This is a genomic window from Pseudoduganella rhizocola (assembly GCF_045984285.3).
GTDB lineage: Bacteria > Pseudomonadota > Gammaproteobacteria > Burkholderiales > Burkholderiaceae_D > Rugamonas.
The window spans coordinates 168,743-224,827 of the sequence record NZ_JBJQIK030000009.1 but is presented as its reverse complement, the minus strand read 5'-3'; the positions used below and the strand labels follow the sequence as shown (position 1 = coordinate 224,827).

Here is a 56,085-nt window from a genome sequence, read left to right as displayed (position 1 = left end):
CGATGGCGCGCGACTGCAGCACGCAGGGACCGCCGTCCCACACCCAGTCGATATTGAAGCGCGTGAGGCACTTGCCCAGCACCGGGCCTTCCAGGCGCGCAGTGCGCCAGTTGCGGCCCCCGTCCACCGACACGTCCACGCGCTTGACCTTGCCGCGGCCGGACCATGCGAGCCCGGTGATGTTGTAGAAGCCCTTGTCCAGCAGCTGCTGGCCGCCGGACGGCGTGGTGATCACGGACTTGCATTCCTGCGTCGAGGTGTACTGGCGGTAGCTACCGTCCGGCATCGCGTCGATATAATGAATCGCCTCGTCCTTGGTGGCCCACGGCTGGTCGCCCACTTCGATGCGGCGCAGCCACTTCACCCACGAAACGCCCTGCACGCCCGGCACCACGAGGCGCAGCGGGTAGCCGTTCTCGGGCCGCAGCATTTCGCCGTTCATGCCCCAGGCAACGATCACGTCATCCAGCGCGCGCGAAATGTCGATGGTGCGGGTCATCGATGAACCGTCCGCGCCTTCAGCCAGCACGAACTTGCCGTTCTTCTTGTCGTAGCCGCAGTCTTCCAGCAGCACGGACAGCGGCACGCCGGTGAACTCGCTGCAGCTCAGCATACCGTGCGAATACTGCACCGTGGGCACGGCCACATTGCCCCATTCCATCGCCGTGTTGGCGCCGCATTCGATGAAGTGCATGCGCGATACCGAGGGCATGCGCATCAGGTCATCCATGGTGTAGACCTTGGGGTTCTTCACCATGCCGTTGATCATGAGGCGGTGCTGGGCCGGGTCGATGTCGTGCCAGCCCTGGTGGTGGCGCTCGAAGTGCAGGCCGCTCGGCGTGATGATGCCGAACAGCCCTTGCAGCGGCGTGAAGGACACCGAAGCCTGGGACACGCGCGTAAGGCCCGGCGATTCGCGCCGCAGCAAGTTGGTTTCGTATTTGGACGGCTGGCCGTAGGGATTGGCGGCCACTGCCTGGCCAAGGGTGCGCGAATGCTGCGGCAGGTTCAGGATGGCCGGATCGCCATCGCCCACGGCCTGCGCCGCTGCGCGCCCTGCCGCTCCCGCCGCCAGCGCCGCGCCGGCCGCCATGAAGCTTCGGCGCAGGAAGCCGCGCCGTTCGGCGCTCAGGCCATCCCTGGTGATTTCCTGCGCCAGGTCCGGCGCTACGAAATTCTCGGGCGCCCGTACGATGCGTCCCGATTTATTGTTGTCTCTCATCCAGCGTCTCCACCAATGCTATCTATATTTGACTATATAACTATAAACGCATATCTGTCCAGAGAGAATCGTTTTTTTGTATGTCTCGCGTCTGCGACAAGGTCAGGCCGGGACGGTCACGCCCGGCACTTCATGCCCCATCTGGGTGGCAAAACGGCCGCACACGGACTTGCACAGCTCGATGGTGCCGTGGTCTGCGATGCGGTAATACACCTGCGCGCCCTCCTTGCGGCGCGCCAGGATTTTGGCCCGGTACAGCATATTGATCTGGCGCGACACATTGGCCTGGGTCGATTCAACCTGGGCCACGATGTCGTTTACCGAACGCTCGCCGTTGCACACTGCGTAGAGAATCTTCAGGCGGGTGGGCTGCGACAGCAATGCGAAGTAATGGGAGACCTCCTCGAAGAGCGGGTCCATGTCCATACTGTTTTCCGAATCCATACTTGTTCTTTGATGTGTTGAATAATGGCCGCTCAGGGCTTGAGATAGGCGTAGCCTTCGAACTGCAGCCGCGCGGCTTCCGCCACGCCGGACGGTACGATCTTCGCGTCCGGCAGCACCTTGCTTTTGTCGATGTGGCGCGCTTCCAGGGTGTTGGCGCAGACCCTGAACTCGACGTTGTTGCGCATCGTGAGTTCTTCGACGGTCGCATCGTAAGGGTTGCCGTTGCTGTTCTTCGCGCCATCGAGCAGGAAATCGATGCCGGCGCCGTTCGTCACCACAACGATCTTCACCTTCGGGCTCGCCTTCAGATGGTTGCGGATGTTGTTCAGGGCCGTCGTTGCCAGGCTGGAATCGGTAACGTGGTACACCACCTTCTCTTCGCGCTGCTGCGCGGCGGCGCCGAAAGTGGCGAAGGCCAGCAATGCCAGCAGCATGGTGCGGATGAATGTCATGTCGTTCTCCTTATTCCGTGGCCAGGCTTTCCTGCTCCATGCGCAGATAGGTTCCGTAAGCGTTGATGCGGTTGGCCTGCTCGAAGGCCGGATAATCCTTGAAGCGGCTCCAGTCGGTGGCGGCGTAAGCATCATCGAAGCTCGCCATATTCGCTACCGCCTCCCCCATCGTCTTGCGCAGGTACTGCAGGTATTCGCGCGTGAACATCATATCGCGTTCCGGCGCACGTGAGCTGGCGCCATGGCCGGGAATGACGATTGCCGGTTTCGTGGCCAGCATCTGTTCCAGCGTGAGCAGCCAGCGCGCACTGTCCGCGTTGCCGACGAAGGGAATGCGGCCGGTGGCGAACAGGTCGCCCGCGAACAGCAGGCGGTCTTCTTCCACATACAGCATGATGTCTTCCGGCGAATGGGCGCCGCTGGCATCGAGCACGCGGAAGTGCAGGCCGCCCATCGTGAAACGCTCTTCACCGCCGCGCGGCAGCGCCAGCCAGCGGTCGGCGGGAACCAGCCTGGTGTCGCGTCCCACCCATGGAGCAAGGTCGGTAACGCGCTGTTCGAAGCGGCGTTTGGTGTCGTCCGATTCCAGCGTGGCGCGTCCCTTCTCATGCGCCCATACCTCGGCGCCTTGCGCCTTCAGCGGCTGCAGGCCGTAAAAGTGGTCGGCATGGTAGTGGCTCAGTATCACGCGCCGGATCGGCTGTTTGCTGACCTTGCGGATAGCATTCACCATTGCTTCGCCTAACGCTGGCGTGGCCAGCGCATCGAACACCACCACACCGTCGCCCGTGACCACGAAGCCCGCGTTGGACATGAAGCCCTTGTTGGCCTGGCTCGCCATGCCGGCGCTGCCCTGGAAGAACCACACATGTTTGGACACCTGCACCGGCTCCAGCACGAGCGGCGCGGCCTGCGCCATGCCGCACAGTGCGAGCAAGAGAATCCAGAGCCTTCGCCAGAGCGCCATCTTCGCCTTCACGGAGTAATTGATCATATAACTATACGCGAATATTGCAGACCCGACGGGGCCCCTGTCAAGCAAAAAGCGGATCAGAATTCGCCGCGCGCGCCGCGTTCAAGCATCTTGGCGATGGTGGCGCGCATTTGCAGCGCTGCGGCGCGCAGCTCGGGCGGCAGCTTGCGGCCCATGTGGATCAGCATGTCCATATTGAGGGTATACAGCCACAGCCCATCTTCTTTTTCGAGCAGCACGATACGGCATGGCAGGAAGGCCGCCATATGGGGGCTGAAATCGACCATCAGCCGCGCCGTTTCGGGGTCGCAGTAGGAATACACTTTGAGGAAGCGCTGCGGCTTGCCGCTGCGCGCAGCCAGCTCGCTGGACAGCGGCAGCATGCCGACTTCCTTCACATTGTCCTCGGCCGCCACACTGGCCAACGCCTCTTCCACTTCCATGACCGTCACGCCGGGTTCCACCTTGCGCTCCCAGGTGACGGTGGCGGCGATATCGCCTTCCTTCTCGATCCAGCGGTCCCACAAGCGCCCTGCTTCGGCGCCCGCACCGTCTTCCAGGCTCGCAGCCGTGCGCAGCGTGCCGCAGCCCGTCAGGGCCGTGCAGGCGGCACAGAGCAGCAGCGTGGGAAAGGTCAGGTGCATGAAATGGAGCTTCGCTGGCGCGGGACCGGAATTGGAAACCGCCGCATTGTAGCACTGAGAAAATCGGCGTTGCAGCAGGCCGGGCGCAGGCGCTGCGCCCGGCCTTCGGGCAAGTGCTCAGCGCACCAGCGCCACGACTTTGCCGTGAGACGGCCGCGCGCGCGGCGCTGCGGCGGCCAGCGCCGGTGCGCGGTGCGCGCCTGCCAGCTTGAAGGTGCCGACGACAGCCAGCAGCTGCTGCGCCTGCGACTGCATGGAATCGGCTGCTGCCGCCGCCTGTTCCACCAGCGCCGCATTCTGCTGCGTCACGCTGTCCATCTGCGTAATCGCCTGGTTGACCTGGGCAATGCCCGCAGCCTGTTCCTGGCCTGCGCTGCTGATCTCCGCCATGATGTCGGTAACGCGCTTCACGCTCGCCACCACCTCGCTCATGGTCGCACCGGCGGTGTCCACCAGCTTGCTGCCCGCATCCACCTTGTCGACCGAATCGCCGATCAGGGCCTTGATCTCCTTCGCGGCGGCGGCACTGCGCTGCGCCAGGTTGCGCACTTCGGATGCCACCACGGCAAAGCCACGTCCCTGCTCGCCCGCGCGCGCCGCTTCCACCGCAGCATTCAGTGCCAGGATATTGGTCTGGAACGCAATGCCGTCGATCACGGAAATAATGTCCACAATGCGTTTTGCGGAATCGTTGATGGAGCCCATGGTGCCCACCACTTCCCGTACCACCTCGCCGCCCTTCACTGCCACCTCCGATGCCTTGGCCGCCAGCTCGTTGGCATGGCGCACGCTTTCGCCGTTCTGCTGCACGGTGGAGGTCAGCTCTTCCATCGAAGCGGCCGTCTCCTCCAGCGAGCCCGCCTGCTCCTCGGTGCGGGCGGACAGGTCCAGGTTGCCGGTGGCGATTTCCACCGAGGCCGTGGTGATGGCGTCCGTGCCGTCGCGCACCTGCTGCACCAGGTTCGCCAGGCTGTCCTGCATCTTGCGCATGGCGAACATCAAGCTGCCCGTATTGGACTCGTCGTCAACATCGATAGGCGCAGTCAGGTCGCCCGCCGCAATCGAGCCGGCGATGGAAGCGGCGTAGTCAGGCTCGCCGCCCAACTGGCGCATGACGTTACGGGTGAGCCAGAAGGCCACACCGGCGCCGATCACCAGCGCGCCCGCGCCGAACGCCAGGCTGAGCACCAGCATGCGCTGGGTGGCCGCGGCCAGTTCAACTTTGCTCGCGTCGACCGCCGTATTCTTTTCCTTGATCAGGCCAAGCAGCGCGCCGCGGATCTGGCGCCACAGCGGCGTCTCTTTCGCATTCAGCAGCTCGATGGCAGCAGCCTGGTCGTCCTTGGCCAGCGCAACGATCTTCTCCTGCAGCTCCGCCTGTTCCGCATGCTGCTCCTGGATTTTCGCCAGTACCGCCGCTTCCTTGGGATTACCCTGCGCCAGGGTTCGCGCCTTGGGCAGCGCCTTCCTGAAGGCATCGCGCGCATCGGACAGGTTCTTGTAGCCCTGCTTGTTGCCTGGCGCCAGAATCACATTGCGCAGCGCCTGCCCCATTTGCAGCCCTTGCGCGTACAAGGTATTGGTTTCGCCGAGGAAGGCCTGGTCCTGCTGGATGAAGGTATCGAATTTGACGGTGGCGTTCTGCATGCCCGTGATCGCCATGCCCAGAGCGACCATGAACAGGAAGAATACCAAGCCCATGCACAGGGCCATTTTATGTTTGAGTTTCACTCTATCCTCGCGTTGGTTTCCGGGCTACCTGTAGCGGCGGCTCTCATCGACAAAAGATACCATAGGGAAACATCTTTACACAGGCCGACAACATGTTTTGCAGCGGATTGGCAACAGGATCCGCGCAAACCCAGCATTCACGCGGCTTTCAACATTTTCACTTTTAATATATTAGCTCGCGATAGATTGACTATCTTGCTAAACAATGCCGCAACAAACTTGACCTTGAAGCAATGCAAGCCTCGGCAGCACGCGCCTGCGGCCTGCTGAAAGTGCTGGGCAATCCGGACCGCCTGCTGCTGCTGTGCCAGCTCACGCAGGGGGAATACTGTGTCAGCGAACTCGAAACCCTGCTCAGCATCCAACAGCCAACGCTGTCCCAGCAGCTCGGCGTGCTGCGTGAGGAAGAGCTGGTCAGCACGCGGCGCGAAGGCAAGCAGGTCTACTATTCGATGGCGAGCAAGGAAGCGCTGGCCGTGATGACGGTACTGCGCGAACTGTATTGCGTACCGCAGGGAGAAGCACAATACAATGACGATTGACTGGGCGGCCTTTGCGCCATGGAGGTCGCTCGCGGGCGGCCTGCTGATCGGCCTCGGCGCCGCGCTCTTCGTGCTGTTAAACGGCCGGGTCGCCGGCATCAGCGGCATTCTTGGCGGCCTGCTGCGTCCCGCACGCGGCGACCTCGCATGGCGCTTCGCCTTCCTCGCTGGGCTGGTCGGCGCGCCGCTTGCATACGGTCTCGCGGCAGCGCTGCCTGCCGTGCACATCGAGGCCGGTACGGGCACGCTGATCGCCTCCGGCCTGCTGGTGGGCATCGGCACACGGTATGGATCCGGCTGCACCAGCGGCCATGGCGTATGCGGCATCGCCCGCAGCTCGCCGCGTTCGATGGCGGCAACCGCAACGTTTGTGGGGGCAGGCTTCCTCACGGTGTACCTGCTGCGCCATGTGATTGGCTGATATCGGGACTGCTGTTCGGCATTGGCCTGATCGTATCCGGCATGGCCGATCCGGCCAAGGTGCTCGGCTTCCTCGACCTGGCCGGGCACTGGAACCCATCGCTGCTGTTCGTGATGGGCGGCGCAGTGGCCACAGGCTATGTCGGCTTCCGGCTTGCCCGCAAGCGCGAATGCTCCTTGCTGGGCGACCCGATGCGCCTGCCCACCGCGAGCCGGATCGACCGCAGGCTGATCCTCGGCGCCGCCGTATTCGGCGCCGGCTGGGGCCTTGCGGGCTTCTGCCCCGGCCCCGCCCTCGCCTCCCTGCTCTTCGCCGGCATCAAACCAGCCATCTTTGTGGCCGCCATGCTGGGCGGGATGGCGGTGTTCCTACTCTTTAACCGCCCAAGAAAGGATTAAGAACGGTCAGTTTTGGTATGCGGGAGAATGCATCTCCTTTGTCCCGCGTAACCACCGTCAAATTGCGTAGCAAGGCAATTGCGGCAATCTGCTTGTCGACGGTGTGCGGATCCTTCTTCTGATTCGATAACAACGCTCCCCAAAGACGCGCTGCATCGGTATCAAACTCAAGAATGCGATCCCCAAAACGGTTAATCAATCCGTCCAGCCACTGCTCATAAGCATGTGCTCTTTCGGCCTGAGCCACATCCCTTCGCCGTCGCAGATGCTCAATACCAGCCTGGATTTCTCCTACAACTTGCGGCGGCAAGAACAGGGTGTTCTCATCAGTCGTAGCGAAGAACGCGGCCACACCTGGGTTGGCGCGCGCGCCTTTGCGATACTCGGAGATGACGTTCGTATCGATCAGATACATAACTAGCGCACGTCGAAAAGGTCGTCATCATCAAAATATGGCATTTCGGCAAGCACCGCCTTGAACGAGTGCTTCTTCGGCCGCATTAGCAAATGCGCCCGCAAAATCTCCCGATGTTCCGCCTCGGCGCTGCGGCCTTTGGCTGCAGCAGCGCGCTTCAGAGCATCTATCAGCTCTTCATCAAGGCCTCGTACCAGCAATTGGGACATGATTTTCTCCTCAATGATATCAATGATAGCCCTATGTAGATTGCACTACAAGACGGTTTTCCCGTAACGCTTGGAGGCACGCTACGTAGCAGATATCATGAATCATTTCGTAAATCGTCTATCCCGATGCCCTCAACTAAACTCATCATTGCGGCCATTGCGCTGGCACTGAATACGTTCACAGCTAGCGCACATGCAGAAGCACCCGCCCTGCACGCACCTAACGTCGTCCCCATTTCGGCCAGCATCGTGACATCGGGCCAGCCGACTGCCGAGGCGCTGGCGCATTTGTCGGAACAGGGATTCAAAGCCGTGGTCTACCTCGCGCCGCCGACGGTTGGCGATGCTGTTCCTGGCGAAAGGGAAATCGTGCAGCGGCAGGGACTGGAGTTCGTCAATATCCCTATCCCCTTCGGCAAACCGACGCAGGCGGACTTCGAACAGTTTGTGGAGGCGATGAAGCGCTTCAGTGATGGGAAAGTGCTGGTGCACTGCCAGGTGAATATGCGTGCATCGACCATGACCTTCCTGTATCGCACCACCGTGCTGCATGAAGCACCGGAGCAGGCTTACGAGGCAGTGGCAAAGGTCTGGTCGCCGAAGGGACCGTGGAAGGATCTGATCGTCACCCAGCTGCGCAAGGCGCAGATCGCCTTCGAGCCGTATTAAGGCATTCCTTCAGCCTTCCAGCGCCCAGCTGCGCAGCACCTCGTGCCGGGATTGTCCAAGATGGCTTTTGACGAGGGCAAACTCGGTAGCGCGGAAAGTCACTGGTTCGATTGGCACCCGCCCCACCCGGCTGCGCGAATCGTAACAGAGCGTCATATGCGGTTCGAAGCTGCGCTGCGGCCTGAAGCCGCGATCCGCCATGGCACAGCCGAGCACCGTGCGCAGCTTGCGCAAGGCATCCAGCCCATCCGACTCTTTCGCCCCCACCAGCACGAAGGGCCCGCCGGAACCGAAGGTCATGGCCTTATCGAAACGGACATCGAAGGCTGGCGAACGGACTGTATCGGCAGCACGGCATGCCGCATCCACCAGTTCCGGAGCGACTTCCTCAAGGGTGATGTGCAAGCGCGCAGGCCCGATGCGATAACCTGCCACACCATGGGACGCCAGCAACGCGTCAGCCATCATTTCGATGCGTGCTGCGTCCGCCGCACCTGGGCGCACGGCAAAGAACCAGGAATACCGCTGCGCCGAAGCCGGAGGGCCAGGTTGCGGGGGCGGCGAAACATCGCCAAACAGATCCTGCTGGCTCACTGGCTGACTCCTGTTCATTGATCGATACGGCTAATGGCGCGCATTATGACAAGCCGGAGAACAAGGTGCAATGCCGCCGGACTACTCCGAGGGCTTCAGCCTACCCATACAGCACTGGCCCTTGCGCCCTCGGCCAGTCCAAGCCGTTCAAGCGCCGGACGCATGATGTGCAAGGTATCGTCGAGGAATTCGCCCTGCGTCAGCGTGGCGCGGAAGCCTTCGCGCTCCATATTGGCCACCAGGCAGGCGTCGCCGGCGGAACCTGCCTCACCACGCAGCTCCACGTTGAGGGCCGACACCACCGAGCGCAAGGTAGCAACACCCGCCTCCGCGATCGGCCCGCCATCGAAGATGTCGACGTAGGAATCCACATCGAAGCCTTCCGCGACCAGGATGCCGAATGGCAGTTCGGCATCCGGATGCAACTGCCCCAGGGCCCACTGGGCATCCTTGGTCAGCAGCGACACATACACTGGCATGCGCGGCATCAGTTCGGCGATAAAACTCTTGGAACGCCCGCCCGTGCGCTGTTCGGCCTCGGGAAAGGGCATTTTGAAAAAGCGATGGCCCAGCGCATCCCACACCGGGCTGTTGCCCTCGTCATCGCACAGGCCGGGGTTTTCCGCGCCTATGCGTTCCGCGAACAGCTGCGGGTAATTACGGATGAACAGCAGCCGGCCGCGCGACAGCAGCTGCGGCGCCAGCGTTTCACTGTATTCGGGCTCGATGTAGAAGGAACTGAGCAAGGTATGGTTGGACAGGTCTTCGCACAAGCGCAAAGTGTGCTCGCGATTGCTGATGCCCAGCTCCTCGCTGCTGTGTGCCAGAAACTCGTTCCGGTAGCAGTAGAAGCGGCCGTTCGATGCCGCGCTGGCGACGATGCCGCTGGTGCCCACCACCCGCCCGGCCCGCAGATCCTCCAGCACAAAGTGGTAGATCTCATCGCCGTTCTGCGCTTCCCCGCCTGCAAAGGCTGCGATTGAACGTTCGATGCGCTCCGCCAGCCGGGTACGGTCAGGCTTCAGGGTGCGAATGCCAAATGTCGCGGCCCTGGAGAATTTTTCCATGACGTCGAGGTCATCCAGGGTTGCCGGGCGCAACAGGTAGTCCAGGTGATTCATTCCATCTCCTCTCCGGCGTTATAGTTTTCGACCAGCGGCATGGTGTGCCGGGCACGTTCTTCCCTTGGAGTACAGCCAAAATAATTGCGGTAGGTCGTGGAAAAGTGCGAGCCGGACGTGAACCCGCAGGCCAGCCCCACCTGCTGAATCGACAGCGTGGTCTGTTTTAACTGGCGGCGCGCGTGCTTGAGCCGCAATTCCAGGTAGTAGCGCGAAGGGAAGGTATCGAGGTGCTGGCGGAACAGCCTTTCAAGCTGGCGGCGCGACACGCCGACCAGTTGGGCAATGTCTTCCGCCGGCAGCGGTTCGGCCAGGTTCGCCGCCATCAGTTCCAGCGCATCCTTGAGCCGTGTCGATCCCACTGCGGGCTGTGCCGACGCCGGCATGGGCTGGCGCTCGTCGCCGCCCCGCAGCCTTTCCAATCCCAGCGCGCCCGCCACTTCGGCGGCGAACATGCTGCCGTGGCGCTTGCCCAGCCAGTGCAGCAGCAAGTCGATCACGGCCGCACCGGCGCCGGCGCTGATACGGTTGCGGTCAAGCTCATACAGGCCCGGCGTAAACACCGTATCGGGATAACGCTGCGCTGCCTCGGTGCGGAATTGCCAGTCGATGGCGGCCCGGTAGCCATCGAGCAGGCCGTATTGCGCCAGCACCTGTGCTCCCGTGCCACAGGCACCCAGCACCCAGACTCCGTCCTGGCCGAGGCGGCGCAACTGCTGCCCCAGCTGGTGGCTGGACTCTTCGCTCAAGCGTTCATCGATGCGCTCGTCGGCGACCAGCAACAGCAGGCCTGGCTGCTCAAGATTCAATCCGGCCAGCGCGTCCGCCGCCAGCGCCAGGCCGCATTGGGACACAGCTACCTCGCCTTCCGGACTGAATTGACGCAGCCGGTACAGGGTCTCCCCTTCCACCTCATTGGCCGCGGTGAATGCGGCGCGCACCGCGCCCAGCGTGAACAGCGAGAAGCCCGGTAGCAAAATCAGTGAAACGCAATAGGGATTCCCCATACCTTTTCCTAAAGCTGCGCCGCCCCGCGCCTCAAGCCCATAACAGCGGGCCGCTGCGCAACGCATGCTTGCCCGCCACTTTCGCCAGGCGCGTGCCGGGCGAGACATAGCGCCGGTTCTCGCGTGCAAAGCAGTACCCGTCCACCGGCGCCAACAATTGTTGCACGCTGCCGCTGACAGGGTCAATCAGGTCGATCAGGGGCTCTCCCGCGCGCACGTTTTCACCCAGTTCGCGCAGATACACCACCAGGCCTGCCGACGGCGCTGCCACCGGCATGCAGCCGGCCAACGGGGTCGGCTCGCAGGCCACCGGCACCGGCTGCGACAGCGGGCCCGCCACCACGCCCTGCAGGCGCAAATAGTCCAGGATCGCTGCGGCATCGCGGGCCGCCGTTGCATGGCTGACGTCACCATACCCGCGCAGCTCGATGGTGGCTGCCAGGCAGGCCAGCGGAATGGGGAATTCTTTACCTGCCAGCGCCGCAATATCCCACCAGATGCGCGAGCAGGCTTCATCGAAGGGGTCGTCGCCCGATTCCGTTTCCAGCAAGGCGACATGGGCGCCCAGCAGGCCGGCCAGCGGCGCCACGCGTTCCCAGAGGGGGGTGCCGGTGTACAGGTGCAGCAGGGATTCGCAGTCGCAATGCAGGTCCAGCACCACGTCCGCATCGGCCGCCAGGCGCATGAGCGCCAGCCGCTGCGCCGACAGTTCATCGACGGCTGCCTGGTCGCGCGCGCCGTCCGCCAGGCTGGCGCGGATGGCGGCACGGATCAGCCGCTGGTTATGCTGTACGTCCTGCCCCAGCTCCTGCTGCACGCGCTGCCACACATCCCGGGACAGGTTGGCGAACATGCGGTTGAAGTTCTGGCCCGTGCGCAGATCGAAGCGGCCCTGGCTGGTTCCCAGCAGCGTTTGCGCCAGCCCGACCGGATTTGCGGCCGGCACCAGGATCACTTCGCCCAGCAGCTGGCCCTCCCGCTCCAGCCCTGTCAGCAGCACCCGCAAGTGGTGGGCGACCAGCATGCCGGGCAGTTCGTCCGCATGCAGGGACGCCTGGATATAGGCCTTCGGCCCCTGGCCCGGCCGGCCGAAGCGCAGGCAAGTCAGGCCGCGGGTGGTGCCTGCGGCAGGGGATGGCAACGCAATCGTGATCTGTTCCATGAACGCTTTCAGTGGCCGGTTAAATAGTCGGCGGCCAGGCTGGCGAGCGCGCGTACGCCCGTCAGCAAGGCTGCCTCGTCAGGATTGAAGCGCGGCGAATGGTTGGGCGCCCACTGGGCCGGGTCGGCGCCGGGCGGATTCACGCCGAGGAAGAACAGCATGGATGGCACGTGCTGGCCGTAATAGGCAAAGTCTTCCGAGGTCGTGCTCGGCGCCACATCGCCCAGCAAACGGGCGCCCGCCACGCGGCGCAGGCTGGGCAGCATTTTTTCGGTCAGCGCCGGATCGTTCCAGGTCACGGGATAGCCGGGGTCGAAACTCACCCGCGCCGTGGCGCCCGCCGACAGCGCCAGGTGTTCCGCCGTACGCCTGAGCTGCAGCAGCAGTTGCTCGCGTATCGCCGGATCGAAACTGCGCATCGTGCCGCTCATCCTGACTTCAGCCGGCACGATGTTGGCGCGCTGGCCGGCGTGCAGCGTGCCGACCGTGATCACCGCCGGTGCGGCCGTCAGGTCGGTCTGGCGGCTGACGATCGTCTGCAGCCCCAGCACGATCTGCGCCGCCACCACGACCGGGTCCACCCCGTTCCATGGCAGTGCACCGTGGGTCTGGCGCCCTCCCACTACGATCTCGAAGGTATCGCCGCCGGCCATCAGGCCGCGCGCACGGGTGGAAATGGTTCCCGTCGGCTGCGGCGTAATGCCGACGTGCAGGCCAAACATGGCCGATACTTTGGGGTTCTCCAGCACGCCCGCCTTGACCAGCCGTTCGGCGCCATTCGGAGCATTGGCCACGCCCTCCTCTGCGGGCTGGAACACCAGCTTGATGGTGCCCGAAAGCTGCCCGCGCAGCCCGGCCAGCACGCGCGCGGCGCCCAGCAGCATGGCCACATGCATGTCATGGCCGCAGGCGTGCATCACACCGGTCTCCTTGCCGCCCGACTGCACACGCTCGCGCGACGCAAAGGGCAGGCCGGTTTCTTCCGTCACCGGCAAGCCGTCCATATCGGCGCGCAGCGCAACCACGGGGCCGGGACGCCCCGTGTTCAGCAGGCCGATCACGGCCGTCTCCGCCATGCCGCGCCTTACTTCATAACCCATGCCGGCGAGTTCCCGCGCCACCAGGCCGGCTGTGCGGTGCTCGCCGAACGCCAGTTCCGGATGGGCGTGCAGGTCGCGCCGCCAGTTCACCACTTGCGGCAGCACTTTCGCTGCCGCTGCATCGAGCTGCGCGTGATAGCGGGCCGGCTGCGCCTGCACGCTGAAGGCCTGGCTGCACAGCAGCAGACCTGCGATCCATTGGCCGCGTTTCATTACCACGCCTGGTAGAAAGGCGTCTTCAGGCGCACCGGCCGCACATCGAGCCGCGCATCGAAGATAGAGTAGTCATGGTCGTCCAGCCCGGCGCTGTCCCAGCCGCGCGTGCGTTCGTCACGCCGCAGCATGAACTCGAAGCCAAGCTCCGGCGCCGGATCGGCGACCGGCGAATTCGGCAGCTGCTCCAGGTCGAAAGCGATGCCCCGCACCTGGTCGCGCGGGCCATCCACCAGTTGCGTGAGTGCGCGCAGGATGGTGTTTTCACCGAGGATGTCGGTAAAAGCAGGCCGCATGAATTCCAGCTCCGACGCAAACCCAGGCTGGCGGAAATTGATTTCGCCCCTGGCCTGCTTGGCGGCCAGCACCTGCCCCTTCAACCGGGCCAGATCATAGCGGTCGCCATTATCGAGGTAGGAAACCCGCACATTACGCACATTCAGTGGCCCCGCTTCCTGCGTGGCCTGGCGCAGGTCCAGCAGGAGCGCGCCGCTGCCGCCCACGATTTCTATTTCGCTGCCGTGAATGATGGCTGCGGTATTCTCGTCCACGCCGAGGCCCACCTTGTAGCCCTTGGCCAGCATCAACGCCAGCATGCGCCCCACCCTGCCCCGTTTGAGGAAATGCTGGTCGATGAACAGCTGGTCGCCGACAAAGCCCAGGCCCCGGTCGATTTCCTTCCCGTCGCGCATCACGCCCTTCATCACCTGCACGGGGTTCATCGCATCGCGGAACATCGTGCTGCTCATGATGGCGGCACCGGCGCTGCTGCCCGCAATCACGCCCCCACGCGCCTGCAGCTCGCGCACGGCCTGCAGCACGGGCGACGCCACGCCACCGGGATTCAGCACATCGGCGGTGCGCTCCTGCGCGCCGCCGGTGAAGAACACGGCCGTGGCCGCGCGGATCTTCGCCACATTGGCAGGATCGGCCGCGGCACGACGTGCGGACTCCAGCGTTTCGCCTGCCCAGCGCGGCGCAATCTTCAGCAGCTCCGCCTGGGCGCCGCGGCGCCGCAGTTGCTCCACCGCGTCGGCGCCCGACATTTCAGGATGCGACGATGAGCTGGGGATCACCACAAAGCGCGCCGCGGCGCCACCAGCCAACTGCACCAGCCGCTGCCGTATTGCCTCGTTGTCGTCGCGTATCGCGCCGCCCATCGGTATCACGGTGCCGGCGACAGGCTGGAACGCCAGCGCGGGCGCGGCGTCCCCAGCGTGGGCAACTGCGCCCAGTTGTGCGGTACATAGCAGCAGAATCGGCAGGAACTTCACGGGCGAACTCCTTCACGGCAGTCGAATTGCTGACCATGTTGCCATTGATCAGGCACCGGCAACCGGACACGGCGCCCGGTTTGCGCACATTGGCAATTGCATGTCGCACTGTGGAAAGTCCGCAACAGATGCCTGCTTCTTTCTTTGCAACAATGCGACACGGCTTTTTCACAGAGCGACCCGCCTCAGTCCCGGCGCGCGCAAGCGGTGCAACGTTGCATACACTGAAATTGTTTCATAACGCCCCCGGCACGGCGCAAGCATGTTGCTTGCGTATATACCCACTTACGAGGACCGATCGCATGAAAACCCCTGGCAAGCACAAGGCTCTTGCATTCCGCCGCTCCCGTTGCACCCATGCTGTACTGCTCGCCCTTGGCAGCATGAGCCTGGCCGCCTACGCGCAAACCATACCGCGCGTGGAAATTACCGGCTCCAGCATCAAGCGCATCGAGGGCGAGGCCGCGCTGCCAGTCGAAATCATCAAGCGCGAAGATATCGACAAGTCCGGCGTGACCACGGCGGCCGAACTGCTGCAGAAAATTTCCTCGAATGTGGGCGGGCTGACCGACGGCGCCAGCGTGAGCGACGTGATGGGCGGCCAGCGCGGCTTCAACGGCGCCAACCTGCGCGGCCTGGGCGTCTCCAGCACGCTGGTGCTGCTGAACGGCCGCCGCATGGCCAACTTCGCCAGCCCTGGCGACAATTCCGGCGTGGACCTGAACAACATTCCGGCCGGCGCCATTCAGCGTGTGGAAGTGCTCAAGGATGGTGCATCGGCGATTTACGGTACCGACGCCATGGGCGGCGTAATCAACTTCATCACCCGCAAGGACTACCAGGGTGGCGACGCCAGCGTGTACGCGCTGGGCACCGATGAAGGCGGCGGCGGCAAAAGGTCGGCCTCGCTGTCCGGCGGCTTCGGCAACCTGAGCACCGACCGCTACAACGTATTCGGCGCACTGGACGTGCAGGAAACGGACCGCCTGGCCAGCTCGCAGCGCAAATTCATGCAGGAATACAGCCTGCCCGACCGCCTGTCGCCACAGCTGTCGAGCTACTCCTTCCCGGCCAACGTCGACCTCAGCGCCGCCCAGTTGGCAACGCTGAACAAATCGAGCTACCTGAAGGGCACCGGCCCCGGCGGCACCTGGACGCCAACCTCAGGCCGCCGCGTCAACTTCGGCAAGGAAACCTGCGTGAACGGCAGCCCGAACGTGGTGCGTCCGCTGGGCCCGGGCGGTTCGGAAGGCTGCTCGTACAACTACATGGGCGACTCGGAAGTCTATCCGGAGTCCAAAAAACAAAGCTTTATCGGCCGCGGCACCTTCCAGGTGGCGGACGGCCATCAGGTGTTTGCCGAAGTCCTGTACAGCAAAGCCGAGACCAGCTACGCCGCATCGCCCGCCACCTCGGGCAGCATCAGCTCCAGCAACGGCATCCTGCTGCCGGCCGACCTGCAGGCCAAAACCGGCATCACCACTCCTGTCACTTTCCGCTTCCGCCTGACGGACGCGGGCCGCCGCACCTCGGAAGTGACCAGCAAGGCGACGCGCTTCGTGCTGGGCGCCACCGGCAAGGTGGGCGACTGGGAATACGACACCGCCTACAACCACAGCGTCAACAAGGCCACCGACCTGGATATCGACGGCTGGGTTTCCCGCACCCAGATGCTGGCCGGCATTGCCAGCGGCAAGTACAACCCCTTCGTTCCCGCCACGGACGATGCGGGCCGCAAATTTATGGACTCCATCAAGATCCATGGCGCAGCCCGCATGTCCAAAGGCACCAGCGACAGCGTCGATGGCAAGCTGACCCGCTCGCTGATGGCGCTCGGCGGCGGCGACGCAATGCTGGCTGTGGGCGCCGAATTCCGGCACGAGAAAACCGCCTTCACTGCCACCGAGGCGCTGCGCACCAACGACGTGCAGGGCGACCGCGCCAGCTCCGACGAACTGCTGGCCGACACCTCCAACTCGCGCGACATCGCGGGCATTTACACGGAGATCAATGCGCCGTTCAGCAAGGAATGGGAAGCCCAGTTCGCCATCCGCCACGACCGCTATAAAGGCGTGCATGATCCGCTGACCAAGATCACCACGCCGGCGCTGAATACGACCAACCCGAAAATTGCCCTCAGCTACCGTCCTAGCAAGGAGATCCTGGGCCGCGCGTCCTACGGCACCGGCTTCCGCGCCCCGTCGATTGCCGAACTATTCCTGCCGGTGCGTTCCGGCACCACGGCCAGCTTCGTGAAAGATCCGGTCTCGGAAGAAGTGGCCCAGTTCGACCTGGACCGCTACGGCAACCCGAAGCTGAAACCGGAAAAGTCCAAGCAGTTCTCCATTGGCGCGGTGCTGGAACCGAACCGCAACTGGAACCTGAGCCTGGACTACTGGAAGATCCGCAAGACCGACATCATTTCGGAAATCGGCGAGCAGACCGTGTTCGACAACCCGATCTACTACAACGATCCGGAAATCGTGGTACGTGACGAAGATGGTTTCGTGTCCTACCTGCAGTTCAAGAAAGAGAACCGCGGCAAGCTCAATACTTCCGGTCTCGACCTCTCGCTCAACTGGCGCGGCGATGCCACCTCGGTGGGCCGCTTCAGCGCCAGCCTGAACGGCACGCTGATCACCGAGTACAAGTTCCAGTCCGATCCGAATTCGCCGCTGACGAGCGGGCTCGGCGTCTTCCGCGACGACAAGGCCGTGCAGCGCTGGCGCCACAAGCTGAATATCGACTGGACCCAGGGTGCCGTCAACCTGAGCCTGGGCAACACCTTCTTCTCCAGCTATCGCGACCAGAACATTCCGGGACTGGCCGATCCGGGCTGGAACGACCGCGACGTGAAGGCCTATTCGCTGTGGGACCTGACCGGCAGCTATGCGTTCACCAAGAACCTGAAGCTGCGCGCCGGCGTGATCAACCTGGCCGACACGCCGCCGCCATTCACCAACCAGTCGCGCTACTTCGAAGTGACCTGGGACCCAACCTACGGCGATCCTCGCGGCCGCTCGTTCTTCGCGAACCTGCAGTACAAGTTCTGAGTCTCAGGCACTTGACTCCGCAAGCCCCACTTCGGTGGGGCTTGTTGTTTCAACTCTTCGTCCGACTATCGATGAATGTGCTGCCACGGCGCGGGCAACTTTTTGCATCGAGTGTCAGATTCCCCCCAAAGCAGACGCACGATCAACCGGCTATTCAGCCGCTTACGGACATTGGCTGCAATGATCTTCGACAGATAACGGCTATCGCCAATTCAGATATCTAAGCCGATCCGCCGAATCAACTCGTCGAGAAGGATATCCCCGTCCTCGACATCCCATGCACCGAGAAGGCCGCATAACGATTCCTTCTTCCAGACGTCTTCGCCTGTGAATGAGTAGCCACGAAGCTTTGCGTGAACATTCGTCAATGTTAAAGCATCGCCTACCTCTTTACGCAGTTCAAAAATATAGTCGCTGAGGGTAGTCAAATTATAAGTAGGCCAGTCATTAATTGCTGAGGCAAGTGCTTCGGCAATTCGGCGTACGGAAAATGGCTTTGACTCGTCATCTGCAATCTCTTCGAGCTGGCTAAAAGTAGTCATTGTTGAGGCACCTGATCAGCATACCTGTCCGCCATTGGGGGAACAAAATCACGCGGCAAGTCGGTTGGATACATCATATTCTCAAGTGGTTATTCGGGCACCTGATAGTATCGAAATTGGCCAATGAACTGGCAGCTCCTGGCTGATGACAGCCCGTCAAACGCCGTGCATTCCAATTTTTCAATCAGCTCTACTTACTTCTGGGGGAATACTCTATAAATAATCTGCACATGGATTCCTTAAAACGACAGTAGAGACTGGCAGTTTGGTTTGATTTTCGAAGTTTGAACATTGCGACGCCGAGAAAGCTTTCTGGCTCCCAGCCACGGGCGACAAATGCAGCGCGCAGCCTTGGGCGAGCGGACTCAGGGACAGGGCAGTCGTAGTTGATGATCATCTGCGATTTAAAAGGGACGACCTTGTTTACCGAGGTGCATACCTTAGGATCGAAAGGGACTTGAGCATCTGCGGAAACGCTCTCCACAGTGGCCCTCATGGTGGGGATGGAATTGACTTGTGCCATTGCTGAGGGGAGGACCATAGCCCCGAGTAGAGATACCGCAGCAGCTTGGTGCCACTTATGTGTTCGATTATTCATCAATTTTTGCTTCTGTTCGGGTAAGAATCTGCTTTTGGCCTTTTAGAAAGGCGTACGCGCTCGCCGACAAATTCCTCAGCGACTGCGGCACCATTGATCCATGGCCTCATCGGACAGCGGGTCATAATAGATGTCTTCTGCGGTAATCAGGAATCATTTATCTTATTAGATATCGCCGTTTTTCAATATAACATGCGGTAGTTACGAGAAACCGCTGGCTCACCATTGAAGCCAAGGCAGTCAGGCTGCTTGGCCGCGATCTGCGCAGCGTCTGCCAAAGGAGTTTTGCTCTACACTTCTCTCTGCCGCTTTGGTCGAAGCGACCGTGCTGAAGGCAGCTGCATGCCGACCCGGCGCACATTGGCATACCTTTCGCATCAACAGCTTGGCATCAGTCAGTGAATGGAGATCTGAAAACATGAATTTGAGCATGCTCGGCCTTGCCACCACTTTTTCGCTTACCCTGCTCGCGTTCGCCGCCCCTGCGCCCGCGAATGCGCGGGCCAGTGCAATCGCGACCGGCGGCCTGCCTTTCGAAGTCAAGCCGCTCGGCACATTCAAGAGCCCATGGGCCATGGCATTCCTGCCCGACGGCAAGTTGCTGGTTACGCAAAAGGAAGGAGCGATGATCCTGTTCGATCCCGCAACCGGAACCAGGCGGACCGTGTCCGGCACACCGGCAGTCAGCAGCAAGGGCCAGGGCGCGTTGATGGACGTCGTCCTCGCTCCCGATTTCGCGGCCAGTAAGCAGCTCTACTTCAGCTACTCCGAGGCGGGTCCAGGTGCCGACAGCAGGGTCGTGCTCGCCACTGCGATACTGGATCAGGCCGGCGGCACACTGAAGGATACAAAGGTCATTTTCCGCGGCCAGGATGCTTCGACTGGCGGGCACTATTCGGGCCGTATCGGTTTCTCGCCAGATGGCAAGTATCTCTTCTTCACCAGTGGCGACCGCCAGCTTTTCGATCCGGCGCAGGATCCCAGGTCGACGCTCGGCAAGGTGCTGCGCTTAAACCTCGACGGCACGCCGGCTACCGGCAACCCGCTCGCGGCCAGGGGCTTTCATGCAGCGGTCTGGTCGTATGGCCACCGCAATCTCCTGGGCATTGCCTTCGACAGGCAGGGGCGCTTGTGGCAGATGGAGATGGGACCGCGCCATGGCGACGAGATCAACCTGATCAAGCCGGGACTCAACTATGGCTGGCCGAGAGCATCGAATGGCAGCCACTATGACGGCCGGGACATCCCCGACCACGCGCCTGGCGACGGCTTTGAGGCCCCAAAAGTGTCCTGGAATCCGGCCATTTCACCAGGCGGCCTTGCCTATTACGATGCGGACCTGTTTCCGAAGTGGAAAAATTCCCTCTTCATCACCGGGCTCTCGGGCAAGTCGCTGGACCGCATCGCCCTCGACGGCGAGAACGCGAGCAAGGCGGACCATTGGGACATGGGCGAACGCATCCGCGCCGTTCGCACCGGGCCGGACGGCGCGCTATGGCTGCTGGAGGACGGTCCGCGCGGCCAGCTTCTGATGCTGACACCGAAGAGGTAGACCAGCGGGCACATCGAGCTGTCTCCACATGCCGGTCAACAGCTCAATGAACACGGATGCAATAAAAAATGCCATTGATGATGCAGTCAACATCATCAATGGCATTCATTTAATTCGCCAGATCAATGCGTTAGAAACGCCACATCACTCCCACTCGATCGTCGCAGGCGGCTTGCCGCTGATGTCGTACACCACGCGGTTCAGGCCGCGCACTTCGTTGATGATGCGGTTGGAGACTTTGCCCAGCAGCGAATGCGGCAGGTGCGCCCATTGCGCGGTCATGAAGTCCAGCGTCTGCACGGCGCGCAGTGCAACGACCCATTCGTAGGTGCGGCCGTCGCCCATCACGCCCACCGATTTCACCGGCAGGAAGACGGCGAAGGCTTGGGAGGTGGCGTCGTACCAGTTCTTCGGGATATTGTCTGCATCCACGCCCTCCACTGCCACGCCTTCATACGGCGTGTTGCGCAGTTCTTCGATGAAGATGGCGTCCGCGCGGCGCAGCAGGTCCGCGTATTCGCGTTTCACTTCGCCGAGAATGCGCACGCCCAGGCCTGGGCCAGGGAACGGATGGCGGTACACCATCTCATGCGGCAGGCCAAGCGCCACGCCCAGCTTGCGCACTTCGTCCTTGAACAGTTCGCGCAGCGGTTCCAGCAGCTTGAGGTTCAGCGTTTCCGGCAGGCCGCCCACGTTGTGGTGACTCTTGATGGTCTGGCCTTTCTTGCCCTTGCCTGCGGACTCGATCACGTCCGGGTAGATCGTGCCCTGCGCCAGCCATTTGGCGTTGGACAGTTTGCCCGCTTCCACCTGGAACACTTCCACGAACTCGCGGCCGATGATCTTGCGCTTCTGTTCCGGATCGGTCACACCGGCCAGGTGGCCCATGAACTGTTCGGATGCGTCGATCTGGATCACTTTCACGCCGAGGTTCTTGGCGAACATGTCCATCACCATCTTGCCTTCGTTCAGGCGCAGCAGGCCGTGGTCCACGAACACGCAGGTCAGCTGGTCGCCGATGGCGCGGTGGATCAGCGCCGCCGCCACGGAGGAATCCACGCCGCCGGAGAGGCCGAGGATCACTTCATCCGTGCCCACCTGCGCGCGGATCTTCTCGACCGCTTCGCTGATGTAGTCGGGCATATTCCAGTCCGATTTGCAGCCGCAGATTTCGTGCACGAAGCGGCCCAGCATGGCCTTGCCCTGCACGGTGTGCGTGACTTCTGGGTGCCATTGCACGGCGTAGAACTTGCGGTCTTCGTCGGCCATGCCGGCGATCGGGCAGCTTGGGGTGGAGGCCATCAGCTTGAAGCCTGGCGGCATGTCGAGCACCTTGTCGCCGTGGCTCATCCACACTTTCAGCATGCCGTGGCCTTCGTCGGTGACGAAGTCGTTGATGCCGTTCAGCAGCGCGGTGTGGTTGCGGGCGCGCACTTCGGCGTAGCCGAATTCGCGCACCAGGCCGTTCTCCACCTTGCCGCCCAGCTGCGCGGCCATGGTCTGCATGCCGTAGCAGATGCCCAGCACCGGCACGCCCAGTTCGAACACGGCTTGCGGCGCGCGCGGCGAATCGCCTTCCAGCGTGGAGTTGTGGCTGCCGGACAGGATCACACCAGCGGCGCCGTAGTTGCGCACGAATTCTTCGCTGACGTCGTAGGGATAGACTTCGGAGAACACGCCGGCGTCGCGGACGCGGCGGGCGATCAGCTGGGTAACCTGGGAACCGAAATCGAGGATGAGGATTTTAGAGTGCATGGATATTTGCGTTCAGAGCTTGAGAAACCGGGTGCTATGTAAGAACGCCGGCATTGCAGCCGGCGTTCGCGGGAGAGCTTATTCCGAACGGTAGTTCGGCGCTTCCTTCGTAATCTGCACGTCATGCACGTGCGATTCGCGCATGCCTGCCGAGGTGATTTCGACGAATTCCGCTTTCTCGCGCAGTTCGTCGATGGTGGCGCAGCCGCAGTAGCCCATGGACTGGCGCACGCCGCCCACCAGCTGGAAGATAATCGCCAGCACGCTGCCTTTGTAGGCGACGCGGCCTTCGATCCCTTCGGGCACGAACTTGTCGGCCTTCATGGTGGCGTCCTGGAAGTAGCGGTCGGCCGAGCCGTCGGTCATGGCGCCGAGGGAGCCCATGCCGCGGTAGCTCTTGTAGGAGCGGCCCTGGTACAGGATCACTTCGCCCGGCGCTTCTTCGGTGCCGGCGAACATGGAGCCCATCATCACCGTCGATGCGCCGGCTGCCAGCGCCTTCGAGATATCGCCCGAGAAGCGGATGCCGCCGTCGGCGATACATGGCACGCCGGTGCCTTCCAGCGCCTGCGCCACATTGGCGATGGCGGTAATCTGCGGCACGCCCACACCGGCCACGATACGGGTGGTGCAGATGGAGCCGGGGCCGATGCCGACCTTCACCGCATCGGCGCCGTATTCCACCAGCGCCTTGGCGGCGGCTGCGGTAGCAATATTGCCGCCGATGACGTCAACATGCGGATACTTGGTCTTGATGTATTTCACGCGGTCCAGGATGCCTTGCGAGTGGCCGTGGGCAGTATCCACCACCAGCACGTCCACGCCCGCTGCCACCAGCAGGTCGATACGCTCTTCATCTTTTGCGCCCACGCCCACCGCCGCGCCGACCAGCAGCTTGCCGTGCTTGTCCTTCGAGGCATTCGGGTGTTCGGTGGATTTCTGAATGTCCTTCACGGTGATCAGGCCGCGCAGTTCGAAGTCGTCGGCTACCACCAGCACGCGCTCCAGGCGGTGCTTGTTCATCAGGCGCTTGGCTTCGGCGGTGTCCGCGTCGTCCTTCACGTACACCAGCTTGTCGCGCGGGGTCATCTTGGCGCGTACTTCAGCGTCCAGCTCCTGCTCGAAACGCAGGTCGCGGTTGGTAATGATGCCCACCACCTTGTTCTGCTCCACCACCGGGAAACCGCTGATGCCATATTGCTCGGTGAGCTTGATGACGTCGCGGATCTTCATGTCCGGCGGGATCGTGATCGGATCGCGCAGCACGCCTGCTTCGAAACGCTTGACCTTGGCCACTTCGCGCGCCTGGTCCTTCGGTTTCAGGTTCTTGTGGATGATGCCAATGCCGCCTTCCTGCGCCATCGCAATCGCGAGACGGGCTTCGGTGACGGTATCCATCGCGGCCGACAGCAGCGGGATATTCAGCGAAATATTGCGGGTCAGTTTGGTGCGAAGGGACGTATCGGCAGGCAGAACGTTGGAGTACGCGGGGACGAGCAGCACGTCATCGAAGGTGAGTGCTTTTTGGAGGAGACGCATAGTACTTTCCTATAGGCGCAAAAGTAGATTATACAGAAGTTCGCGCGCTTCGTCTTTGCGTGGTGGAAAACATTTGACAGCTCCGGTGAATCGGGGTGAAATCGGCGGCATGGATTTCCCTGGAAAAAGGCTTATGAAACAAGGCATTATCGGATGGGCAACAGGCATGGTGCTGGCGGCAAGCTGCGGGCTGGCGCAGGCGCAATGGCTGTGGGTGAACGAGAAAGGCGTGAAGCAGTTCAGCGACCAGCCGCCGCCACCGTCGGTGCCCTCCTCCCGCATCCTGAAGGCGCCGAAAGGCCAGCAGATGGACCTGCGCAAGGAGCCGGCGGCCTCATCCGATGACGCCGCTGAGCAAGCCGCGCCCGAACCGAAGGTGACGCCGCGCGCCACGCTGTCCGAACGCAATGCCGACTTCAACAAGCGCCGCGCCGAAGCGGCCCAGCAGGCGCAGAAGGCAGAAGCCGACGCGCGGGCCAAGGCGTCGAATGACGCCAACTGCGACAACATCCGCAACAACCAGCGCGCGCTGGAGGCCGGCATGCGCATCAGCAGCTTCGACCGCAACGGCGAGCGCGTCATCCTCGACGACGCCCAGCGCGCCGAGCAATCCAAACGCAACGCCGCGATGCTCGCCGCCAACTGCAAATAATTGCTTAAAAATTGGGGACAGACCCGGATTTACGAAATCCGGGTCTGTCCCCAATTTCCAGGAAATTGTTGACGGTGGGTTAGTGCGATGTTACTGTACTATCCGTATTAGTACAGTGGAGTTAATGATGAGCCGTCGTGTACCCCTGATGCTGCAGATCGTGACTGGCGATCCGCGCCCTATTACGCGCCAGATTGTGGATGGCGTGCGCCGTATGATTGCCAGCGGCGAGCTGCCCGTCGGCGCCGCGCTGCCCAGTGTACGCGGGCTGGCGCAGCAGCTGACCGTGAATCCGAACACCGTCGCCAAGGCCTACAACGAGCTGACCACCGAGGGCTGGCTCGATGCGCGCGCCGGCCTCGGCCTGTTCGTGGCGCAGCCGCGCCAGCTGCTCTCGAACGAGGAACGCGAGCGGCGGCTGGACGATGCCGTGCAGCGCTTCGTCGGCGACGTGATCGCGCTCGACCTGCCCGCCGAAACAGTGCTGGACCGCGTGGCCGGCGAGCTGTCCCAGCTGACGCCTCGAAAAAGCGCCTGATCATGGACTACGCCATCCAGACCGAGGCCCTGAGCCTCCAGTACAAGAATAAGCTGGCCCTCGATCACCTTTCACTGGCAGTGCCGCGCGGCGGCATCCACGCCGTCGTGGGGGCCAACGGCGCGGGCAAGTCCTCGCTGTTCCGCGTGCTGCTGGGCTTCCAGTCGCCGACCGATGGCAGCGCGCGCATCCTGGGCTGCGACAGCGGACGGCTTACGCAGGAGCTGCGCGGCCGCATCGGCTTCGTCAACGAAGAGCACACCCTGCCCGCCTGGCTCACCGTGGATGAGGTAATGCGGATGCAGCGCCGCCAGTACGCACGCTGGAACCAGCGCCGCTATGACGATGTGGTGGGCAACTTCAATGTGCTGCCGGACCAGCACATTGCCCAGCTCTCGCGCGGTGAGCGTGCGGGCGTCAACCTGGCGCTCGCGCTGGCACAGGGACCAGAGCTGCTGATCCTCGATGAGCCCACACTGGGCCTCGACGTGGTCGCCAAGCGTGCCTTTCTTGAGGCGCTGATGTTTACCGCGCTGGATGACGGCTCCACCATCATCTATTGCTCGCACCAGATGGAGGAAATCGAACGGGTGGCCGATAACCTCATCATCCTCGAACGCGGGCGCCTGCGCCATATGTCCGAACCCTCGGCCTTCTGCGAACGGGTGCAGCTGTGGGTAGCGGAATTCCCATTCAAGCTGCCGGATACAAGCCACCTGCCGGGCGTGCTGGAAATCCAGCGCATCGATGAGCTGGTGCACTTCGTGGTGTTCGACCAGGACGAAGAATTCGGCGCGCGCCTGAAACTGCTCGGTGCACGCACTGTGCACAGCATGCCGGTCAGCCTGGACCGCGCTGTGAACGGATTCCTCGCGCAAGGCCACATCTCCACAAAACGCCTCGCGAATGCCGCCTGAGGAGCCGCCATGTACGAACTCTTTATTTCAGAATGCCGCCGCTTCCGCAAAGCAGCCCTGATCGCAGCGGGCGTGCACCTTACGCTGCTGCTGGTGATCAGCCGCCTCACGCTGGTGATGCAGATGGACTGGCGCCAGCAGTTCGTCCTGCTGACGGCTTACGGCCTCGCCGGCGCCATCTTCGGTGCCTACCAGTTCGTCACCTATCGCCAGCCTGCACGCTGGATGTGGCTGATGCACCGGCCCCTGCCCCGCTGGCGCATCAGCGTTGCACTGGCCGGCGCTTCCGCACTGATGATCTTCTGCGCCATCGGCCTGCCGGGCATACTGATGCTGGCCGTTACGAAAGCCGCCACATCGCGCGTCGTTGACCTGCACCACTACGCCATCGTCCTTTACGTCACGCTTTTCACCATGGCCTGCTGGCTGTGCGGCAGCTATGTGGCGCTCAGCCGCAGCAAGCTCGCCATCGTGCTGCTGTTCCTGCCCTACGTGCTGATGCTGCACCTGGCATCCGCCTGGACCATGGTTGCAGTGGGTGCGTTCTGCGTGCTGCTGCTGGCGGCGATCGGCTACTTCGTCATGAAGCCCAACCGCTTTGCGCCGCCGGAAGGCGCGGCAGCCACCATCGCCACGGCCTTGCCGCTGCAGATTGGATTCTATTTCGCCTTGCTGTGGGTCGGCGGCGTGGCGTCGCAGTACATGATGATCATGGCCGGCACGCATCCACTGAACTCGGCGATGCCGCCCGCGGGGGGCTTCGTGGAAGCATCGCGCATCAAGGACCACAAGCTGTTCGGCATGTCGCTCAAGCTGTCATCCGATCCCCGCGCGGCGCAGTGGGCAGCCGAACTACCCAAAGCAAGGCTGGCGCCAGTGGACGTTTCCTATACGCGTTTCCCGCTGCGGCACGAGCTGGCGGCTGGCAGCCGGACCGTCGGCCAGGAAGGTGGAAGCAACGGCATCTGGACCTTCAGCCACGACAAAATGCGCTTCGTGGGCATGGACATGTACACCGGCGCGCCGCTCGGCGAACTTGGGCTCGACGGCCGCAGCCAGGCGTTTGCCACGCCGCCGGTACTTGAACAGCCCGGCATGCAGCTGGTGCTGCCGCAGCAGGTGCTGATGTTCGACACCGGAGCGCGGCGCTGGCAGGCCATCATGCAGCTGCGCGGCGATGAAACCATTATCGGCGCTCGCACACGCATCGATAATCCAAAGCCGCAGCAGGAATACATACTGACCACTAAACGCCTTGTGGCCTGGAAGGCTACCGCGCATCCGCTGCAGCAGGCGGCGGAACGCTACAGCATTCCGATGCCGGGGGACGTCAAGGAGATCCGGCGTGTTGACGTAGCCGCGCTGGCGGATGGCGAGCTGGTGTCCTTTGTTTTCGGGCGCAATACGATCGATGGCGCGGCAGCCGGCAAGCAGGTGCTGCTGCATGTGGATGCAGGCGGCCACATCTCGCAAGTTGCAGCACGCCCGCTGGCGCATGACTATCCGCTGCTGTTCGAGCATCGCGCATGGTGGCTGTCGCCGCCGCTGCAGGCCCTGCTCGCCCTGCCCGATGTGCTGATCGACCAGGGCGAAATACTGCCTTTCGACGCAGTCCGCCTGCCTCGCCCGCCCGCCGCATGGGCTGCCGCGGCGGTCTTTGCCCTGCTGTCCGCCCTGGGTGCATGGTGGTGGCTGCGCGCCGCGCGCATCTCGCGGCTCAAGCGCGCCGCGTGGATCGTGGCCTGCTTCATCATCGGCATACCTTCCCTGCTTTGCCTGCTCGTGATGCAGGAAAGGCTCTCCCCCGCTGTACGCGCCCGGCTCCGCGCCGGGCTCCCGCAAGCCGCCTGACTTCTTAACGGAGACACCATGAAAATTTCGATCCTGCTGCGGCAGGCGGGGCGCGCTCGCGCCTTCGTTTTGCCGCTGCTCCTCCTTGCCCTGCCCGCCAGCCATGCTGCGCAGGAGCCCACCGACCTCAAGGCGCTGGCTGAGCGCAATGCGGCGCTGCCGGCGGCCCCGCCGCTCTCGAACAGGGATGTCACACGCCGCTCCAAACTGCGGGAAGTGAAGATTTCGCCGGATGGCAGCCAGGTGGCCTACCTGATGATGGAGGAGCGCGACGTGTCGCTCAAGCTCTACGACACGCGCTCGCGCCAGACGCGCCGCCTCCTGCCCAACGCCGGCCGCGCGGAGCTGAGCTGGTCGGCCGACGGCACTGCGCTCTTTCTTGACACGCCTGCGGCGCTGTCGATCGTGAACACCGCCGATGGCGCCAGCAAGCGCATCGCCGCATTCGACAGCAAGCTCGCGCAGCGCACCGTGGCCATCGACACGACACGGCCACGCCATGCGCTGATTGAGGAGATGGATAACAGCGCGGGCCGCTACCGCCTGTCGCGCGTGGATGGCGAAGGTGGGCGTGAAGTGCTGTATGAAGCTGCGGCGCCGCTGCGCGAAGTGCTGCTGGGCGCCGACGGCAAGCCGGCCTTCATCAAAACGATGGACAAGGATTACCACCAGATCGTCTCGCAATGGCGCAATGGAACGTGGCAGGAAGTCACGCGCTGCAAGCGCCTGCGCTCCTGCCGCCTGATTTCGGCCTCGCCTGATGGACGCAAGCTGGCAATGGTGATCAACGAGAATGAAGACCGCAAGGCCCTGAGCGAGCTCGATACCATCACCGGCGAACAACGCTTGCTGCACACCGATCCGCTGGGCATGGCCGACCTGCGCGCCGTGGTGCTGGACCGGCGCTGGGCGCAGCCGCTGCTGGCCACGTACGAGGCGCCGCTGCGGCGGCACGCGGGCTTGACGCCTGAAGCGCAGCACGCCGCCGGCGCGATTGCGAAACGCTTCGGCGACGCGGCCATCGCCATCGATCCGTCCACCGGCGCCTGGCTGCTGACCGAAAGCGGCTCGCGCCTGCCGCAGGAGCGCTTCTGGCTCTACCAGCCGGCCAGCGGCGCTTTCGAGGAGATCCTTGCCGATGAACGCCAGCGCAGCGAACCGCTGGCGGAAGCGCAGCTCGCGGCCAAGCATCCGGTCAGCTACCGGGCTTCGGGCGGCATGACGATCCATGGCTACCTCACCCTGCCGCCGGGCCGCGCAGCAGCCGGGCTGCCGCTGATGACCCTCGTGCATGGCGGCCCCTGGGGCCGTTTCGAAGGCGACTACGCCGGACTGGTGCAGCTGATCGCCAACCGGGGCATTGCGGTGTTCCAGCCCAACTTCCGCGCCTCAACGGGTTACGGGGACAAATACATGCTGGCGGCGAAGGCTGATTTCGGCAACGGCCGCGTGCAGCGCGACATCATCGAAGGCATCGAATGGCTGCTCGCGAACGGCATCGGCGACCGCCGGAAGCTGGGCATCATGGGCGACTCGTTCGGCGGCTACTCGGTGCTGCTGGCGCTCACGCACACGCCGGAGATGTTCCAGTTCGGGATGGCGGGCGTGGCGCCGCCGGAATTCTCGGCCACGCTGGTGCTGGCGGCTGCAGGCACGGACGAGCCGTCGTCCGAGGTACCATATTCCCTGCGCTTCCGCGAACTGGGCATCGCCTACGACGACCCGGCCGCCATGCGCCATATCGTGGACGAAGCGCCGCGCGCGCATCCGGAACGCGTGGTGCGCCCGCTGATCATGCTGGCCGGCGGCAAGGACACGAAAGTAGAGCTGAGCACCATCACCAGCTACGCCGGCAAGCTGCACAGCCTGGGCAAGCCGGTGACGCTGCTGGTCGATCCGGAGGAAGGCCACAACCCGCGCAAGCCCATCACGCGCGACGCCTATGTGTACATGCTGGAGCAGATGCTGCACAAGCACTTCGGCGCGAGGCCGCCAGCCGAGCCCTCCGGCGCCCTGCGCGCCTACTTCCAGCAAAACCTGCGCCTGGGAAATGTTGCAAATAAATTGGGGACAGACCCGGATTAATTAAATTAGGGACGCGGCGTCCCCGTCTGCCCCCAATTTCTAGGCAACTTTTTTGGCGCGGCGGCGGCGGGCGTCCTTGGGGTCGGCGATCAGGGGGCGGTAGATTTCGATGCGGTCGCACGGCCGCACGACCGTGTCCAGGGTCTTCTTTTTACCGTAGATGCCGACCGGCATGGTGACGAGGTTGATTTCGGGCGCGTCCTGCAGGACGCCGCTGATTTCGATGGCCTGGCCGATCGTCGTGCCCTCATCCACTTCCAGCGCGCGCAGCAGCGGCACCGGGCCCGGCGCGTAGCACACCGAGATCTTGATGCGCTCAGCCATACACCGTCTCGGCGCGCTTGGTGAAGGAGTCGACCATGCTGTTGGCAATCACGCCGAACACCGGCCCGATCACCTGCTCCAGCAGGCGGCTGGAGAACTCGTAGTGCAGGTCCAGCTCCACCTTGCAGGCGTCTGCCCGCAGCGGCTTGAAGGTCCAGGTGCCGTTCAGGGTCTTGAAGGGGCCATCGACCAGGTTCATCTTGATGCTGGTGGGCGGCACGTTGACATTGGCCGTGGTGAAATGCTGCTTCACGCCGTGGTAGTTGATGCCCAGGCTGGCCACAATCGTATTCTCACCCCGCTCCTTTACTTCCACACCGCCACACCACGGTAAAAATGCGGGATAATCTTCGACCTTTGCCACCAGATCAAACATCTGCTCTGCGCTGTAGCCCAGAAGCACGGATTTGTGTACTACTGCCATTGAGTAACCGTTTGCTATGATGTTGGATGAAAGACCGTAGTTTAACCGACCCGCGCCATTTACCACATGACCATTGCCGATAACCGTAAAGCCTTCCACGACTACTTCATCGAAGACCGCTTCGAAGCGGGCATCGTCCTTGAAGGTTGGGAAGTCAAGGCGATCCGCGATGCGCGCGTCCAGATCAAGGAAGCATACGTTACGATCCGCGATAACGAACTGTACCTGTTTGGCGCGCACATCAGCGCACTGCCCACTGCCTCCACCCATATCCATCCGGAAGCCGTGCGCACCCGCAAGCTGCTGCTGCACCGCCAGGAGATCGACAAGCTGATCGGCAAGGTGGAGCGCGCCGGCTATACCCTGGTGCCGCTCAACCTGCACTACAAGGGCGGCCGGGTGAAATGTGAAATCGGCCTTGCCAAAGGTAAGAAACAGCACGACAAACGTGCCGCCGAGAAAGATCGGGACAGCGCCCGCGAAGTGGCTTCGGCCATGAAGCAGCACAAGCGTTAAGCCCGCGTGGCATGGCAGCCACGGCTAATTTCCAAATAGAAACACGCCATGTTACACTCTGGCAGCTAATTTCTACGCTGCTGGAGAGTGTTTTCATGGTCAAACCAACTGCAACCGCAATCCTCGCCGCCGCCGTGCTGGCCGGTTGCGCCATGCCGTATTCGCCGGTGCCCGTTGCCACCAATTTCCCGAACTCGGGGCAGGAAAAGCTGCAGGCGGCAGCGCACTGGGACATCATTGCGAACGACCTGGAACGCAAGCTGGCCGATAGCCTGCGCAAGCAGCCGCCGCGCCCCGTGTACCTGGCGGAACCGGCCAGCGCCGGTTCGGCTTTCCAGCGCGCCCTGCACGCCAGCCTGGTCTCGGCCCTGGTCAACGACGGCTTCACCGTGTCGCGCAGCCCGGCAGGCTCCCTGAAAGTGGATGTGGACGTGCAGGCTGTTACCTTCGCCGAGAACCGCACGCAGTACCGCTATGCAGGCGGGCCCGTAGCCCTGGCCACTGGCCTGTGGGTGCTGAGCGATATCGATCCGGCCACCGGCATCGTCGCCGCGGCGGGCGGACATGACCTGTACCGCTACCACACCAGCATCTTTGCGCCCGGCGACACGCCGAAGACGGAACTGATCGTCACCGTATCCGTGGGCGACCAGTTCCGCTATTTCGCGCGCACCACCTCGGCCTACTACGTGGCCGATGCAGACCGTGCGCTGTACGGCATCAAGGATGAACCGAAGGATGCGCAGCTGACCAAGGTCTTCAAAGTGCGGGGAGACCGCTGATGCGCAAGCTTGTACTGCTGCTGCCGCTGCTGCTCGCGGCCTGCTCCACCGAAACGCCGAAGAATGAGCCGAACTACGCCACCGTGGCCTCCAACCAGTTCGTCGGCGCCAACTACAAGGCTGCCGATACCCTGCTGGCGCAGCTGAACGGCCGCCTGCTGGCCGAGAAGCCGCTGATCATGGCCACCGTGGTGAATATCGATTCGCTGGACCAGACCTCGACGCTGGGCCGCCTGATTTCCGAACAGATCTCCACCCGCCTCTCGCAGGGCGGCCTGAAAATGGTGGAGATGAAGCTGCGGAACAACGTCTACCTGAAACGCAACCAGGGCGAGTTGATGCTGACCCGCGAAATCGGCGAGGTGGCGCAGAACCACAATGCGCAGGCCGTGGTGGTGGGTTCCTATGCCGAGACCAGCGATATGGTCTTCATCAATATCAAGGTGGTCCAGCCGCACAATAACTTCGTCATCGCAGGCCACGACTACGTGCTGGCGAAAGAAGGCATCGTGCGCTCGATGCTGATGCAGCGTTAAGACTCAGGCGCGAAAGCCGGTTTCACGAAAGCGGGAACCGGCAGCGTCAATTCTCCCGGCAAGTCCTTCATCTCTCCCGTTTTCAGGAAGCGGTACACCGCCTCCTTTGCCTGTGGCGCTTCGCGCAGCAGGTAGAAGGCGCCGTCATGCCCTCCCCGATGCACGATGAGCGCTTTCCCGTTCGGGAAGTACGGCAGTTGCGCCAGCGTGTTTTCAACCGGCGTGGAGCTGTCCCAGTCGCCATGGATCAGCAGCACGGGAATTTCGCTCCGCCCCATGCGGCGGAAACTGTCGCCCATGTCCGGCGTCGGCCACGCTTCGGCGGCCGCCATATAGGGCTCGAATCCCGCGTTTCCCAGTAGCGGCAGCGCAGGATCGGCGCGCAGCTGCGCGGCACGCCGGGGCGTTACCCCAAGGCTGGTGTCGATCAGCGGGCCAATCAGCTTCTGGGGCTCGGCCTGGCGCCCCTTGATCTCATTGCGCGCCCAGGCCTCATAGTGGCCGTGATACAGCGACAGCACGAAGGCCGGCCAGTTTCCGGCATCGGCTGCTTCGTCCTGCAGCGCACTCTGGAAGTCCTCAAGGCCGAGCACGATACGCTGGCCCTCCACCGCCACCTCGACCGGCGCTCTCGCCAGCCGTTCGCGCACGGCATTGGCGGCGGCCATGATGCCGCCGGGCGGCAGGTAGGGTGCGAGACCGGGATCGCGGTCGGCATCGGCCGCGATGCGCTTCATTGCGGCCAGCAGCTGCGAAGGCATGTCGTAGCCGAAATCCAGCGGTTCAACGGCAGTCAGCACAGCGCGTGCCACGATATCCGGATGGGCGCGCATCACGGCGAAACTCCATTGCGAGCCGAAGCTGCCGCCGAACAGGGTGATCTTGCCGTAGCCGAGGGCACGCCGCACCGCATCCACATCATCCGCGCAATCCCTGATGGTGTAACCCGCCAGATCCTTGTCCGGATTGGCGGCCACCGCGTCGCGCGCCAGCTGGACCGCTGCTTCGCGTCTCTGTGCATCCGTGAAAGGACGGTCCAGCGGCACGGCACGCCCGGGCTGCCGCAGCATCTCGCCGCGCAGCGTATTGCCACGCTGTTCCACCACCACCAGGTCGCCCACCACGCCATAGGTGAGCCAGGACCGCAGGCGGTTGCGCGCCGCGTCGCTGCTGCCGTCAAAGGCGTCCAGCACCGCCAGGCCGGGACCGCCCGGCAGCCAGAATACCGGCGGTGCATTGCCCGGCTGGCGTGCCTTGATGCGTGCAAAACCCACGCCGATCAGGCGGCTGTTCGGGTTCGCACGGTTCTCGGGAAGGTAGATGGTGCCGATTTCGTAAGGAACGCTGCTGCCGTCAGCGGCCTTCGCCATGCCCTTCTGCACCTCGATATCGCCCGCCTTGCGGGCGGCATGCGCGGGGCAAAGCACCAGCGCACAGATCATGACGGCACTCACTTTCAGGAACCACGGTTTCATCCAGCCTCCCTTGCTTTAGCGATAGGCCAGCGCTCCGGGCACGGTCAGCGTCCATTCGGTACCGCTTTCCGCGCTGCTCCGCAGCTGCAGCTTCGCATTGATCTTCGCGGCGCGCTCGCGCATGCCTATCATACCGAAATGCCCTTCACGCCGGCCTGCCGCCTGCACGTCCGCCGGAATGCCCTGGCCGTCGTCGCGCACAGCCAGCGTGAGTTCACGGGCGCCGAAATCGATCCGGCCCTGTACCAGTTTCGCACCGCCGTGGCGGAAGGCGTTGGCCAGCGCTTCGCAGGCGATGCCCGCAAGCTGTTCCAGCACGGCCGGCTCCAGCGCTTGCGCTTTGCCGTTAACCGATAGCTCAAAGCGTGTGGACGTGCCCTCGGCCAGTTCCCTGCCACGATCACCGAACAAGGCAACAATGTCCGCGCCGTTCTCGCCGCTGCGCAGTTCGCGTACCTTGTCGCGGGCTTCCCCGATGCTGTGCTCAGCGCTTTGCAGCGCACCTTCGATGCGCTGGCGTAGCGGGTCTTCCGCCGATACCGGCATGATGGCCGCCTGCACTTTCATCAGCATGCCCTGCACGGACTGCAGCAAGGTATCGTGCAGGTCGCGCGCGATGCGTTCACGTTCGTCGATGCGTGCCTCGTAACGGTTGCGCAGGCGCGCCGCCAGCTGGCGCAGGCGCAGGCGGTACAGCAGCCACAGGACCAGCGCGGCAGCGGCAACGCACAGCGCGCGGAACCACCAGGTCTGCGTAAGTGTCGGCGCGACGGCGAAGGCCAGCGTGGCCCCCTTCTCGTTCCACACCCCGTCCTCGTTGGCCGCCTTGACGTGGAAGCGGTAGCTCCCCGGCGCCAGATTGGTGTAGAACGCGCTGCGGCGGTTGCCCGCTTCCTGCCAATCGCGGTCTACGCCTTCCAGCTTGTAGCGGAAGGCCATCCGTTCCGGCATGCCCAGGCTCAGGCCCGTGTAGTTCAGCTGCACCGTCCCCGCGCGCGGCGGCAGTTCAAGATTGGGCGAGGCCGCCATCTGCTTGCCGTCGACATTCACATCGAGCATCTGCACCGGGGGCGGCGCAGTATTCCGCAGCACACGGTCCGGATCGATCCAGTGCACCGTATTGTTTGTCGTGAACCACAACTTTCCATCCTGCGCCTGCACCAGCGAAGGTATGGGGCGCAGCTGGGGCGCTACGCCTTCCACGCCATTGTGGAAGTCGAAGCGCTCGAAATTCGCCTTGCCGCTGCCATCCCTGAGCGCCCGTTGCCAGTCGGCGGATGGAATGCGCGTGAGCCCTTCGATACCGTTCAGCCACAGGTCGCCGCCGCGCCCTTGCACGATGCCTGAAATACCAAGGAATGGTTTGCCCGCCATGGTCTGCATCGTCACCAGCTTTCCGCCATGCCAGGCCATCAGGCCCGTTTCGCCGCCTATCCATACCGCGCCGCCGCTTTCGGCGAAGGCGAGCACATTGCCGGTTGTGACGCCTTCCTTTTCCGTGTAACTGGTGACAGCCTTGCCTTCGGCCACGGCAAGCCGGCCTTTTGTATAGCCCTGCCATAAGCGTCCGGCGCTGTCTTCGAACAGCGAAACCGGGGTACTGCGCGCGAAGGCTTTCAGCTCATCGTGGCGGCTCCATTTGCCGTCCTTCACTCGCAGGATCGTTGGCTTGCCCAGTCTCGATACCCATATGCCGCCGTCACGCGCCGGCGTCATCATCTGGATGTGGTTCTCGTCCGGCGCCTCCAGCGGTATCAGTTGCCGGCCATCCCTGCCTATGCGCAGGATATGCTCGGCGTTCGCAAACCACAAGGTGCCGTCAGGGCTGCGCGCCATGCTCTGCACGTTCTGCAGCCCGCCCTCGCTTACTTTCCCGGCGGTCCCGATCAGCCGCAGGGGATTATTCTCCGAGGAGCTGACCCACACACCGCCATCCACCGGCAGCACACCGGGATAATGCGTTTCTCCGCTGACGGCAAGCCGCATTACCTTGTTGCGGCGCAGCCGGTCGATGCCGGCGTCCGTTGATACCCACAGATTGCCTTCGCTGTCGTTCAGGAAGCCGATCGGCCCCGCGCCGCTCAGGCCTGTTTGCCGCGTGATGCGCTCCTGCGTGGCGAAGGTGACAGGATCGACCCGTTCCAGCGCATTCTTTCGGTTCACCCACAGCGATCCGTCTGGCGCGTGGTAGATGCTGCTGATATCGCGCTGCGCTGCACTGGCAGGCAGGAAGCGCCCGGCCTTGCGGTCGTAGCGCAAGGCGCCGTCATCGCCCGCCGTCCAGATATCGCCGCTGGCATCGATACTGAGCGGCTGGCGGTCCTTGCCCTCGTGGACACGGCGGAACTCCGTCTGCCCTTTCCCGCGCACGAACAGTTCGGTCTCGCCGCCCAGCCAGGTCTCATCGCCATACTGGCGCAGCATGACGGCAAATTTGGGAGGATCGCTCTCCTTTGGCCAGGAAGCGCTCCATTTATCGCCTTTGAGCTCGAACACGCCGACCGGTGTCGCCGCCAGCATCTTGCCGTCCGACGTTTTCAGGAAGCTGAACAGGGTGCTTCCCGGCAGGCCGTCCGCCTGGCCATAATGCCGCACCTTGCCATCCTTGAAGCGGCTGGCGCCGCCGAACTGGTAGCCGACCCACAGCGCGCCATCGATCACGGCGAGGGACATGATGCTGCTTTGCGGGAGCGGATTGCCGTCAATCGCCGTGACGCGCTCCCAGCGCAGGCCGTCGAAGCGGTACAGGCCCGATGACGACCCTGCCCACAGCCAGCCGTCCGGCGTCTGCGCCATCTCCTGCACGTCGGCAGGCGCGCCGTCGCCCGTCCCCCAGGCAGTGTGAAAATAGGCGCCCAGCACGCCCTCGTTGCTGGCGGAAGCCGGCACTGCGGCCAGCACAAGACTGCACAGGAGCGCGGCTGCCGCGCGCGTTCCGGCCTGTATCCCAGTCATGGTTCACCGATATTGTGAGTTTATTATCGGGCCATTCTGGCACAGGGATGGGGACGGCGACTTCTTACTATTGGTGGAGAAGCCTGGCGGCGAGCTGCGGCAGGATCTCCTGCGCGGGCTGCGCCACCTTGAGGGAAATGAGGTCGTCGGCACGCGTTTTGCCGGCGTTGATGGCGGCGATCGGCTTGCCGGCTTCCGCTGCCATGCGGCAGAAGCGGTAGCCGGAGAACACCACCAGCGAGGAGCCCACCACCAATAGCGCATCGGCTTCCTGCATGGCGTTCAGCGCGGCGCTGCTGCGCTCCGGCGGCACGTTATCGCCGAAGAAGACCACGTCCGGCTGCAGCATGCCGCCGCATCGCGCGCAGGCCGGCACCATGAAATCCTCCAGCGCTTCGGGCTCCACCTGCGCGTCGCCATCGGGCAGCGGCTGGGCGCTGGCGGCCAGCATGGCGGGATTGTCCCGCGCCAAGCGCTGCTGGATCTCCGCACGGCGGTAGATGGAGCTGCATGCCAGGCAACGCACCAGGTGGATATTCCCGTGCAGCTCAATCAGGCGTTCGCTGCCCGCGGCCTGGTGCAGGCCGTCCACGTTCTGCGTTACCGTCATATGCAGGCGGCCCGCACGCTCCAGTGCCGCCATCGCGTGGTGGCCGGGGTTCGGCCGCGCGCCGGCCAGCACCGGCCAGCCCACCATGCTGCGGGCCCAGTAGCGGCGGCGCACCGCGTCCGAGCGGCGGAATTCGGGGCCCTGGATTGGCGGTTTGCCGCGCCGCACACCCTCTTCATCGCGGTAGCCGGGAATGCCGGAGGCCGTGCTGATGCCGGCGCCGGTCAGTGCCAGCACGCGGCGATGGCGGCCCAGGAAGTCCGCCAGTTGGTCGATCTGCTCGCCGTGCATTTACTTGTCGCGGTAGCGCAGCGTGTTGATCAGGGTATTGGTGAGGTCCAGCTCCGTCAGCGCTTCGCCGGAAACCCGCAGGTAGCTGCGCTCGCGGATGCGCAGCAGTTCATTCATCAGTTCCTGCTTCGGCATCTGCGACTGAACGAGGTCCGCGGGCTGTACGTTCTGGTAGCGGCCGTAGTTGTCGTAGATCCCGGCCAGTGCGGCGCGCGTGGTGGCTTCATCCATGCGGCGCGGCTTGCGGCTGTCCGCATTGGCGGTGGAGGACGGCGTTTGCGGCGCTTCGAACAGCTGGGTAGCCAGCGATTCGAAATTCATGGCCCGCGCCTGGGAATACATTTCGAAGGCGAATTCGCGCTGCTTGCCTTCAAATTTGCGCGGATCGATCTGCTCCAGTGCGGCGCGCCCTTCAGGGCCGCCTGCACGCAGCATGAAGGTGGCGGCGCGGGCGAAAACATCCGGGTCGCTGTCGTTCAGCAGCGGCGCCACGGCGGCCACGCTGTCCGGCGAGCCGACCCACATCAGCACTTCCAGCGCGCGCTTGTTCACGGCCGCATCGCCCAGCAGGCCGCGCAGGTGCGATTCAGCCGCGCTGCCGAAAGGGCCGTAGAGATAAATGCAGACCGAGGTTTCATCCAGTACGTAGCCATGCTGCGGAATCAGCACATTGACGTTCTTGCGCAGGAAGGCGCGGTCGATCAGCGGCAACAGCCGCGCATCCTTGTCCTGCGCGGCTGCGTGGACGAAACGGAACAGCTGCGGCGCCTGTGCCGTGATCAGCGGCGATTCGGTGTTGATGGCCAGCAGGGCCTGGGTGGACAGGGCTTTGTCCGATGGCTCGCCCTGCGCGCGCAGGAAGTAGCCCACGTCGAGCAGCACCAGCTGGTTCGGCTTCGGCTGGCGCAGTTCCGCCGCCAGCTGGCGGCGCAACACAGGCAGTGCTGCCGACTTATTGTCGCCGAAATAGCGCCAGCTGTTATCCAGTTCGCGGCGCTGTTCGGCGGCCGCCTTTTCATCCGCTGCCGCGGGCATGGCGCGCATGGCCGCCAGCCGTGCCGCAATATCCTGCTCGCCCGGCGCGGCAATGGCCTCGCCACCCAGCAGTGCGCCCGCGGCCAGCGTTAACCCCGCCAGCAGTGCAGTGATCCGTTCCGCCGGTGCCCGTGCCGCTGCCACGGCGCCTGTCCGTGCTCCTGCACCGGCACCCTGGACTGCACCACGTGCGGAGCTCCCTGCCGCCATGCGGCCCTTTGCTACAACTCTCATCCTTACTTCCTTGCTCAAGCCTGCATGCGCGCGCGGAGCGATTCGACCTCGTTGCGCCATGCCTCGTCATGCTCGCTATCCTGCCACAGCTCGCGCAATTCGGAGCGCCCGGATAGCACCAGCTCAAGCACGCGCAGCGCTTTTTCGTGCAGGTCGCTGCGCAGCTTGAACTTGGGTTTCATCGCCGCCACCCACTCATCCACGGCGGCACTGTCTTCGTCCTGCAGACCAGCCCTGCCCTCCAGCCGCGCCAGCGTCTCAACGGCTGCCAGCGCCTCGGCGCCGAAGGGCGCCTCCAGCATGCCCGCTTCACCGGACGACAGCGCGTTGTCCAGCGTATCCGCGATGAAGTAGAGATCCATCGATTCCTGCAAGTCCTCCGCCCAGTCCTGGGCGAAGTCGTTGCCGAAAGCGCCTGTCGACCAGGTGCCCATCTTTATGCCTGGCCCGGACGCACGACGGCGCCCTGCTTCTGGGTTTTTACCACCTGCATGGCGGTGGCAATCAGGCCGCTCATGTCGCCCAGGTTGGCAGGCACGATCAGCGAATTGTTGGTTTTGGCCAGTTCACCGAAGGCTTCCACATACTTCTCGGCCACCTTCAGGTTCACGGCTTCTTCGCCGCCCGGATCGCGGATGGCGGCGCCCACCTGGCGCAGCGCCGTGGCGGTGGCGTCGGCGATGGCCACGATGGCGGCGGCTTCGCCCTGCGCGCGGTTGATGGCGGCCTGCTTGTCGCCTTCCGAGCGGGCGATGGAGGCTTCACGCTCGCCGGTCGCAATATTGATCTGCTCCTGCTTGCGGCCTTCGGAAGCTGCAATCAGCGCACGCTTGCCGCGTTCCGCCGTAATCTGCGCCTGCATGGCGTGCAGGATTTCGGTCGGCGGCGTGAGATCCTTGATCTCGTAGCGCAGCACCTTCACACCCCAGTTGGCGGCCGATTCGTCGATGGCGTTCACCACGGTGGCGTTGATGTGGTCACGTTCCTCGAAAGTCTTGTCCAGCTCCATGCGGCCGATCACGGAACGGAGCGTGGTCTGCGCCAGCTGGGTGATGGCGGCGATGTAGTTCGACGAACCGTAGGAGGCGCGCATGGCGTCCGTGACCTGGAAATACAGGATGCCGTCCACCTGCAGCTGCGTGTTGTCCTTGGTGATGCAGACCTGCGAAGGCACATCGAGCGGAATCTCTTTCAGGATGTGCTTGTAGGCGATGCGGTCGATGAAAGGCACCACGATGTTCAGGCCGGGACCCAGCGTGGCGTGGTACTTGCCTAGGCGTTCCACCACCCACGCGTGCTGCTGCGGCACCACGTTGATGGTCTTGAAGACGAAGACCAGGGCGACGATGAAGATGATGAGGGTAACGCTGCCGAAACCGAATTCCATTTTAACTCCTTGTTATCCCGTCGCCCCCGCGCAGGCGGGGATGACAATCAAGCGCCGACGATGAGGCGGCTGCCGCGCACTTCAACGATGCGGAATACGCCAGGCACTGGCGCGGCGTTTGGCGCCAGTTCCACATCCCACATCGCGCCGCGGTACATCACGCGCGCCGTGCCGTCCTGCCATGCAGGCACGTTCACGCTTTGTCCGATATCCATGTTCACGTTCGGATCGCGCGCCGCATCGCGCTTCTCCGCCTTGCCGTACCGGCTGCGGCGCAGCAATACGGTAGCCACGATGCCGACCACGGCCGCAGCCAGCAGCTGTCCCGGCAAGTCCACGCGCATAAAGGCCAGCAAGGCGCCAGCCAGCAGGCCGATCGCAATCATCAGCAGGTAAAAGGTGCCGGTGAACAGCTCCAGCGCCACCACCACGCCTGCAGCAATCAGCCACATGACCCAGTCAGCCATTCTTCAGTCTCCTCTCAAGTAAAAAACCCCCGCAGCCCTGAGCGGGAAGCGAGGGTTTCCGTAACGATAGAAGAAAATTCCATCGTTGTGTTGTTTTTTTATTTTTGCATTTCCGCCAGCTTCTGCCAGGTATCGATGACGGAGTCAGGATTGAGCGACATCGATTCGATGCCCTGCTCCATCAGCCACTCCGCCAGGTCCGGATGATCGGATGGCCCCTGGCCGCAGATGCCGATGTACTTGCCGTGCTTGCGGCAGGCCTGGATCGCCAGCGACAGCAGCGCGCGCACTGCCGGGTCGCGCTCGTCGAAGTCGGCCGCCAGCAGCTCCATGCCGGAATCGCGGTCCAGGCCCAGCGTGAGCTGGGTAAGGTCGTTGGAACCGATGGAGAAGCCGTCGAAGTGCTCCAGGAACTGCTCGGCCAGCACGGCGTTGGACGGCACTTCGCACATCATGATGACGCGCAGGCCGTTTTCGCCGCGTTTCAGGCCGTTCTTGGCCAGCAGGTCGATCACTTTCTCGGCCTGGCCGATGGTACGCACGAAGGGCACCATGATCTCGACGTTGGTCAGGCCCATGTCTTCGCGCACGCGCTTCATGGCCAGGCATTCCATGTTGAAGGACTCGGCGAAGTCCGGCGCCAGGTAGCGCGCGGCGCCGCGGAAGCCCAGCATCGGGTTCTCTTCATCCGGCTCGTAGCGCGAACCGCCGATCAGCTTCTTGTACTCGTTCGACTTGAAGTCGGACAGGCGCACGATCACCGGCTTCGGCCAGAAGGCCGCGGCAATGGTGGCGATGCCTTCCGCCAGCTTGTCCACGTAGAAGGCCTTTGGCGAAGCGTGGCCGCGCGCCACCGATTCCACGGCCTTCTTCAGGTCCGCATCGATGTTCGGGTATTCCAGGATCGCTTTCGGGTGCACACCAATATTGTTATTGATGATGAACTCCAGGCGGGCCAGGCCCACACCGGCATTCGGCACCTGCTGGAAGTCGAAGGCCAGCTGCGGGTTGCCCACGTTGAGCATGATCTTGGTCGGCAGCTTGGGCAGCTCACCGCGCGCCACTTCGGACACTTCCGTTTCCAGCAGGCCGTCGTAGATCTTGCCTTCGTCGCCTTCGGCGCAGGACACGGTAACGAAAGTGCCATCCTTCAGCACTTCGGTCGCATCGCCGCAGCCCACCACCGCTGGCACGCCCAGTTCACGGGCGATAATCGCCGCGTGGCAGGTACGGCCGCCACGGTTGGTGACGATGGCGGAAGCACGCTTCATCACCGGCTCCCAGTTCGGGTCCGTCATGTCGGCCACCAGCACATCGCCCGGCTGCACGCGTTCCATTTCCGACGGATCGTGGATCACGCGCACCGGGCCGGCGCCGATCTTCTGGCCGATGGCGCGGCCGGAAGCCAGCACGGTGCCGGTCTGTTTCAGCTTGAAGCGCTGTTGCGCATCGGTCGCCTTCTGCTGCGACTTCACCGTTTCGGGCCGCGCCTGAAGGATATACAGCTTGCCGTCGCGGCCGTCCTTGCCCCACTCGATATCCATCGGGCGGCCGTAGTGGCGCTCGATGATCACGGCGTACTTGGCCAGTTCCACCACGTCCGCATCGGTCAGCGAATAGCGGTTGCGCAGCTCGATCGGCACGTCCACGGTCTTGACCGAACGGCCGGCTTTCGCTTCGGCAGTGAATTCCATCTTGATCAGCTTGGAGCCGATATTGCGGCGGATGACGGGCGATTTGCCCTGTTCCAGCATCGGCTTGTGCACATAGAACTCGTCCGGATTCACGGCGCCCTGCACCACGGTTTCGCCGAGGCCATAGCTGGAGGTGATGAAGACCACGTCCTTGAAGCCCGATTCGGTATCGATGGTGAACATCACGCCCGCTGCGCCCAGGTCGGAACGCACCATGCGCTGCACACCGGCGGACAGCGCCACTTCGGCGTGGGTGAAGCCCTTGTGCACGCGGTAGGAAATGGCGCGGTCATTGTAGAGGGAAGCGAAAACGTGCTTCATCGCGTCCAGCACATTGTCGATGCCCACCACGTTCAGGAAGGTCTCCTGCTGGCCCGCGAAGGACGCATCCGGCAGGTCTTCCGCGGTGGCGGAGGAACGCACGGCAAAGGACATCTCGGTGGACGAATCGGCCACCAGGCGCTCGTAGAAGGTGCGGATTTCGGCCTCCAGGCGGGGCTGGAAGGGCGTGTCGATAATCCACTGGCGAATCTCGGCGCCGGCTTGCGCCAGCGCGCGCACGTCGTCGATATTCAGATCGGCCAGGCGGTTGGCGATGCGGTCCGCCAGCGGCTTGCCGCCATCGACGCTATGGGAAAGAAAGTCGCGGAAAGCCTGCGCCGTGGTGGCAAAGCCGCCAGGCACGCGCACGCCGGCCCCGGCGAGCTGGCTGATCATCTCGCCGAGCGAGGCGTTCTTGCCGCCTACCGACTCCACATCCGTCATTCTCAGTTCTTCGAATGAGGCTACATATGTCGCCCCGGTACTCTGCTCCTTCAATGCTGCGTTAGACAAGTTGGTCATAATGACACCCTTACTGATGATAGAAATCTTTGCGTAGGGCATGCTCGACTTGTTTCTTGTTATTCTGGTCGTCGTACAGCACAATCTTACCGTTCCGGCCATTTTACAGCCTGCGGCCCAAATTGACGATTCACAATCTTGACAGCAATGAACACAGAGCAACGCCCTCCACTTCCCGCCTCCGCCAGAACAGTGTTTTTCGTATCGGATGGTACCGGTATCACGGCAGAAACCTTCGGCCATTCGGTGCTGACGCAGTTTGAAATGCGGTTCCGCCAGATCCGCCTGCCCTTCATCGACACCGTGGACAAGGCCTACCAGGCAGCGCGCAAGATCAACGAAGCGGCGGCGGCGGATGGCCAGCGGCCCATCATCTTCTCCACGCTGGTGAAGCCCGAGCTGTCGGACGTGATCCGCAAATGCAACGGCATGTATATGGACCTGTTCCAGACCTTCGTGGCACCGCTGGAGCAGGAACTGGGCGTGAAATCGACGCACACCATTGGCCGCTCGCACAATATCGTGGACTCGGAGGAGTACCGCAACCGCATCGAGGCCATCAACTTCTCGCTGGCACACGATGACGGGCAGTCGCACAAGAACCTGTCGGAAGCGGACGTGATCCTGGTGGGCGTGTCCCGTTCCGGCAAGACGCCGACCTCGCTCTACCTGGCGATGCAGTACGGGATCAAGGCCGCCAACTACCCGCTGATTCCGGACGATTTCGAACGCCGCAAGCTGCCTTCGGCCCTGTACGAGTTCAAATCCAAAATCTTCGGTCTGACCATTACGCCGGAACGCCTGTCCGAAATCCGCAATGAGCGGCGCGCGGGCAGCAAATACGCCTCCATCGAAAACTGCCGCTACGAAGTGAACGAAGCGGAGATGATGATGAAGCGCGAAGGTATCCGCTGGCTATCCTCGACCACCAAGTCGATCGAGGAAATCTCCACCACCATCCTGCAAGAGATCAAGCCTAACCGGCGGGAGTACTGATGGCCCGTTTGCCGCCCCGGCCGCAGCTGCCGGGAGAGCCGGACGATGCGCTCGCCCGGAAGCAGGCGCGCGAGCAAAGGGATGCTGCGGTTCGCGGCGTGAACTCGATCCATGAGATGCGGGAAGCGATCAAGGCGGCAGCACGCGAGCTGCCCGTGCTGCCGTCCGTGCCGCGTATCGCCTCGCCCGATCCCGCCGCCTTCCGTGCGCGCGCCGCCGAAGGCCTGCCCTTCCTGATCACAGGCCTGGTGCAGCGCTGGCCCCTGTTTTCGCTCACGCTGCAGGCGCTGCGCGAACAGTACGGCGCCATGGCGGTACGGGCGCGCGTCGGCGACTACATCAACACCGCTTTCGCGCCGGACCGGGCGATGGCGGACATGTCGATGCTGGAGTACCTCGAACTGAGCGCCAATGACGCGTCCGGCCTTCCGCCATATGTCGGCAACCTGGAGCTGCGCGAACTGAACCGCCTGTGCCACTGGCCTTCCTGGTTCGACAAAATGGGACCGCCGCGCTTCTGGATCGGCCCCGCAGGCACCATGACGCCGCTGCACTGCGATTACGACGACAATATCTTCGCCCAGGTCTGGGGCAGCAAGCGCATCTTCCTCGCGCCGCCGCACCATGACGAATTCCTGTACCCGCGCGAGGCCAACGCCATGCTGTTCGGCTCCCCCTTCGATCCCGAAGCGCCGGATTACGATAAATTTCCGCTGGCGCGGCAGGCCGCCATGACCGAAATCATCGTGAATCCCGGCGACATGCTGTATGTGCCCGCCGGCTGGTACCACCAGGTGCGCGCGCTGACGTTTTCGCTGTCCTCGAACCGCTGGGCGCGCGGCGTGCCGTTCTCCTTGCGATAGCTCATCCATCCGCGCGCCACAACATTGTCGAATGTGCAATACTGAATTCGACAACAGGACAAAGCGGAGCTCACCATGGAACACCTCAACTACACACTATTCAGCCTGATTAATGCGCCTGCCGATCCATCGCAATCGATGCTTGCGCTGGCATTGCTGTTCGGCGTGTACGCGGTGTACGCGGTGCCGCTGTTCGTGCTGTTCGGGTGGCTGCGCGGCGGCGAGGATACGCGCAAGGTGATGCTGATGGCAGTGGTCTCGGCGGGGTTCGGGCTCGCGATATCGAATGTCATCGGCCAGCTATGGCCGCATCCCCGGCCCTTCGTGATTGCGCTGGGCCACACGCTGATGCACCACGATGCCGACGCCTCCTTCCCCAGCGACCACCTCACCTTCCTGTGGTCCGTGGCGTTCAGCCTGATGCTGCATCGGCCGCGCTGGATCGCCAGCATCGCCTTCGTGCTGCTGGGCTTCCCCGTGGCGTGGGCCCGTATTTACCTCGGCGTGCACTACCCGCTGGACATGGTGGGCGCCGCGCTGGTGGCTTCGGCCAGCGCAGCCCTCACGGCCAGCATGGCCCCGTATTTCCTGCCGATGCTGTTCGCCATCGCCAGCCGCCTGCACCGCTACCTGTTCGCACGTCTCATCCGCTCCGGCTGGATCGCCCCCTAGGGCCGGGTTCGCGACACCTTGGGGCCAGGCCCCTCATGTCGCGGGCTCAGCTTATGGCTGGCCTTTGCCGCCGGCCACCCCGTAAACGTGGGCGGTGGTGTAACTGGCTTCGTCGGAGGCCAGCGCAACATAGGCAGATGCCAGCTCGGCAGGCTGGCCGGGGCGCTTCATCGCCACATCCTCGCCGAACTTGTCGAGCGCTTCCGGCTTCTGGCCGCCAGTTACCTGCAAGGGCGTCCATACGGGACCGGGAGCGACGGCGTTGACGCGAATCCCCTTGTCCGCCAGCTGCTTCGCCAGCGCCTTGGTGAATGCCACCTGGGCCGCCTTGGTTTGCGAATAGTCCAGCAGGTTCGGCGAAGGATCGTAAGCCTGCACCGAGGCCGTATTGATGATGCAGCTGCCCGGCTTCAGGTGCGGCACCGCAGCCTTGGTGATCCAGAACATCGCATACAGATTGGTTTTCAGGGTCCAGTCGAACTGCTCGGTCGTGAGGTCGAGGATTGAGTCGGTGGACTGCTGGCGCGCAGCGTTATTGACGAGAATATCGAGGCCGCCAAGCTGGCGCACCGCATCCTCCACCAGCTTCTTGCAGAACGCCTCATCGCGTATGTCGCCCGGCAGCAGCACCGCCTTGCGGCCCGCCTTCCGGATCAGTTCAGCGACGTCGCGCGCATCAGGCTCCTCGGCCGGAAGGTAGCCGATGGCCACATCCGCGCCTTCACGCGCATAAGCAATGGCCGCAGCACGGCCCATGCCTGAGTCGCCCCCTGTGATCAGGGCCTTGCGGCCGGCCAGCTTGCCTCTGCCCTGGTAACTGGATTCACCATGATCGGGCGGTGGCGTCATCTTGCTTGCAAGGCCGGGCCACTCCTGCTTCTGGCGTTTGAAAGGCGGCTTGGGATAGTTGGGACGCGGCTTGCGCACCGGGCCCGCGGCCTGCACGCCGCCGGCCTGCTGCGCCATGGCTGCTCCCGCTACAAGGCTGCCGGCGACTGCCCCTACAAAAAGGCGGCGCGAAGTCACTGGCGCTTCATCGTTGTCGTTGTCATTCATGGTCGGCTCCCGGTTAGCACCATGAATTTACGGGGACTTGGCGGCTTGCGGCCACACGTTTGCCGGACGAAACAGTATGAATTCAGGTCTGTTTCGGCGCAATCTCCAGCGTCGGCTGTGGTTTTGGCGCCCCTTGGGACAAATCCTCGCCGGGCCCGAACTGGCCTGCCGCCGCCAGCGACTGCCACAGCCGCTCGCCGGCAGCGCACTGCTCCTTGCTCAGGCGGTAAGCAGCGTTCAGGTCTTCCGGCCCGCGCCATAAGGCCTGGTAGTCCGGCTGCAGGCTGGCCGCGTTCCAGGCGTAGCTGATGCTTGCAGACTTCTGCTGCATCAGCGCCGCCGCGCTGCGCATTCGCACCCAGCGGTGATTCAGCCAGCCGTTCTCGGACGGATCGGCATTCAAAAAGCGCTCGATCACCTGGTCGGCGGCCACCCGCCCACTCTCGCTCATCGCCGTGATGGACTCGGGCGGCATGTTCAGATTCAGGCCGCCTTCGTCCCTGGTATGCATGATCTGGACAATGCGGTCACGAAAGCCCGGCGTATGCTTCAATGCTTCTTCACGCGAGATGCGGATGGTGCGCAGCAGCGCTCCAACGAAAGCGCCTGGCGACAGCGAGCCGTCTTCCCTCTCGATATTCACATAGCTGGTGGTGCGGCCCTGCATATTATTTTTTGGCAGGCGGATGCGTGCCTCGGGCGGAGCGCCTGCGGCCAGCGAACTGTCCAGCGCAATGCCGAAGGTTGGGCGGGTTGGCAGCAGCGAATCGAAGAAATGGATGGGGAAATTGCTCGTCAGGCCGCCATCCGAGAACCATACCCGCCGCACCGTATAGACACCTTTGCTGAGGCCATCGCTTTCAACATAGCGCAGGCGATACAGGGGGACTGCCTGCAGCAGCACCGGGAAGCTGAGGCTCATGCGGGCGCAAAACACCACCGGCAAGGCATCCGCCGCGGGCAGGAAATACAGGTCTCTTTGCGTGTCATTGTCAAGCTGCGGGTCGGCCTCGCGCAGCACTTCGATGGTGGCCTTGCTCGACTCCGCAATCGGCCGCGATGCGGCGCACATGGCCTGCACAATCGCCGGCGGGAACAGGTGCTGCATGTCCGATACGCGGAACAGCAGGTCTTCGCCATCATGCGGCAGACGGTGCGCGCGGAATTCGGAGATGCCGGTGCTCATGAAGGCCAGCTCGATCGGCGGCTGCGAAGCCTGCAGGTGGCCAAAGGTCAGCGGCTGTTCCGGTGGCAAGCCCGCTATCCGCTGCACCAATCCGTGCAGCCATTCCGTAAGCGCTGGCTGTGCCGCATCCGGCGCGGATGTGCCGGGGCAGATGCCGCCGTAGTTGCTGCTCAGGCCAGAAATGGCAGACAGCACGAACCAGCCTGCCGCGAAGGCAAAGGCACCCAACGGCATCCAGAGCAGCATGGACAGCAGCGAAAAGGGTTCATCGAACAGGGCGCGCACGGCATCAACCGCGCCAGCAAGGTGCTGGACGCCCACGTGCAGCGCGAACACGGTCGCCACGCCGGCTAGTGCCGCCAAGGGAAAATTGAGCGCTACGCCAAGCAGCACGGCGCCGACGCGTCCCCACATCCCCTTGCGATTCAGCGCGATTTCAATGACGGCGAAATGCCGCCGCAGGTCGCGGCAAGGCTGGAACAGCGTGAAAAGCCTTGATTTGCCTGAATCGTCCGTGGTCTGCAGCCAGTCCGGCAGCTTTTCCAGCTCGCCGAAGCCATCGTCTGCCACCGCACCACCGGACGCACGCGAGGCGTTGCGGCGGTACTGCGCAGCAGCTGCAGCTACCGCCGCAACCGCGCCCACGCTGGTGCCGCCGATGCTGCGCAAGGTGAAGCGGGTAGCCAGCCGGGCCACGAACGAGGGATAAACCACGCCGGACGTCACACCGCCTTCCATGACGATATCGCATTCGGTCGGCAAGATACTGGATGGTTCCATAGCCCCTCCCCTGGAGAAAGGGCATTATAGGCAGCAATCGCGGCCGATAAGCTCACCAATTCTCACCGCTGTACGGCTGAGCCCGTGCTGACACCATGGGGCCAGACCCCATGGTGTCAGCACGGGCTCGGCTGTAGGGTTAGAAGAACTGGCGCCAGTCGTCGAGCCAGGCGGGGAAGTCTTCGACGGCCATCGGGCTGGCGATGTAGTAGCCCTGGGCGTAGGTGCAGCCTATGCCTTGCAGGAAGTCCCAGTCCTGTTTCGTTTCGACGCCGACTGCACAGCTGCGGCGGTCCAGGCTGCGCGCGAGGCCGAGGCAGGATTTGAGGACGGTGCCGATGGCGCGTTTTTTCGAGGCGCCGTCCACGAAGCTGCGGTCGATCTTCAGCTCGGAGAACGGGATGCTGGCCAGCAGCTGCAGGTTGGAGCGCCCGGTGCCGTAGTCGTCGATCGCGAGGCCGAAGCCCATCATGCGCAGGCGCAGCAGGCGTTCCAGGAAATGCGGGTCGATCGCCAGCACCGAGGATTCGGTGATCTCGAAGGTGATGTAGCCCGGCAGGATGCGGTGCCGCTCCAGGCAGGCCGTGATCTGCGCGATGAACTGCGGGTGCGACAGCGTGGATGGCGCCACGTTGATCGAGAAGGAGATCGGAATGCCCTGGTCGTGCAGCGTGCGGCAGGCGGCGACCGATTTGTCGATCATGCTCCAGTCGAGGAAGTCGACGCGGTTGGCTTCTTTCAGCACCTGCACGAAGGCGTGCGGGCCCAGCACGCCATGCTCGGGATGGCGCCAGCGCGCGAACATCTCCAGCCCGGTCACCTGCCCCGTTTCCAGCTCGATCTTGGGCTGGAAGAAGGGATCGAATTCACGCGCCTGCAGGCCGCGGCCTACTTCGGCAAAGGTGAACGGGGGATGCGGCGGCTCGGGCGGCGGCACATCCGGCGCCGTGTAGTTTTCGATCAGCGCTTCCAGCTTGGCGGCGCTCATCGGCTTGGCGACGGTGCCCAGCAGGTCCACGCCGTAGGCCAGCGACATGGTCTCGACCGAGAACATTACGTCGCCGCTTTGCGCGCCCACCACGATCAGGCCTGCGCGGCATTTCTGTTCGGCGAGGCGCCGGATCAGCTCCAGCCCGTCCATGCCGGGCAGCGCGAGGTCGATGATGGCGATATCGATGGCGGGATCGACGGCCGTGTCGAAGGCGCGCAAGGCGCTATGGCCGTCCGGTGCGGTGTGCACGTGCTGGGCGCCCATATGGCGCAGCATGCCGGTCAGCAGCTCGCGCTGTACCGGCTCACCTTCCGCTACCAGAAACTGCATACTCCCGATATCCATGCCCGCTCCGAAGATTCCTCAGACCTGATTCTGCCTTACTTGCTCGAAAAAGCATACTGCGGCGCACGCGGCCACGTTCAGGGACTCCACTTTGCCCAGATGCGGGATCACCACCTTGTGGCGCGCCGCCGACAGCAGCGCGTCCGACACGCCCTGCCCTTCGTGGCCGAATATCCATGCCACCGGCTGGCGCAGGTCCACTTCATACAGCTTCTGTTCCGCATAGCCGCTGGTGGCCAGCGTAGCGATGCGGGCGCTTTCCAGCAGCGGCAGCAGCTCCACGTTCTCGAAGATGTCCAGCACGAAGTGGGCGCCCATGGCCGCGCGCAGCACTTTCGGCGACCAGCAGAAGGCCGTGCCGGGGCTGCAATAAACTTCCTTGATACCCGCCGCCGCGGCGCTGCGCAGGATGGAGCCGACGTTGCCGGGGTCCTGCACATTGTCCAGCAGGACGGCATTTACCGTCAGTGCATCGGGAATTTCGCGCTGCGGCGTGGAGACCAGGAACATGACGCCCACGCCGTTTTCCACCTGGCTCAGGGCGGCATACAGGGCGTCCGGCAGCATCAGGCAGTGCGCGTGCTCCGCTTCCAGGCCGGCCACGATGCTGGCCACTTCAGGATTGTGCAGGCCCGTTTCGCTGACGATGCATTGCTCGGGATGGCCGCGCAGCTGCAGCCAGGCTTCGCACAGGTGTACACCGTCCAGCAGCGTGCGGCCGGCCTTGCGGCGTGCCTGCGAGCTGGTGGCGAGCTGTTTCAGCTCTTTGTACTGCGCGTTGTCGCGCGAGGTGATCGACTTCAAAACATCTTCTCCAGCAGCTCGCGCACCGGTGCAAAGGAGCGGCGGTGCACCGGCGTTACGCCGTGCAGGCGCAACGCTTCCAGGTGCTGTTCGGTGCCGTAGCCCTTGTGCTGGTCGAAGCCGTATTGCGGGTATTTCTTGTGCAGCTTGCGCAGCGCATCGTCGCGTGCCGTTTTCGCCAGGATCGAGGCGGCCGAAATGGATTCGATCTTGTCGTCGCCATCGATGATGGCAATGGTCTGGATCTTCATTACCGGGCACTTGTTGCCGTCGATGAGGGCGAGCGTGGGAATGGTCTCCAGCGCATGCACGGCGCGCTTCATGGCCAGCATGCTGGCCTGCAGGATATTGAGGCGGTCGATCTCGGCCTCCGAGGCTTTGGCAATCGCCCAGGCCACGCAATGCTGCTTGATCAGGGGCGCCAGTTCTTCGCGCTTCGCTTCAGTGAGCTTCTTGGAGTCGCGCAAGCCCGCGATGGGACGCTCGTGATGCAGGATCACGGCCGCCGCATATACGGGACCGGCCAGCGGGCCGCGCCCTGCTTCGTCCACGCCGCAGATAATCTCTTCCAGCGAGTACGGCAGGTCGTCGAACAGGCCAGGTTGCGGTGGCGTTCTCATTTTCCGATCACCTTCATGACGGCGGCGGCGCCTTCCTGGGCGCTGTTGCGCAGCAGGCTGTGGTGCATGTCCGTGAAGCGCTGCACCAGCTGCAGGCGGTGCGGCACGTCGTCCAGCTGCTTCCACATGGCCTCGGCCAGCGCTTTCGGGCTGGCGGCGTGCTGCAGCATTTCGGGCACCACGAATTCGCGCGACAGGATGTTCGGCAGGCCGATCCACGGCTGATAGCCGAAGTGGCGCAGGATCTGCCATTCCAGTTCCATCATGCGGTAGGCGATCACCATCGGCTTCTTGAACAGCGCCACTTCGAGCGATGCGGTGCCGGAAGCCACCAGCACGGCATCGGCCGCGCAGATGGCCGTGTGGGACTGGCCGTCCAGCAGCTGCAGTTCCACGTCCTGCAGGCCCGCCTGCTGCACGATCTGCAGGAAGAGCTGGCGTTGCCGTTCGCCCGCCATCGGCACCACAAAACGCAAGGAATGGTCGCGCTCTTTCAGCAGTTTCGCGGCGCCGATGAAGGCAGCCGTGTTGTGCTTGATCTCGGACATGCGGCTGCCCGGCATGATCGTGACCACGTTGGCGTCTTCCGGCAGGCCGAGCGTGCGGCGCGCAGCCGCTTCGTCCGGCGCCAGCGGAATCAGTTCGGCCAGCGGATGGCCGACGAAAGTGGCGGGCACGCCTGCATTGCGGTAGATCTCTTCCTCGAAGGGAAACACCAGCAGCATGTGCGATACCGCGCGCTTGATCTTCTTGATGCGGCCGCCGCGCCAGGCCCAGATCTGGGGACCGATATAGTGCATGGTCGGAATGCCGGCCGCACGCAGCTGTTTTTCCAGGCCGAGGTTGAAGCCGGGGTAGTCCATGCCGATGAAGACGTCCGGGCGGTCCGCCAGCAGCCGGTCGCGCAGCGTGCTCTGGATGCCCTTCAGTTCACGGTAGCGGGGAATGACTTCGAAGATGCCGCGCACGGTAAGCGTATCCATCGGCCAGTACGACTCGAAGCCGTGGGCCTGCATCTGCGGGCCGCCAATGCCGTGGAAACGCGCCCGCGGCAGGTGCTGGCGCAGGCCGCCCAGCAGGCGGCCACCCAGCATGTCGCCGGAGACCTCCCCGGCGACGGCCGCAATCGATATGTCAGCGGACGATGCCACGGCTCGCGGTATCGAGGAAGGTGCGGAAGGCGTTCAGGTGCACGGCCGCCTCTGGCGTGGCCTGTTCCTGTTCCAGCAGCGCGGCCTTGGCTTCTTCCAGCGTGAGGCCGGAACGGTACAGGGTTTTGTAGGCTGCGCGCAGCGCGCTGATCTGCTCGCGGGTGAAGCCGCGGCGTTTCAGGCCTTCGATATTGATGCCGTGCGCCTGTGCCGGATTGCCGTTCAGGAGCACGAATGGCGGCACGTCCTGCGTGAGGCTGGTGCTCATGCCGACGAAGGCATGGGCGCCGATCTTGCAGAACTGGTGCACGTTGGCGTAGCCGCTCATGATGACGTAATCGCCGATTTCAACGTGGCCGGCCATCTGCGCATTGTTCGAGAAGATGGTGTTGTTGCCCACCACGCAGTCGTGCGCCAGGTGTACGTAGGCCGAGATCCAGTTGTCGTTGCCCAGCTTCGTCACGCCCTTGTCCTGCACGGTGCCGAGGTTGAAGGTGCAGAACTCGCGGATGGTGTTGCGGTCGCCCACTTCCAGGCGCGTCGGCTCGCCCTGCCATTTCTTGTCCTGCGGCGGCGCGCCGATGGACGAGAACTGGAAGAACTTGTTGTCTTCGCCGATGGTGGTGTGGCCTTCGATCACAACGTGCGGACCGACCCAGGTGCGCGCGCCGATCACCACATTCGGGCCCACAATCGAATACGCGCCGATCTCGACGCCCTCGCCCAGCTGGGCTTGCGGATCGACGATGGCGGTAGGATGGATCTTGGTTGCCATTATTGCCCCGCTGCCGGCTGGCTCGCGTCTGCTGCGTTACGAATGGTGCACATCAGTTCCGCTTCCACCGCCACCTGGCCGTCCACGCTGCCAACGGCCTTGTATTTCCAGATGCCGCGCGATACGCGCAGGATTTCAACGTCCATCTTCAGCTGGTCGCCAGGACCTACCGGGCGCTTGAAGCGCGCATTGTCGATGCCCACGAAGTAGACCACCGAGTTCTCGTCCGGCTTGATGTTCATGGTGAGGAAGGACAGGATGGCCGCGGTCTGCGCCATCGCTTCGATCATCAGCACGCCCGGCATCACCGGCTTGTGCGGGAAGTGGCCGTTGAAGAATTCTTCGTTGACGGTCACGTTCTTGATGGCGGTGATGCTCTTGTTGGCTTCCCAGGTCAGCACGCGGTCCACCAGCAGCAGCGGGTAGCGGTGCGGCAGGTAGGCTTTGATCTGACAAATGTCGAGGGTCTTGTTCTCTGGAGTGGTCATGATTCTTCTGCTTGATTCGTTATCGTTTTAATGGTTTTTTCGAGCGCGCGGATTTTGTCCCGCATGGCCGAAAGGTTACGGACGATGGCGGCGGATTTTTCCCACTCGCTGTTCTTGGCCAGCGGGTAGAAGCCGGTGTACTGCCCCGGCTCCAGGATCGAGCGCGATACCATGCTGCCCGACGATACATGCACATGGTCCGCAATGGTCAGGTGCCCCAGCACCATCGCCGCGCCGCCGAAGGTACAGTATTTGCCGATCCTGGCACTGCCCGCCACGCCAACGCAGCCGGCCATGGCCGTGTGCGCGCCGATATGGCAGTTGTGCCCGATCTGGATCTGGTTATCCAGCTTCACGCCATCTTCGATGATGGTGTCGGCCAGAGCGCCGCGGTCCACGGTGGTGTTGGCGCCGATGTCCACATCGTCGCCGATCACCACCCGTCCCACCTGCGGAATCTTGATATACACGCCGCCTTCATTGGCGAAGCCGAAGCCGTCGGTGCCGATCACGGCGCCCGAATGCAGCACACCGCGCTTGCCGATGATGCAGCCGTGCTGGAAGGTCACATTGGCGAAGAAATGCGTGCCCTCGCCCACCTGCGCATTGCGGCCGATGAAGCAGCCTGCTTCGATCACGGCATTGGCGCCGACCACGGCGCCCGCCTCCACCACCACGCGCGGGCCGATATGGGCCGTGGCGTGCACCTGGGCGGCCGCATCGACCACCGCCGACGGATGAATGCCGGCCGCCGGCACGAAGGCCGTCAGCGACTCGAAATACTGGGCCGCGCGCGCAAAGTAGACGTAAGGGTTCTTGACCACGATGCGGGCGCCCTGGTAGGTCTGCGCCACAACCGGATCATCGTTGCCGGAGACGATCAGCGCCGCCGCCTGGCTTTGTCCCGCCTGTGCGCGGAACTTGCTGTTACTGAGAAAGCTGATGTGCGAAGCGCCGGCGTCCGTCAATGGCGCAATCCCGATCACCTCGATGTTCGGGTCGCCATGTAACTCTCCGCCCAGGCGCTCGACCAATTCTCCTAGTCGAAGGCCCATCGGGTGTTCCAATCCTTGTTATTTGCCCTTGTCCAGCGCGGCCAGGACCTTGTCGGTGATGTCGATGCGCGGGTTGACCCATACCGCATCCTGCAGCACGACGTCGAAACCTTCCGTCTGCGCGAGCTGTTTGATGATGTTGGTCGCCTTCTCGGCGATGACGGCGCGCTCTTCGTTGGTACGCTGCGCGAGGTCCTCGCGGAACTCGCGCTGGCGGCGCTGGAATTCCTTGTCCAGCTCCACCACTTCGCGCTGGCGCTTGAAGCGCTCTGCTTCCGGCAGCGACAGGGCTTCCTTCTCGAACTTTTGCGAAGCCTCTTTCAGGCGGGTCGCCAGGTCTTCCACGGCCTTCTGGCGTTTGGAAAATTCTTCGGCCAGCTTGTCGCCTGCCAGCTTGGCCATCTTCGACTCGTTATAGATGCGCTCAGGGCTGAACCATGCGATGCGCGACGAGTTCTGGGCATGCACCGGCGCCAGCGTAAGCCAGCCGAGCGCCAGGACTGCAGCAAATTTGCCCAGCGTAGCAGATGCGGTCTTCAAAGCGTTCTCCTATATCAGAAGCCGGTGCCCATCTGGAACTGGAAGCGTTCCAGGCGGTCGCCATATTTGGCGTTCAAAGGCTTAGCATAACTCAACTTGAGCGGGCCCACCGGGGAAATCCAGCTGATGCCCAGGCCAGTCGAGAAGCGCAGCTCGGACAGGCGCATCTTTTCGCCTTCGCGGTAAACCTGGCCGCCGTCCAGGAAGCCGAACCAGCGCAGGCTGCGGTCCTTGCCCTGGCCGGGGAATGGCATCTGCAGTTCGGCATTGCCGATCATGCGCGATGCGCCGCCCAGCGCGTCCAGGTTGACCGGGTCCACCACGCCCAGCGAGGAGCCGTAGTAGCCGCGCACGGACCCGATGCCGCCGGCGTAGAAGTTCTTGAACACCGGGTATGGCTTGGAGCCGATGCCGTGGCCGTAATCGAACTCGCCCTTCAGGGCCAGCGTGATGCTGCTGGTGAGCGGCTTGTACCACTGGTGTTCATACACCGCGCGGTAGTACTTCGAGTCGC

At 63.4% G+C, this 56,085-nt stretch carries 55 protein-coding genes (2 of these 55 only partly in view); 17 read left to right on the top strand and 38 right to left on the bottom strand.

Translation table 11 applies throughout. From position 1 onward, the window contains the following. The 6 genes from soxC to ACJRPG_RS19620 all read right to left on the bottom strand — a co-directional run. Positions 1-1,222, bottom strand: the 5' portion of a protein-coding gene (gene soxC / locus ACJRPG_RS19645; RefSeq protein WP_408001799.1) for a sulfite dehydrogenase. Its footprint begins 137 nt before the window's first position; the window shows 1,222 of its 1,359 coding nt (coding positions 1-1,222); it begins with the start codon at positions 1,220-1,222; the stop codon falls past the left edge of the window. 102 nt (positions 1,223-1,324) lie between these two features. After that, the gene (locus ACJRPG_RS19640) at positions 1,325-1,642 is read right to left on the bottom strand and encodes an ArsR/SmtB family transcription factor (protein WP_408001798.1); all 318 of its coding nucleotides are present in this window, start codon (positions 1,640-1,642) and stop codon (positions 1,325-1,327) included. A 56-nt stretch (positions 1,643-1,698) separates the two neighbouring features. Continuing rightward, entirely contained in the window at positions 1,699-2,121 is a 423-nt protein-coding gene (locus ACJRPG_RS19635) for a DsrE family protein (protein WP_408001797.1), read from the bottom strand. Between the two features lie 10 nt (positions 2,122-2,131). Next, positions 2,132-3,115 carry an MBL fold metallo-hydrolase gene (locus tag ACJRPG_RS19630; protein WP_408001796.1) on the bottom strand — a complete coding sequence of 328 codons (984 nt, stop codon included), beginning with the start codon at positions 3,113-3,115 and terminating at the stop codon, positions 2,132-2,134. Between the two features lie 56 nt (positions 3,116-3,171). Beyond that, a complete protein-coding gene (locus tag ACJRPG_RS19625) occupies positions 3,172-3,738 on the bottom strand; it encodes a DUF302 domain-containing protein (protein WP_408001795.1) in 567 nt (188 codons plus the stop codon). 117 nt (positions 3,739-3,855) lie between these two features. Next, complete coding sequence (locus ACJRPG_RS19620) at positions 3,856-5,469, bottom strand: methyl-accepting chemotaxis protein (protein WP_408001794.1); 1,614 nt, start codon at positions 5,467-5,469, stop codon at positions 3,856-3,858. Positions 5,470-5,702: 233 nt separating this feature from the next. Here ACJRPG_RS19620 and ACJRPG_RS19615 point away from each other — a divergent pair, with 233 nt between their 5' ends. From ACJRPG_RS19615 to ACJRPG_RS19605, 3 genes are read left to right on the top strand one after another with little or no spacing between them, the layout of a single operon-like run. Continuing rightward, positions 5,703-6,011 carry an ArsR/SmtB family transcription factor gene (locus tag ACJRPG_RS19615; protein WP_408001793.1) on the top strand — a complete coding sequence of 103 codons (309 nt, stop codon included), beginning with the start codon at positions 5,703-5,705 and terminating at the stop codon, positions 6,009-6,011. Continuing rightward, positions 6,001-6,432 (top strand): YeeE/YedE family protein, encoded by a 432-nt coding sequence (locus ACJRPG_RS19610; RefSeq protein WP_408001792.1) that lies wholly within the window; start codon positions 6,001-6,003, stop codon positions 6,430-6,432. Before ACJRPG_RS19615 ends, ACJRPG_RS19610 begins: the two co-directional genes overlap by 11 nt. 41 nt (positions 6,433-6,473) lie before the next feature. Beyond that, positions 6,474-6,830, top strand: coding sequence for a DUF6691 family protein (locus tag ACJRPG_RS19605; protein WP_408001791.1), 357 nt, complete (start codon positions 6,474-6,476; stop codon positions 6,828-6,830). Here ACJRPG_RS19605 and ACJRPG_RS19600 read toward each other — a convergent pair. Together ACJRPG_RS19600 and ACJRPG_RS19595 are read right to left on the bottom strand one after the other, a co-directional pair. Beyond that, a complete protein-coding gene (locus tag ACJRPG_RS19600; protein WP_408001790.1) occupies positions 6,808-7,245 on the bottom strand; it encodes a type II toxin-antitoxin system VapC family toxin in 438 nt (145 codons plus the stop codon). The two genes, ACJRPG_RS19605 and ACJRPG_RS19600, sit on opposite strands and share 23 nt — an antisense overlap. Before the next feature lie 2 nt (positions 7,246-7,247). Then, positions 7,248-7,454, bottom strand: a complete 207-nt coding sequence (locus ACJRPG_RS19595; RefSeq protein ID WP_408001789.1) for a FitA-like ribbon-helix-helix domain-containing protein — start codon at positions 7,452-7,454, stop codon at positions 7,248-7,250. A 126-nt stretch (positions 7,455-7,580) separates the two neighbouring features. Between ACJRPG_RS19595 and ACJRPG_RS19590 the strand changes: the two genes are divergently transcribed. Next, positions 7,581-8,123, top strand: a complete 543-nt coding sequence (locus ACJRPG_RS19590; RefSeq protein ID WP_408001788.1) for a protein tyrosine phosphatase family protein — start codon at positions 7,581-7,583, stop codon at positions 8,121-8,123. Between the two features lie 9 nt (positions 8,124-8,132). On the opposite strand, the gene ACJRPG_RS19585 is transcribed toward ACJRPG_RS19590, so the two are convergent. The 6 genes from ACJRPG_RS19585 to ACJRPG_RS19560 form a co-directional block, all read right to left on the bottom strand. Beyond that, positions 8,133-8,717, bottom strand: a complete 585-nt coding sequence (locus ACJRPG_RS19585; protein ID WP_408001787.1) for a 2'-5' RNA ligase family protein — start codon at positions 8,715-8,717, stop codon at positions 8,133-8,135. Positions 8,718-8,812: 95 nt separating this feature from the next. Then, positions 8,813-9,838, bottom strand: a complete 1,026-nt coding sequence (astA, locus tag ACJRPG_RS19580; protein WP_408001786.1) for an arginine N-succinyltransferase — start codon at positions 9,836-9,838, stop codon at positions 8,813-8,815. Continuing rightward, a complete protein-coding gene (locus ACJRPG_RS19575; protein WP_408001785.1) occupies positions 9,835-10,845 on the bottom strand; it encodes a GlxA family transcriptional regulator in 1,011 nt (336 codons plus the stop codon). The genes astA and ACJRPG_RS19575 overlap by 4 nt, the downstream gene beginning before the upstream one ends. Positions 10,846-10,876: 31 nt before the next feature. Further along, positions 10,877-12,007: a succinylglutamate desuccinylase/aspartoacylase family protein gene (locus tag ACJRPG_RS19570; protein WP_408001784.1), complete on the bottom strand. Its 1,131-nt coding sequence runs from the start codon at positions 12,005-12,007 to the stop codon at positions 10,877-10,879. An 8-nt stretch (positions 12,008-12,015) separates the two neighbouring features. Continuing rightward, on the bottom strand, positions 12,016-13,320 hold the full coding sequence (locus ACJRPG_RS19565; protein ID WP_408001783.1) for an amidohydrolase: 1,305 nt from the start codon (positions 13,318-13,320) through the stop codon (positions 12,016-12,018). Then, positions 13,320-14,594, bottom strand: coding sequence for a cyanophycinase (locus ACJRPG_RS19560; protein ID WP_408001782.1), 1,275 nt, complete (start codon positions 14,592-14,594; stop codon positions 13,320-13,322). The genes ACJRPG_RS19565 and ACJRPG_RS19560 overlap by 1 nt, the downstream gene beginning before the upstream one ends. A 302-nt stretch (positions 14,595-14,896) precedes the next feature. On the opposite strand from ACJRPG_RS19560, the gene ACJRPG_RS19555 reads away from it, so the two are divergent. After that, positions 14,897-17,647 carry a TonB-dependent receptor gene (locus ACJRPG_RS19555; RefSeq protein ID WP_408001781.1) on the top strand — a complete coding sequence of 917 codons (2,751 nt, stop codon included), beginning with the start codon at positions 14,897-14,899 and terminating at the stop codon, positions 17,645-17,647. 212 nt (positions 17,648-17,859) lie between these two features. Here the strand turns inward: ACJRPG_RS19555 and ACJRPG_RS19550 are convergent, their stop codons facing one another. After that, positions 17,860-18,189 (bottom strand): hypothetical protein, encoded by a 330-nt coding sequence (locus tag ACJRPG_RS19550; RefSeq protein WP_408001780.1) that lies wholly within the window; start codon positions 18,187-18,189, stop codon positions 17,860-17,862. Between the two features lie 1,016 nt (positions 18,190-19,205). Between ACJRPG_RS19550 and ACJRPG_RS19545 the strand changes: the two genes are divergently transcribed. Further along, on the top strand, positions 19,206-20,339 hold the full coding sequence (locus ACJRPG_RS19545) for a PQQ-dependent sugar dehydrogenase (protein WP_408001779.1): 1,134 nt from the start codon (positions 19,206-19,208) through the stop codon (positions 20,337-20,339). Between the two features lie 144 nt (positions 20,340-20,483). Here the strand turns inward: ACJRPG_RS19545 and guaA are convergent, their stop codons facing one another. Together guaA and guaB are read right to left on the bottom strand one after the other, a co-directional pair. After that, entirely contained in the window at positions 20,484-22,094 is a 1,611-nt protein-coding gene (gene guaA / locus ACJRPG_RS19540) for a glutamine-hydrolyzing GMP synthase (protein ID WP_408001778.1), read from the bottom strand. A gap of 78 nt (positions 22,095-22,172) precedes the next feature. Continuing rightward, complete coding sequence (gene guaB, locus ACJRPG_RS19535) at positions 22,173-23,633, bottom strand: IMP dehydrogenase (RefSeq protein ID WP_408001777.1); 1,461 nt, start codon at positions 23,631-23,633, stop codon at positions 22,173-22,175. A gap of 133 nt (positions 23,634-23,766) precedes the next feature. Between guaB and ACJRPG_RS19530 the strand changes: the two genes are divergently transcribed. From ACJRPG_RS19530 to ACJRPG_RS19510, 5 genes are all read left to right on the top strand, one after another. Next, a complete protein-coding gene (locus ACJRPG_RS19530) occupies positions 23,767-24,285 on the top strand; it encodes a DUF4124 domain-containing protein (RefSeq protein ID WP_408001776.1) in 519 nt (172 codons plus the stop codon). Positions 24,286-24,412: 127 nt separating this feature from the next. Further along, entirely contained in the window at positions 24,413-24,823 is a 411-nt protein-coding gene (locus ACJRPG_RS19525) for a GntR family transcriptional regulator (RefSeq protein WP_408001775.1), read from the top strand. A 2-nt stretch (positions 24,824-24,825) separates the two neighbouring features. Next, entirely contained in the window at positions 24,826-25,740 is a 915-nt protein-coding gene (locus ACJRPG_RS19520) for an ABC transporter ATP-binding protein (RefSeq protein ID WP_408001774.1), read from the top strand. Positions 25,741-25,749: 9 nt separating this feature from the next. Beyond that, complete coding sequence (locus ACJRPG_RS19515; protein WP_408001773.1) at positions 25,750-27,591, top strand: hypothetical protein; 1,842 nt, start codon at positions 25,750-25,752, stop codon at positions 27,589-27,591. An 18-nt stretch (positions 27,592-27,609) separates the two neighbouring features. Then, entirely contained in the window at positions 27,610-29,676 is a 2,067-nt protein-coding gene (locus ACJRPG_RS19510) for a S9 family peptidase (protein WP_408001772.1), read from the top strand. 39 nt (positions 29,677-29,715) lie between these two features. Here ACJRPG_RS19510 and ACJRPG_RS19505 read toward each other — a convergent pair whose 3' ends face one another. Continuing rightward, positions 29,716-30,000: an RnfH family protein gene (locus tag ACJRPG_RS19505; protein ID WP_408001771.1), complete on the bottom strand. Its 285-nt coding sequence runs from the start codon at positions 29,998-30,000 to the stop codon at positions 29,716-29,718. Further along, a complete protein-coding gene (locus tag ACJRPG_RS19500) occupies positions 29,993-30,424 on the bottom strand; it encodes a type II toxin-antitoxin system RatA family toxin (RefSeq protein ID WP_408001770.1) in 432 nt (143 codons plus the stop codon). Before ACJRPG_RS19500 ends, ACJRPG_RS19505 begins: the two co-directional genes overlap by 8 nt. 66 nt (positions 30,425-30,490) lie before the next feature. On the opposite strand from ACJRPG_RS19500, the gene smpB reads away from it, so the two are divergent. The 3 genes from smpB to ACJRPG_RS19485 all read left to right on the top strand — a co-directional run bounded on the left by smpB (position 30,491) and on the right by ACJRPG_RS19485 (position 32,258). Then, positions 30,491-30,940 carry an SsrA-binding protein SmpB gene (gene smpB / locus ACJRPG_RS19495; protein ID WP_408001769.1) on the top strand — a complete coding sequence of 150 codons (450 nt, stop codon included), beginning with the start codon at positions 30,491-30,493 and terminating at the stop codon, positions 30,938-30,940. Between the two features lie 95 nt (positions 30,941-31,035). Then, positions 31,036-31,722, top strand: coding sequence for a hypothetical protein (locus tag ACJRPG_RS19490; RefSeq protein ID WP_408001768.1), 687 nt, complete (start codon positions 31,036-31,038; stop codon positions 31,720-31,722). Further along, positions 31,722-32,258, top strand: coding sequence for a FlgO family outer membrane protein (locus tag ACJRPG_RS19485; RefSeq protein WP_408001767.1), 537 nt, complete (start codon positions 31,722-31,724; stop codon positions 32,256-32,258). Before ACJRPG_RS19490 ends, ACJRPG_RS19485 begins: the two co-directional genes overlap by 1 nt. Here the strand turns inward: ACJRPG_RS19485 and ACJRPG_RS19480 are convergent. The 8 genes from ACJRPG_RS19480 to ppsA all read right to left on the bottom strand — a co-directional run bounded on the left by ACJRPG_RS19480 (position 32,255) and on the right by ppsA (position 43,171). Next, complete coding sequence (locus tag ACJRPG_RS19480; RefSeq protein ID WP_408001766.1) at positions 32,255-33,733, bottom strand: alpha/beta hydrolase; 1,479 nt, start codon at positions 33,731-33,733, stop codon at positions 32,255-32,257. The two genes, ACJRPG_RS19485 and ACJRPG_RS19480, sit on opposite strands and share 4 nt — an antisense overlap. A 15-nt stretch (positions 33,734-33,748) precedes the next feature. Continuing rightward, positions 33,749-36,688 (bottom strand): sensor histidine kinase, encoded by a 2,940-nt coding sequence (locus ACJRPG_RS19475; RefSeq protein WP_408001765.1) that lies wholly within the window; start codon positions 36,686-36,688, stop codon positions 33,749-33,751. A 67-nt stretch (positions 36,689-36,755) separates the two neighbouring features. Continuing rightward, positions 36,756-37,589, bottom strand: coding sequence for an NAD-dependent protein deacetylase (locus tag ACJRPG_RS19470; RefSeq protein WP_408001764.1), 834 nt, complete (start codon positions 37,587-37,589; stop codon positions 36,756-36,758). Then, on the bottom strand, positions 37,590-38,768 hold the full coding sequence (locus ACJRPG_RS19465; RefSeq protein ID WP_408001763.1) for a HEAT repeat domain-containing protein: 1,179 nt from the start codon (positions 38,766-38,768) through the stop codon (positions 37,590-37,592). Between the two features lie 104 nt (positions 38,769-38,872). Next, positions 38,873-39,292 carry a DUF4259 domain-containing protein gene (locus ACJRPG_RS19460; RefSeq protein ID WP_408001762.1) on the bottom strand — a complete coding sequence of 140 codons (420 nt, stop codon included), beginning with the start codon at positions 39,290-39,292 and terminating at the stop codon, positions 38,873-38,875. Between the two features lie 2 nt (positions 39,293-39,294). Further along, entirely contained in the window at positions 39,295-40,245 is a 951-nt protein-coding gene (locus ACJRPG_RS19455; RefSeq protein WP_408001761.1) for an SPFH domain-containing protein, read from the bottom strand. Between the two features lie 47 nt (positions 40,246-40,292). Beyond that, on the bottom strand, positions 40,293-40,712 hold the full coding sequence (locus ACJRPG_RS19450) for an NfeD family protein (RefSeq protein ID WP_408001760.1): 420 nt from the start codon (positions 40,710-40,712) through the stop codon (positions 40,293-40,295). Between the two features lie 98 nt (positions 40,713-40,810). Beyond that, positions 40,811-43,171: a phosphoenolpyruvate synthase gene (gene ppsA / locus ACJRPG_RS19445; protein WP_408001759.1), complete on the bottom strand. Its 2,361-nt coding sequence runs from the start codon at positions 43,169-43,171 to the stop codon at positions 40,811-40,813. Between the two features lie 225 nt (positions 43,172-43,396). On the opposite strand from ppsA, the gene ppsR reads away from it, so the two are divergent. The 3 genes from ppsR to ACJRPG_RS19430 all read left to right on the top strand — a co-directional run bounded on the left by ppsR (position 43,397) and on the right by ACJRPG_RS19430 (position 45,780). Beyond that, entirely contained in the window at positions 43,397-44,245 is an 849-nt protein-coding gene (gene ppsR / locus ACJRPG_RS19440) for a posphoenolpyruvate synthetase regulatory kinase/phosphorylase PpsR (RefSeq protein ID WP_408001758.1), read from the top strand. Then, positions 44,245-45,108, top strand: coding sequence for a cupin-like domain-containing protein (locus tag ACJRPG_RS19435; RefSeq protein ID WP_408001757.1), 864 nt, complete (start codon positions 44,245-44,247; stop codon positions 45,106-45,108). Before ppsR ends, ACJRPG_RS19435 begins: the two co-directional genes overlap by 1 nt. A 75-nt stretch (positions 45,109-45,183) precedes the next feature. Further along, entirely contained in the window at positions 45,184-45,780 is a 597-nt protein-coding gene (locus ACJRPG_RS19430) for a phosphatase PAP2 family protein (protein WP_408001756.1), read from the top strand. A gap of 51 nt (positions 45,781-45,831) precedes the next feature. Here the strand turns inward: ACJRPG_RS19430 and ACJRPG_RS19425 are convergent, their stop codons facing one another. From ACJRPG_RS19425 to bamA, 11 genes are all read right to left on the bottom strand, one after another. Next, positions 45,832-46,836 (bottom strand): SDR family oxidoreductase, encoded by a 1,005-nt coding sequence (locus tag ACJRPG_RS19425; protein ID WP_408001755.1) that lies wholly within the window; start codon positions 46,834-46,836, stop codon positions 45,832-45,834. An 82-nt stretch (positions 46,837-46,918) separates the two neighbouring features. Continuing rightward, positions 46,919-48,802, bottom strand: coding sequence for a patatin-like phospholipase domain-containing protein (locus ACJRPG_RS19420; protein WP_408001754.1), 1,884 nt, complete (start codon positions 48,800-48,802; stop codon positions 46,919-46,921). A gap of 139 nt (positions 48,803-48,941) precedes the next feature. Next, positions 48,942-50,138 carry an EAL domain-containing response regulator gene (locus tag ACJRPG_RS19415; protein WP_408001753.1) on the bottom strand — a complete coding sequence of 399 codons (1,197 nt, stop codon included), beginning with the start codon at positions 50,136-50,138 and terminating at the stop codon, positions 48,942-48,944. Positions 50,139-50,156: 18 nt separating this feature from the next. Beyond that, positions 50,157-50,942 (bottom strand): TrmH family RNA methyltransferase, encoded by a 786-nt coding sequence (locus tag ACJRPG_RS19410; protein ID WP_408001752.1) that lies wholly within the window; start codon positions 50,940-50,942, stop codon positions 50,157-50,159. Further along, positions 50,939-51,562, bottom strand: coding sequence for a ribonuclease HII (gene rnhB, locus ACJRPG_RS19405; RefSeq protein ID WP_408001751.1), 624 nt, complete (start codon positions 51,560-51,562; stop codon positions 50,939-50,941). Before rnhB ends, ACJRPG_RS19410 begins: the two co-directional genes overlap by 4 nt. After that, complete coding sequence (gene lpxB, locus ACJRPG_RS19400) at positions 51,559-52,713, bottom strand: lipid-A-disaccharide synthase (RefSeq protein WP_408001750.1); 1,155 nt, start codon at positions 52,711-52,713, stop codon at positions 51,559-51,561. Before lpxB ends, rnhB begins: the two co-directional genes overlap by 4 nt. Further along, entirely contained in the window at positions 52,697-53,488 is a 792-nt protein-coding gene (gene lpxA / locus ACJRPG_RS19395) for an acyl-ACP--UDP-N-acetylglucosamine O-acyltransferase (protein ID WP_408001749.1), read from the bottom strand. The genes lpxB and lpxA overlap by 17 nt, the downstream gene beginning before the upstream one ends. After that, positions 53,488-53,976 (bottom strand): 3-hydroxyacyl-ACP dehydratase FabZ, encoded by a 489-nt coding sequence (gene fabZ / locus ACJRPG_RS19390; protein ID WP_408001748.1) that lies wholly within the window; start codon positions 53,974-53,976, stop codon positions 53,488-53,490. Before fabZ ends, lpxA begins: the two co-directional genes overlap by 1 nt. Further along, complete coding sequence (gene lpxD, locus ACJRPG_RS19385; RefSeq protein WP_408001747.1) at positions 53,973-55,031, bottom strand: UDP-3-O-(3-hydroxymyristoyl)glucosamine N-acyltransferase; 1,059 nt, start codon at positions 55,029-55,031, stop codon at positions 53,973-53,975. Before lpxD ends, fabZ begins: the two co-directional genes overlap by 4 nt. Positions 55,032-55,049: 18 nt before the next feature. After that, positions 55,050-55,571, bottom strand: coding sequence for an OmpH/Skp family outer membrane protein (locus ACJRPG_RS19380; protein WP_408001746.1), 522 nt, complete (start codon positions 55,569-55,571; stop codon positions 55,050-55,052). 14 nt (positions 55,572-55,585) lie between these two features. Continuing rightward, positions 55,586-56,085 carry the 3' end of an outer membrane protein assembly factor BamA gene (gene bamA, locus ACJRPG_RS19375; RefSeq protein WP_408001745.1) on the bottom strand. Its footprint extends 1,837 nt past the window's final position, so the window shows 500 of its 2,337 coding nt (coding positions 1,838-2,337); the start codon falls outside the window, past its right edge; the stop codon is at positions 55,586-55,588.

Coding starts and splice junctions, on each gene's coding strand:
- lpxA (WP_408001749.1), bottom strand. CDS start 53,488: ATGGCAACCAAGATCCATCCTACCGCCATCGTCGATCCGCAAGCCCAG.
- ACJRPG_RS19520 (WP_408001774.1), top strand. CDS start 24,826: ATGGACTACGCCATCCAGACCGAGGCCCTGAGCCTCCAGTACAAGAAT.
- lpxD (WP_408001747.1), bottom strand. CDS start 55,031: ATGGGCCTTCGACTAGGAGAATTGGTCGAGCGCCTGGGCGGAGAGTTA.
- ACJRPG_RS19475 (WP_408001765.1), bottom strand. CDS start 36,688: ATGACTGGGATACAGGCCGGAACGCGCGCGGCAGCCGCGCTCCTGTGC.
- ACJRPG_RS19605 (WP_408001791.1), top strand. CDS start 6,474: ATGGCCGATCCGGCCAAGGTGCTCGGCTTCCTCGACCTGGCCGGGCAC.
- ACJRPG_RS19595 (WP_408001789.1), bottom strand. CDS start 7,454: ATGTCCCAATTGCTGGTACGAGGCCTTGATGAAGAGCTGATAGATGCT.
- ACJRPG_RS19530 (WP_408001776.1), top strand. CDS start 23,767: ATGAAACAAGGCATTATCGGATGGGCAACAGGCATGGTGCTGGCGGCA.
- ACJRPG_RS19600 (WP_408001790.1), bottom strand. CDS start 7,245: ATGTATCTGATCGATACGAACGTCATCTCCGAGTATCGCAAAGGCGCG.
- ACJRPG_RS19515 (WP_408001773.1), top strand. CDS start 25,750: ATGTACGAACTCTTTATTTCAGAATGCCGCCGCTTCCGCAAAGCAGCC.
- ACJRPG_RS19615 (WP_408001793.1), top strand. CDS start 5,703: ATGCAAGCCTCGGCAGCACGCGCCTGCGGCCTGCTGAAAGTGCTGGGC.
- ACJRPG_RS19565 (WP_408001783.1), bottom strand. CDS start 13,320: ATGAAACGCGGCCAATGGATCGCAGGTCTGCTGCTGTGCAGCCAGGCC.
- ACJRPG_RS19550 (WP_408001780.1), bottom strand. CDS start 18,189: ATGACTACTTTTAGCCAGCTCGAAGAGATTGCAGATGACGAGTCAAAG.
- ACJRPG_RS19570 (WP_408001784.1), bottom strand. CDS start 12,007: ATGGAACAGATCACGATTGCGTTGCCATCCCCTGCCGCAGGCACCACC.
- astA (WP_408001786.1), bottom strand. CDS start 9,838: ATGAATCACCTGGACTACCTGTTGCGCCCGGCAACCCTGGATGACCTC.
- ACJRPG_RS19575 (WP_408001785.1), bottom strand. CDS start 10,845: ATGGGGAATCCCTATTGCGTTTCACTGATTTTGCTACCGGGCTTCTCG.
- ACJRPG_RS19555 (WP_408001781.1), top strand. CDS start 14,897: ATGAAAACCCCTGGCAAGCACAAGGCTCTTGCATTCCGCCGCTCCCGT.
- ACJRPG_RS19460 (WP_408001762.1), bottom strand. CDS start 39,292: ATGGGCACCTGGTCGACAGGCGCTTTCGGCAACGACTTCGCCCAGGAC.
- guaA (WP_408001778.1), bottom strand. CDS start 22,094: ATGCACTCTAAAATCCTCATCCTCGATTTCGGTTCCCAGGTTACCCAG.
- ACJRPG_RS19610 (WP_408001792.1), top strand. CDS start 6,001: ATGACGATTGACTGGGCGGCCTTTGCGCCATGGAGGTCGCTCGCGGGC.
- smpB (WP_408001769.1), top strand. CDS start 30,491: ATGACCATTGCCGATAACCGTAAAGCCTTCCACGACTACTTCATCGAA.
- ACJRPG_RS19500 (WP_408001770.1), bottom strand. CDS start 30,424: ATGGCAGTAGTACACAAATCCGTGCTTCTGGGCTACAGCGCAGAGCAG.
- ACJRPG_RS19635 (WP_408001797.1), bottom strand. CDS start 2,121: ATGACATTCATCCGCACCATGCTGCTGGCATTGCTGGCCTTCGCCACT.
- ppsR (WP_408001758.1), top strand. CDS start 43,397: ATGAACACAGAGCAACGCCCTCCACTTCCCGCCTCCGCCAGAACAGTG.
- ACJRPG_RS19510 (WP_408001772.1), top strand. CDS start 27,610: ATGAAAATTTCGATCCTGCTGCGGCAGGCGGGGCGCGCTCGCGCCTTC.
- ACJRPG_RS19590 (WP_408001788.1), top strand. CDS start 7,581: ATGCCCTCAACTAAACTCATCATTGCGGCCATTGCGCTGGCACTGAAT.
- ACJRPG_RS19485 (WP_408001767.1), top strand. CDS start 31,722: ATGCGCAAGCTTGTACTGCTGCTGCCGCTGCTGCTCGCGGCCTGCTCC.
- ACJRPG_RS19415 (WP_408001753.1), bottom strand. CDS start 50,138: ATGGATATCGGGAGTATGCAGTTTCTGGTAGCGGAAGGTGAGCCGGTA.
- ACJRPG_RS19505 (WP_408001771.1), bottom strand. CDS start 30,000: ATGGCTGAGCGCATCAAGATCTCGGTGTGCTACGCGCCGGGCCCGGTG.
- ACJRPG_RS19525 (WP_408001775.1), top strand. CDS start 24,413: ATGAGCCGTCGTGTACCCCTGATGCTGCAGATCGTGACTGGCGATCCG.
- ACJRPG_RS19455 (WP_408001761.1), bottom strand. CDS start 40,245: ATGGAATTCGGTTTCGGCAGCGTTACCCTCATCATCTTCATCGTCGCC.
- ACJRPG_RS19630 (WP_408001796.1), bottom strand. CDS start 3,115: ATGATCAATTACTCCGTGAAGGCGAAGATGGCGCTCTGGCGAAGGCTC.
- fabZ (WP_408001748.1), bottom strand. CDS start 53,976: ATGACCACTCCAGAGAACAAGACCCTCGACATTTGTCAGATCAAAGCC.
- ACJRPG_RS19430 (WP_408001756.1), top strand. CDS start 45,184: ATGGAACACCTCAACTACACACTATTCAGCCTGATTAATGCGCCTGCC.
- ACJRPG_RS19545 (WP_408001779.1), top strand. CDS start 19,206: ATGAATTTGAGCATGCTCGGCCTTGCCACCACTTTTTCGCTTACCCTG.
- ACJRPG_RS19450 (WP_408001760.1), bottom strand. CDS start 40,712: ATGGCTGACTGGGTCATGTGGCTGATTGCTGCAGGCGTGGTGGTGGCG.
- ACJRPG_RS19425 (WP_408001755.1), bottom strand. CDS start 46,836: ATGAATGACAACGACAACGATGAAGCGCCAGTGACTTCGCGCCGCCTT.
- ppsA (WP_408001759.1), bottom strand. CDS start 43,171: ATGACGGATGTGGAGTCGGTAGGCGGCAAGAACGCCTCGCTCGGCGAG.
- ACJRPG_RS19470 (WP_408001764.1), bottom strand. CDS start 37,589: ATGCACGGCGAGCAGATCGACCAACTGGCGGACTTCCTGGGCCGCCAT.
- ACJRPG_RS19490 (WP_408001768.1), top strand. CDS start 31,036: ATGGTCAAACCAACTGCAACCGCAATCCTCGCCGCCGCCGTGCTGGCC.
- ACJRPG_RS19480 (WP_408001766.1), bottom strand. CDS start 33,733: ATGAAACCGTGGTTCCTGAAAGTGAGTGCCGTCATGATCTGTGCGCTG.
- ACJRPG_RS19640 (WP_408001798.1), bottom strand. CDS start 1,642: ATGGACCCGCTCTTCGAGGAGGTCTCCCATTACTTCGCATTGCTGTCG.
- rnhB (WP_408001751.1), bottom strand. CDS start 51,562: ATGAGAACGCCACCGCAACCTGGCCTGTTCGACGACCTGCCGTACTCG.
- guaB (WP_408001777.1), bottom strand. CDS start 23,633: ATGCGTCTCCTCCAAAAAGCACTCACCTTCGATGACGTGCTGCTCGTC.
- ACJRPG_RS19435 (WP_408001757.1), top strand. CDS start 44,245: ATGGCCCGTTTGCCGCCCCGGCCGCAGCTGCCGGGAGAGCCGGACGAT.
- ACJRPG_RS19420 (WP_408001754.1), bottom strand. CDS start 48,802: ATGGAACCATCCAGTATCTTGCCGACCGAATGCGATATCGTCATGGAA.
- ACJRPG_RS19625 (WP_408001795.1), bottom strand. CDS start 3,738: ATGCACCTGACCTTTCCCACGCTGCTGCTCTGTGCCGCCTGCACGGCC.